General features: G+C 57.9%; 35 protein-coding genes and 1 pseudogene (1 of these 36 cut by a window edge). 23 read left to right on the forward strand and 13 right to left on the reverse strand.

Features of this window, described 5'->3' with window-relative positions; all coding sequences use genetic code 11:
* The 4 genes from AC1MEK_RS17095 to AC1MEK_RS17110 form a co-directional block, all read left to right on the forward strand.
* Window positions 1-1,085, forward strand: partial view of a GMC family oxidoreductase gene (locus tag AC1MEK_RS17095; RefSeq protein ID WP_480397457.1) — the 3' portion only. 679 nt of this gene lie to the left of the window's left edge; the window shows 1,085 of its 1,764 coding nt (coding positions 680-1,764); the start codon falls outside the window, past its left edge; the stop codon is at window positions 1,083-1,085.
* Window positions 1,082-2,308: a c-type cytochrome gene (locus AC1MEK_RS17100; protein ID WP_480397458.1), complete on the forward strand. Its 1,227-nt coding sequence runs from the start codon at window positions 1,082-1,084 to the stop codon at window positions 2,306-2,308. Before AC1MEK_RS17095 ends, AC1MEK_RS17100 begins: the two co-directional genes overlap by 4 nt.
* A gap of 53 nt (window positions 2,309-2,361) precedes the next feature.
* Window positions 2,362-2,835, forward strand: a complete 474-nt coding sequence (locus AC1MEK_RS17105) for a RidA family protein (RefSeq protein WP_480397459.1) — start codon at window positions 2,362-2,364, stop codon at window positions 2,833-2,835.
* Window positions 2,836-2,934: 99 nt separating this feature from the next.
* Complete coding sequence (locus AC1MEK_RS17110) at window positions 2,935-3,924, forward strand: threo-3-hydroxy-L-aspartate ammonia-lyase (RefSeq protein WP_480397460.1); 990 nt, start codon at window positions 2,935-2,937, stop codon at window positions 3,922-3,924.
* A gap of 21 nt (window positions 3,925-3,945) precedes the next feature.
* On the opposite strand, the gene AC1MEK_RS17115 is transcribed toward AC1MEK_RS17110, so the two are convergent.
* Window positions 3,946-4,629 carry a GntR family transcriptional regulator gene (locus AC1MEK_RS17115; RefSeq protein ID WP_480397461.1) on the reverse strand — a complete coding sequence of 228 codons (684 nt, stop codon included), beginning with the start codon at window positions 4,627-4,629 and terminating at the stop codon, window positions 3,946-3,948.
* A gap of 198 nt (window positions 4,630-4,827) precedes the next feature.
* On the opposite strand from AC1MEK_RS17115, the gene AC1MEK_RS17120 reads away from it, so the two are divergent.
* From AC1MEK_RS17120 to AC1MEK_RS17155, 8 genes and pseudogenes are all read left to right on the forward strand, one after another.
* The gene (locus AC1MEK_RS17120; RefSeq protein ID WP_480397462.1) at window positions 4,828-6,573 is read left to right on the forward strand and encodes an IlvD/Edd family dehydratase; all 1,746 of its coding nucleotides are present in this window, start codon (window positions 4,828-4,830) and stop codon (window positions 6,571-6,573) included.
* A gap of 72 nt (window positions 6,574-6,645) precedes the next feature.
* Entirely contained in the window at window positions 6,646-8,004 is a 1,359-nt protein-coding gene (locus AC1MEK_RS17125) for an MFS transporter (RefSeq protein ID WP_480397499.1), read from the forward strand.
* Window positions 8,005-8,173: 169 nt separating this feature from the next.
* The gene (locus AC1MEK_RS17130; RefSeq protein WP_480397463.1) at window positions 8,174-9,070 is read left to right on the forward strand and encodes an amidohydrolase family protein; all 897 of its coding nucleotides are present in this window, start codon (window positions 8,174-8,176) and stop codon (window positions 9,068-9,070) included.
* A 50-nt stretch (window positions 9,071-9,120) separates the two neighbouring features.
* Window positions 9,121-10,344: an MFS transporter gene (locus AC1MEK_RS17135; RefSeq protein WP_480397464.1), complete on the forward strand. Its 1,224-nt coding sequence runs from the start codon at window positions 9,121-9,123 to the stop codon at window positions 10,342-10,344.
* A gap of 220 nt (window positions 10,345-10,564) precedes the next feature.
* Window positions 10,565-12,208, forward strand: a complete 1,644-nt coding sequence (locus AC1MEK_RS17140; protein WP_480397465.1) for an acetolactate synthase large subunit — start codon at window positions 10,565-10,567, stop codon at window positions 12,206-12,208.
* Between the two features lie 72 nt (window positions 12,209-12,280).
* The gene (gabD, locus tag AC1MEK_RS17145) at window positions 12,281-13,723 is read left to right on the forward strand and encodes an NADP-dependent succinate-semialdehyde dehydrogenase (protein ID WP_480397500.1); all 1,443 of its coding nucleotides are present in this window, start codon (window positions 12,281-12,283) and stop codon (window positions 13,721-13,723) included.
* Window positions 13,724-13,950: 227 nt separating this feature from the next.
* Window positions 13,951-14,364 (forward strand): putative quinol monooxygenase, encoded by a 414-nt coding sequence (locus AC1MEK_RS17150; RefSeq protein WP_480397466.1) that lies wholly within the window; start codon window positions 13,951-13,953, stop codon window positions 14,362-14,364.
* A 44-nt stretch (window positions 14,365-14,408) separates the two neighbouring features.
* Window positions 14,409-14,819: pseudogene (locus tag AC1MEK_RS17155) on the forward strand (DUF1330 domain-containing protein).
* A gap of 103 nt (window positions 14,820-14,922) precedes the next feature.
* Here AC1MEK_RS17155 and AC1MEK_RS17160 read toward each other — a convergent pair.
* Window positions 14,923-15,831, reverse strand: a complete 909-nt coding sequence (locus AC1MEK_RS17160; protein WP_480397467.1) for a LysR family transcriptional regulator — start codon at window positions 15,829-15,831, stop codon at window positions 14,923-14,925.
* Window positions 15,832-16,111: 280 nt separating this feature from the next.
* Here AC1MEK_RS17160 and AC1MEK_RS17165 point away from each other — a divergent pair, with 280 nt between their 5' ends.
* From AC1MEK_RS17165 to AC1MEK_RS17175, 3 genes are all read left to right on the forward strand, one after another.
* A complete protein-coding gene (locus AC1MEK_RS17165) occupies window positions 16,112-17,098 on the forward strand; it encodes an aldo/keto reductase (protein ID WP_480397468.1) in 987 nt (328 codons plus the stop codon).
* A gap of 236 nt (window positions 17,099-17,334) precedes the next feature.
* Entirely contained in the window at window positions 17,335-18,321 is a 987-nt protein-coding gene (locus AC1MEK_RS17170) for an aldo/keto reductase (RefSeq protein ID WP_480397501.1), read from the forward strand.
* Window positions 18,322-18,369: 48 nt separating this feature from the next.
* Window positions 18,370-19,152 (forward strand): carboxymuconolactone decarboxylase family protein, encoded by a 783-nt coding sequence (locus tag AC1MEK_RS17175; protein WP_480397469.1) that lies wholly within the window; start codon window positions 18,370-18,372, stop codon window positions 19,150-19,152.
* A 125-nt stretch (window positions 19,153-19,277) separates the two neighbouring features.
* Here AC1MEK_RS17175 and AC1MEK_RS17180 read toward each other — a convergent pair whose 3' ends face one another.
* From AC1MEK_RS17180 to AC1MEK_RS17210, 7 genes are all read right to left on the reverse strand, one after another.
* The gene (locus AC1MEK_RS17180) at window positions 19,278-20,315 is read right to left on the reverse strand and encodes an aldo/keto reductase (RefSeq protein WP_480397470.1); all 1,038 of its coding nucleotides are present in this window, start codon (window positions 20,313-20,315) and stop codon (window positions 19,278-19,280) included.
* 552 nt (window positions 20,316-20,867) lie between these two features.
* Window positions 20,868-21,122, reverse strand: coding sequence for a GNAT family protein (locus AC1MEK_RS17185; RefSeq protein ID WP_480397471.1), 255 nt, complete (start codon window positions 21,120-21,122; stop codon window positions 20,868-20,870).
* An 18-nt stretch (window positions 21,123-21,140) separates the two neighbouring features.
* Entirely contained in the window at window positions 21,141-21,353 is a 213-nt protein-coding gene (locus AC1MEK_RS17190) for a hypothetical protein (protein WP_480397472.1), read from the reverse strand.
* A 117-nt stretch (window positions 21,354-21,470) separates the two neighbouring features.
* Window positions 21,471-21,680, reverse strand: a complete 210-nt coding sequence (locus tag AC1MEK_RS17195; RefSeq protein WP_480397473.1) for a hypothetical protein — start codon at window positions 21,678-21,680, stop codon at window positions 21,471-21,473.
* 14 nt (window positions 21,681-21,694) lie between these two features.
* On the reverse strand, window positions 21,695-22,147 hold the full coding sequence (locus tag AC1MEK_RS17200; RefSeq protein WP_480397474.1) for a hypothetical protein: 453 nt from the start codon (window positions 22,145-22,147) through the stop codon (window positions 21,695-21,697).
* Between the two features lie 152 nt (window positions 22,148-22,299).
* Complete coding sequence (locus tag AC1MEK_RS17205; protein ID WP_480397475.1) at window positions 22,300-25,335, reverse strand: DEAD/DEAH box helicase; 3,036 nt, start codon at window positions 25,333-25,335, stop codon at window positions 22,300-22,302.
* A gap of 444 nt (window positions 25,336-25,779) precedes the next feature.
* Entirely contained in the window at window positions 25,780-26,541 is a 762-nt protein-coding gene (locus AC1MEK_RS17210; protein WP_480397476.1) for a hypothetical protein, read from the reverse strand.
* 116 nt (window positions 26,542-26,657) lie between these two features.
* On the opposite strand from AC1MEK_RS17210, the gene AC1MEK_RS17215 reads away from it, so the two are divergent.
* The gene (locus tag AC1MEK_RS17215; RefSeq protein WP_480397477.1) at window positions 26,658-27,338 is read left to right on the forward strand and encodes a hypothetical protein; all 681 of its coding nucleotides are present in this window, start codon (window positions 26,658-26,660) and stop codon (window positions 27,336-27,338) included.
* 205 nt (window positions 27,339-27,543) lie between these two features.
* Here the strand turns inward: AC1MEK_RS17215 and AC1MEK_RS17220 are convergent, their stop codons facing one another.
* Both AC1MEK_RS17220 and AC1MEK_RS17225 read right to left on the reverse strand, forming a co-directional pair.
* A complete protein-coding gene (locus AC1MEK_RS17220) occupies window positions 27,544-28,137 on the reverse strand; it encodes a hypothetical protein (RefSeq protein ID WP_480397478.1) in 594 nt (197 codons plus the stop codon).
* 252 nt (window positions 28,138-28,389) lie between these two features.
* A complete protein-coding gene (locus tag AC1MEK_RS17225; protein ID WP_480397479.1) occupies window positions 28,390-29,331 on the reverse strand; it encodes a LysR family transcriptional regulator in 942 nt (313 codons plus the stop codon).
* A gap of 206 nt (window positions 29,332-29,537) precedes the next feature.
* Between AC1MEK_RS17225 and AC1MEK_RS17230 the strand changes: the two genes are divergently transcribed.
* The 7 genes from AC1MEK_RS17230 (at window position 29,538) to AC1MEK_RS17260 (ending at window position 38,210) form a co-directional block, all read left to right on the forward strand.
* On the forward strand, window positions 29,538-30,722 hold the full coding sequence (locus AC1MEK_RS17230; RefSeq protein WP_480397480.1) for an efflux RND transporter periplasmic adaptor subunit: 1,185 nt from the start codon (window positions 29,538-29,540) through the stop codon (window positions 30,720-30,722).
* Window positions 30,719-33,925, forward strand: coding sequence for an efflux RND transporter permease subunit (locus AC1MEK_RS17235; RefSeq protein ID WP_480397481.1), 3,207 nt, complete (start codon window positions 30,719-30,721; stop codon window positions 33,923-33,925). Before AC1MEK_RS17230 ends, AC1MEK_RS17235 begins: the two co-directional genes overlap by 4 nt.
* The gene (locus AC1MEK_RS17240) at window positions 33,922-35,478 is read left to right on the forward strand and encodes an efflux transporter outer membrane subunit (protein ID WP_480397482.1); all 1,557 of its coding nucleotides are present in this window, start codon (window positions 33,922-33,924) and stop codon (window positions 35,476-35,478) included. The genes AC1MEK_RS17235 and AC1MEK_RS17240 overlap by 4 nt, the downstream gene beginning before the upstream one ends.
* A gap of 61 nt (window positions 35,479-35,539) precedes the next feature.
* The gene (locus AC1MEK_RS17245; protein ID WP_480397483.1) at window positions 35,540-36,628 is read left to right on the forward strand and encodes an NADH:flavin oxidoreductase; all 1,089 of its coding nucleotides are present in this window, start codon (window positions 35,540-35,542) and stop codon (window positions 36,626-36,628) included.
* Window positions 36,625-36,951, forward strand: a complete 327-nt coding sequence (locus AC1MEK_RS17250; RefSeq protein ID WP_480397484.1) for a putative quinol monooxygenase — start codon at window positions 36,625-36,627, stop codon at window positions 36,949-36,951. The genes AC1MEK_RS17245 and AC1MEK_RS17250 overlap by 4 nt, the downstream gene beginning before the upstream one ends.
* A 3-nt stretch (window positions 36,952-36,954) precedes the next feature.
* Window positions 36,955-37,266, forward strand: a complete 312-nt coding sequence (locus AC1MEK_RS17255) for a LysR family transcriptional regulator (RefSeq protein WP_480397485.1) — start codon at window positions 36,955-36,957, stop codon at window positions 37,264-37,266.
* Window positions 37,263-38,210, forward strand: coding sequence for a LysR family transcriptional regulator (locus AC1MEK_RS17260; protein WP_480397486.1), 948 nt, complete (start codon window positions 37,263-37,265; stop codon window positions 38,208-38,210). Before AC1MEK_RS17255 ends, AC1MEK_RS17260 begins: the two co-directional genes overlap by 4 nt.
* Before the next feature lie 25 nt (window positions 38,211-38,235).
* Here AC1MEK_RS17260 and gstA read toward each other — a convergent pair whose 3' ends face one another.
* On the reverse strand, window positions 38,236-38,847 hold the full coding sequence (gene gstA / locus AC1MEK_RS17265; RefSeq protein ID WP_480397487.1) for a glutathione transferase GstA: 612 nt from the start codon (window positions 38,845-38,847) through the stop codon (window positions 38,236-38,238).
* A 32-nt stretch (window positions 38,848-38,879) separates the two neighbouring features.
* Window positions 38,880-39,749 (reverse strand): glutathione-dependent disulfide-bond oxidoreductase, encoded by an 870-nt coding sequence (gene yghU / locus AC1MEK_RS17270; RefSeq protein ID WP_480397488.1) that lies wholly within the window; start codon window positions 39,747-39,749, stop codon window positions 38,880-38,882.
* Window positions 39,750-40,550 lie beyond the last annotated feature (801 nt).

A 40,550-nucleotide genomic window follows, 5' to 3' on the forward strand; every position in this document is an offset into this window, starting at 1 on the left:
CACTGGGCGTAACCATGGGGCCATGCACCTTCTGCGGGTTCTGCACCAACTACGGATGCGCGAACTACAGCAAGGCCAGCGCCATCACCACCGTGCTGCCGGTGCTGGTGCGCAAACCCAATTTCAAGGCACAGACGAATTGCGAAGTGCTGAAAATTCAGACGGACAGCACAGGTAAACGCGCGACCGGCGTCATTTACGCTGACGCGAACGGCGAGCAGTGGGAGCAACCTGCCGACCTCGTCATTGTGACTGCTTTCCCGTTCGAATCGGTTCGATTGATGCTCCTATCCGGGATCGGCAAACCTTATGACCCGGTCACCAACACCGGTACTACGGGGCGTAACTACTGCTATCAGACCCCCAACAGCGTTCAGGTCTTCTTCGAAGACAAAGACTTCAATCCCTACATTGGTGGCGGAGCCATCGGCATGGGGATCGACGATTTCAACAACGATAACTTCGATCACTCTGGACTTGGATTCGTTGGCGGTGGCAGCACCCGCATGACGCCAACAGGTGCAGCCCCCATCAGCAGCCGCCCGGTACCACCTGGCACGCCGAAATGGGGCGCGGAGTGGAAGAAAGCCACTGCTAAATACTATTCCGGGACTTTCAAGATCGGATGCGAAGGCAGCAGCTATCCGACACGTACGAACTACCTCTCGCTCGATCCGACCTACAAAGACTCACACGGGCGACCACTGCTGCGGATCACCTTCGACTACTCCGATAACGATCGTCGAATGGCCCTGTACGTCACGCGAAAGGTCGGCGACCTGGCACGCTCGATGAATCCGAAATATGCGGTTGAAAACCCACGCACTGGTCACTGGAGCAATACCAGCTATCAGACCACCCATGTCACGGGTGGATTCGTGATGGGGGCAGACCCTAGCACGAGCTCAATCAACAAGCATTTGCAGGTCTGGGACGTTCCGAATCTGTTCGTCGTGGGGGCGTCAGCCTTCCCACAGAACGCGGGCTACAACCCTACGGGCACCGTTGGTGCGCTCGCCTACAAAGCCGCCCACGCTATTCGCACCTTCTACCTGAAAAATCCTGGGGAAATGATCACGGTATGAAAATTTCCCAATTCGCCGCAGCGGTCGCCTTAGCCTTGAGCACGCAGGTAGCTTTCGCAGACGGATCTGACAATTTTGCCCTGGTCGAAAAAGGTCGATACATAGCCCGGTTGGGTGACTGTACCGCTTGCCACACCGTGCCCGGCAAGCCGCTGTTTTCTGGCGGCGTCACGCTCGACACCCCCTTCGGCAAACTCGTAGGGGCGAACATCACACCTGATACCGAGACCGGGCTGGGCCACTGGACCTTTGAAGATTTCCAAAACACCATGTCCAAGGGACATGGTCGCGGGGGAGAACTTCTGTTTGGTGCAATGCCTTATACCGCCTACACCAAAGTCACTCGCGAGGATAACCTCGCATTGTGGGCTTACCTGCAGACAGTCGAACCGGCAAGGAATCACGTCGAGACCAATTTGCTGCCCTTCCCGTTCAATGTCCGAACCAGCCTCATTGCTTGGAACCTGATGAACTTCACCGAAGGCGAGTACAAGCCAGACGTGAGCAAAAGCGCGCAATGGAACCGCGGCGCCTACTTGGTTCAAGGGTTGGGTCACTGCGGCACCTGCCACACGCCTAAAAATCTTCTGGGCGGCGATAAGGACGATCAGTTCTTGCGCGGTACCAACTTGCAAAGCTGGGTAGCCCCGGACATCACGGCAAACGCTCACAGCGGTATCGCCGGTTGGTCGGAGAAGGATATCGTTCAATATCTAAAGACCGGTGCTAACCACTTCGACATCGCATCAGGTCCGATGGCTGAAGAGGTTGAACACTCCTCGCAGCACTGGAAGGACGAAGATCTGATGGCCGTGGCGGTTTACCTGAAAACCCTCAGTGCGGATGTGAAGAAAGCAGATCCTCTGCCTGCCTCAGATGCCGGCATCGTTGCTGGTAGTGCAATCTATGCCGATCGTTGCTCTGCCTGCCACACACCGAATGGAAGGGGCATTTCGCATCTGTTTCCAAAGCTTGCGGATGCGCCGCTGGTGAATCAGAACGATCCGTCCTCCCTGATACGCATCGTGCTGGCCGGCGGCCGGGCTGGGGCGACTCATGAAGCGCCAACTGCACCGGCCATGCCTTCGTTCGCCTGGAACCTCAGTGATCAGAACGTAGCGGATGTGCTCACCTATATTCGCAACACTTGGGGCAACTCAGCCCCACGCGTCAACGCTGATGACGTGAAGTCAATGCGCAAGGAATTGAGCTCCATCCAGTAATGATCAAGGCCGCGACTCCCAGTCGCGGCCTTTTTTCTAAGGAAATGCGTGCCATGAGTATCACGACAATTTCGGGAAGACTCGCTGCGGCCGGTTATCAGCTGCCCAGCATCAATCTTCCCCAAGGCTCCTACACATCCGCTGTGCGTGCCGGAAGTCTGCTCTTCATCGCAGGCCAAGCACCGCGGATCGATGGCGAACTGAGGTATGTCGGCCGAGTCGGAACCGATCTTTCACTCACAGAAGGCCGAAATGCTGCGGAGCTTTGTGCGCTGAACATATTGGCCCACTTGGCGGCCGCCTGTGACGATGAGATCGACCATTTGGTCCAGGCTGTTCGGTTAGCCGGCATCGTCAACTGCGATGAACGCTTCGCTGATCACCCAAAGGTGCTCGACGGCGCGTCCGATTTACTTGTCCGCATCCTCGGCGAGCAAGGTCGCCACACCCGTATTGCTACAGGTGCAGTTTCATTGCCTTCCCACATGGCAGTGGAAATCGAGGCGATATTTCAAATTCGCGATTGAGAAAGCCTCACACCAACGTGAAGGCCCCGGAATGACGCAAGCAGCACCTTCTCAAAAGCGCAATGTTCCAATTTCGATGTCCCTCTTGATGGAGTCGCCATGACCGCAATACCAATTCCAACGGCCAGTGATGTTCGGTCTGCTGCCGAACTCCTCTCTGGTCGTATCCATCGCACGCCAGTTCTCACCTCGTCGACCTTGGACGCCATGATTGGCGCCAAAGTATTCTTCAAATGCGAGCAGTTCCAGCGCATGGGGGCATTCAAAATCAGAGGAGCCATGAATGCGCTGATGAATCTGAGCGACGACGAAAAGGCTCGAGGCGTGGTGACTTACTCATCTGGCAACCACGCTCAGGGTATTGCCCTCGCGGCGAAGGAGTTAGGCATCAAAGCGGTGATCGTAATGCCGTCAGATGCACCTTCTTCCAAGAAGGCAGCGACACTTGGCTACGGCGGCCAAATAGTCGAGTACAACCGTAGCACTGAGGATCGAATGGCGATCGCTCGAAAGCTTCAGGATGAGTTCGGCTACACCTTAATACCCCCGTACGACCATCCACACGTTATGGCTGGCCAGGGCACTGCGGCGCTGGAGCTCTTCGATCAAGTTGAAGGACTCGATGTCCTGCTCGTCCCAGTCGGAGGCGGCGGATTGATCTCGGGTACGGCGCTGATCACCCGTGATCTCGCTCCGCGGTGTGAGGTGTTTGGAGTTGAGCCAGAGGCCGGAAACGATGGTCAGCTGTCTTTCCGAAAAGGGTCGATCGTCTTGATCAATACCCCGGTAACAATCGCTGACGGCGCGCAAACGCAGGCGCTGGGCGAATTGACTTTCCCTGTCATCAAAGAGCTCGTGAATGACATGTTCACGGTCTCGGATGACGAACTACTCCACGCCATGCGTTTTCTCGCCGAGCGTATGAATTTGGTAGTAGAGCCCACTGGCTGCCTTGCCGCGGCAGCGGTATTCAAATTGCGTGAGCAACTAAAAGGGAAACGAGTTGGCGTAATCTTATCCGGTGGAAATGTCGATCTGGTTCATTACGCAAAACTGCTGTTGAGCGGGCCAGAACAAGCCCGCTTATGAGGCCAATCACCGGCCTTAGAGCTAGGGCATAACTCTCTGACTATCTCTCAGGTGATAGTGTGATACGTACGTATCCCGAGAAGGTTTTAGATGATCACTGCACAACTGAACAAGGCGGTCTGCGTTTCCTTCCTTGAGCGCCTCAATGATCATCCAATGCTCACGACGAGCTCTTTCAAGCTGTTCGCTGATAACGAGAGACGATGAACGAATCGAGTGCGCACGCTGCGCGTGGTCCTGGATGGCAGCTACCAAAACCGTGTTGTCGGAAAGGTGAAATAGGGTCTCGTGGAACTGCATGTTGGCCCTGAAGGCCCCTCGCAGGTTACCGGTTGCAATCATTTCATCATGGTTCTTCTGAATAGCAATCAGCTTGGCGAGTGCAGCCTCAGGCACAGGAAACTTGATGAGGCGGACGCATTGGCACTCCAACAGCTCACGCACGTCGTAAAGGTCCTCGACCTCTTTTGCCGTGTAGGACCGAACCAGGGCTCCCACATTTCGCTTTCGCTCGACGAGGCCCATCCGCTCAAGCTCGACCAAAACCTGCCTGACCACATGACGCTTGAGCCCGAACCGCTCTAGCAGATCGTCCTCGACCAGCCGCTCGCGAGGATGAAGGAAGCCGAGAACGATCTCCTCCTCCAGGATCCGAACGACCTGCTCAAGGCCAAATATATTGGTTTCGGAGTCTACAAGCTGCATGAACGGATTGCCCTAAAACGGTAGTGCTAGTTAGTCGCAGACTGCCACAAATCAACCTCGCCTGCAGCAGTCTTTGAATTCCTTCCTCTCAGCCGACGATCTGCGCTTGCAGCGCGGCCCTGATCGTGATTTTATTCGCATCAACAGATTATCAATAATCTGATCGATCATAAATCCAATAATAGCGGTAGGTGACCTATGCCTGATAAAGCCCCCGTCGTAAAACCAACCGGCATCCGCAAGGGCCTCACAAACTACGGAGACACAGGCTTCGCTTTGTTCCTCCGCAAGGCCTTCATCAAAGGCGCTGGCTACAGCGACGATGCCCTGGATCGCACCATCATCGGTATCGCCAACACAGGCAGCGGTTACAACCCCTGCCACGGCAATGCCCCTCAACTCATTGAAGCCGTCAAGCGTGGCGTGATGATGGAAGGTGGTTTGGCCATCGACTTTCCAACCATTTCGGTTGCTGAAAGCTTCTCTGCTCCTACCAGCATGTACCTGCGCAACTTGATGGCCATCGACACGGAAGAAATGATCCGTGCACAGCCAATGGATGCCGTGGTGCTGATCGGTGGATGCGACAAAACCGTGCCTGCCCAATTGATGGGGGCGGCATCGGCCAACGTCCCAATGATCCAACTGATCACCGGCTCCATGCTGACGGGGGGCCACCGCGGTGAGCGCGTGGGTGCTTGCACCGATTGCCGTCGTTTCTGGGGTCAATACCGCGCCGACGAAATCAGCCACGAAGAAATCAGCGAAGTGAACAACAAGCTGGTTGCCAGTGTGGGCACCTGCTCTGTCATGGGCACTGCCAGCACCATGGCTTGCATTGGCGAAGCACTGGGTATCGTGATGCCAGGTGGTGCAACTCCACCGGCAGTCACCAGCGACCGGATTCGTATCGCGGAAGAAAGCGGTCGCCAAGCCGTACGAAATGCGCGCAACGGACTGACCCCGGACAAGATCCTTACCGAGAAGGCCTTCGAGAACGCCTTGCGCGTACTGCTCGCCATCGGCGGTTCAACCAACGGCATCATCCACCTGACCGCAGTGGCAGGTCGCCTGGGTTATGAGATTGACCTTGAAGCGTTTGACCGTATGAGCCGTGAAACTCCGGTATTGGTCGACCTGAAGCCTTCCGGCCAGCACTACATGGAAGACCTGCACCGCGCAGGTGGCCTGCAATCGGTACTCCGTGAGCTTAAGCCTCAGCTTCACCTGGACTGCATGACGGTAAGCGGTCGCACGCTGGGTGAAGAGCTCGAAGACTTCCCTGAGCACAAGCAAGACGTGGTTCGTAGCTTCTCGAATCCTATCTATCCGGCCGGTGGCATCGCCTTCTTGAGAGGCAACCTCGCTCCCGATGGCGCCATCATCAAGCAATCTGCAGCTAACCCGAAGCTGATGGAGCATGAGGGTCGCGCTGTCGTCTTCGAGAACTCTGAGGACATGGCGAACCGCATCGACGATCCTGATCTCGATGTGAATGCCGACGACGTTCTGGTACTCAAAAATATCGGCCCGATCGGTGCTCCTGGCATGCCTGAAGCCGGTTACCTGCCGATTCCGAAAAAACTGGCCCGCCAGGGCGTGAAAGACATGGTGCGTATCTCTGACGGCCGCATGAGCGGTACCGCTGCGGGCACCATCGTCCTGCACGTGACACCAGAAGCTGCTCTGGGGGGCAACCTCGCCCTCGTACAGAACGGCGACCGCATCCGCCTCAGCGTTTCCGAGCGCGCAATTCAACTCTTGGTCGACGACGAGATCCTGGCTGAGCGCCGTAAGAATCTGGTTCTACCCAAACCAGTGAATGCCGAACGTGGTTATCGCAAGTTGTTCTACGAGCAGATGACTCAGGCAGACAAAGGCTGTGATTTCGAGTTTCTGCGCCCACCTCAAATGATTGCCAGGGTGCCTGCTTCGGGCAACTAACCCTTCAATTATCTCTGAGACGGCCAGCCCTCTGGGGCTGGCCTATTCCCAAACAATAAAAATTAGGGGTTCATCATGAGTGACCGTCCAACACGAGTTCGCTACCTAATTCTCTTCATCATCTTCGTCGTCACCACGATCAACTATGCTGACCGTGCGACGCTGTCGATTGTGAGCCCTTCACTCAAAACAGAATTGGGCATCACGCCCGTCCAGATGGGACTGCTGTTTTCGGCGTTCGCCTGGGCCTACGTGATTGGCCAGATCCCAGGCGGCTGGCTGCTCGACCGGTTCGGAACCAAACGCGTCTACGCGTGGAGCATTTTCCTCTGGTCCGCGTTCACTATGGTACAGGCCGGTATTGGCTTGCTTTCTACCACTACCGCCGTCGTAACTCTCTTCATTCTCAGGTTCATCGTTGGACTGGCAGAGTCGCCATCCTTCCCAGGAAACAGTCGGCTTGCAGCGGCATGGTTCCCAGCGGCAGAACGAGGCACTGCAGCAGGTATTTTTACCTCCGCTCAGTACTTCGCGACGGTTATCTTCGCTCCGTTCATGGGCTGGATCGTGTACAGCTACGGCTGGCATGAAGTCTTCCTGGTCATGGGTGGCTTGGGCATTCTCATGACGTTGGTCTGGCTCAGGTCGGTTCATTCACCGGTACAGCATCCACGCATCAATCCGGCCGAGTTGCAGCACATCCGTGATGGTGGCGGCCTGGTTGAGATGGATCAGATTGGTGGCGAGAAGGCGGCCAAGCCGACATGGGCAGCTTTCAAGCAATTGCTGACGAATCGGATGATGCTGGGCGTGTTCATCGGCCAGTACTGCATCAACACATTGTCCTACTTCTTTCTCACCTGGTTCCCGGTGTATTTGGTGCAAGATCGCGGAATGTCGATTCTGAAGGCAGGCTTCGTCGCCTCGATTCCAGCTGTGTGCGGATTCCTGGGTGGCGTTCTTGGGGGTGTTGTGTCGGATTGGCTGATCCGCAGAGGCCATTCCCTCACCTTCGCTCGAAAAGCCCCTCTGGTAGTCGGGATGCTGCTGTCGACATCGATGGTCGCGTGCAACTACGTCGACGTGGAGTGGGTGGTCATCGCAATCATGGCTATGGCTTACTTCGGTAAAGGCTTCGGCGCCATCGGGTGGGCAGTCGTAGCCGACACCGCTCCAAAGCCTATCGCCGGTCTGTGTGGCGGCATGTTCAACGCCTTCGGCAATACTGCGGGTATCACCACACCGATCATTATCGGCTTGATCCTCCAGGCCACTGGCTCGTTTGAAAGCGCGCTGGTGTTCGTTGCCGCGAACGCGTTGATTGCGATGTTCTGCTACCTCGTGGTGGTCGGGAAGATTGAGCGACTTGAGCTCAAAGCTCCTACCACCAAGGCATCCGAGAATCTGACCCCGTCCTACTCTAAAGAGTAACGGGCGCTCAATCCTGCCTTGGACATTTAACGCCCATCAACAGCGGTCACTGTTAAGCCTGAAGTGCTTTGACAGTGATCGCTTTGGGCAAAGGCAACTGACAGAGCAACTTTTTCGCATGATTTGCAAGCTCAGTTACGTTGAGCTTGCTCAAGTCAGAGAGATTTTCATGTCAAACACAGACGATGTTTTAGTCCGCTCTACTGAAATCTGCCTGCCCCCGTACGAGGTCTCTGAACCTCCAGCTTTCACGGTTCCATTTGACGCCTGCGATACCCACGCCCACGTTGTCCGCGATGTCGTGAACGATCAGTTTGTGTCTGGTAGAAGCTACACCCCGAATCCGGCTCCTGAGGACCAATATCACGCCATGCTTCGGCGCAACGCGATGACGCGAGGGGTTCTTGTCCAGATCAGTGTCTATGGCACCGATAACAGCTACATGTGTGAAGTGCTTGAGCGTCATCCCGACTCGCTTCGCGGCGTTGCCGTGGTGGATACGGACGTCTCTGACGCAGAACTGAATCGTCTACACATCGCGGGCGTACGTGGTGTGAGGCTTAACGTGCTGTTCGGCGGTGGCGTGGGGTTTGAAAGCATGGAGCGCCTTGCGGCTCGGATCGCCCCTCTGGGCTGGCACATGCAGTTCCTCATGGATATTCGTCGCCTACCCGAATTGTGGCCACGCATGCGTAATTTGCCCTGCCCTGTGGTGATCGATCACATGGGGCATATGCCGGTGAGTGGTGGGGTGGAAAATCCTGCTTTGGATGCGCTACGCGAGGCAATCAGCAACCACAACTGGTGGTGCAAGCTTTCTGGACCCTATCGAATCAGTGATCAGCTGGATACGTACGCCGACGTCACGCCTTGGGCCCAGGCCCTGATCGCAGCCGCTCCCGACAAGGTTGTATGGGGCAGTGATTGGCCACATGTGGCCATCCCCACCATGGTTGATACAGGTCAGATGCTCAATCAGCTCGCCGTCTGGGCACCTGAAGAATCGCTACGACAGAAGATCCTTGTCGACAACCCGGCTCGTCTCTACGACTTCCCGGGCGTCTGACTATCCCTCCCCAGCGCTTACGCTGGTCTCAACCAGGAACCACAACAAAAATGAACTGGTACAAAGAACTCGATAAAAGCGGTCGTCGAACGTTTATAGCGGCTTTCGGTGGCTGGGCACTCGATGCTCTGGACTTCATGGTGTTCACCTTCGTGATCTCCACGTTGGTGGCCATCTGGAACATCGACAAAGGGCAAGCGGGCATGCTGGGCACGGTGACGCTACTTTCCTCTGCCATCGGTGGTTGGGTAGCAGGAATCCTCGCGGACCGTTATGGCCGAGTGAAGATTTTACAAATCACAATCCTCTGGTTCTCGCTGTGCACCGTGGCAATCGGCTTCAGCCAGAACTTCGAAACCCTTTTTGTTCTTCGCGCCTTGCAGGGGTTGGGGTTCGGTGGCGAATGGGCTGTGGGCTCGGTACTGATGGGTGAAATCATCAGAAGCGAAAACCGCGCCAAAGCGGTGGGGACTGTTCAGAGTGGCTGGGCAGTTGGTTGGGGCGTCGCAGCACTGGCCTATACCCTCGCATTCACCTTGCTACCTGAGGAATGGGCATGGCGATCGCTTTTCTGGGTTGGCGTACTGCCCGCTTTGCTGGTGGTGTTCATCCGCAAGAACGTACCTGAACCCCAGATTTTTCTGGAGACCCGTGCAACTCAGCCATCTCAACCCTTCTGGGCAATTTTTTCGCCAAGCCTGATTCGAACCACGCTGCTGAGTGCCTTGATGTGCGCGGGGATTCAGGGGGGCTATTACGGGGTGACTACCTGGTTGCCTACCTTCCTGAAAACGGAACGTGGCCTGTCTGTCATCGGTACAGGTGGCTATCTGATGGTGATCATCACGGGCTCATTCTGCGGCTACATTTTTGGCGCCTATCTGGCGGACCGCATTGGTCGCCGGATGAATCTGCTGCTGTTCTCCGTACTCTCGGGAATCTCGATTTACGCATACACCCAGCTTCCGCTCACAAACACCCAAATCCTGCTGCTTGGTTTTCCTTTGGGCTTTGCAGCATCCGGGATATTTGGGGGGCTGGGCGCGTATCTGACCGAACTATTCCCTTCGGCACTGAGGGCGAATGGACAAGCGTTTGCGTACAACTTCGGACGAGGAATCGGTGCGCTGTTCCCAACGCTGGTGGGCTATTTGAGTGCCAAAACCAGCCTCGGTCTGGCGATCGGCATATTTGCTGGTGGTGCCTATTGTGTAGTGCTGGTCGCCTCGTTGTTGCTGCCTGAGACGCAAGGTAAGTCGCTGAACGACACGTGACGCAAGAGCGACCTGTAATCAACACAATCGGGCGGCTGTACACCAACAGCCGCCCGGCACATCAGCGCCAGAGCACAACCCGACAAGGATGACCTTAAGTAGGCCATCCAACTCAACATATTCGGACACGACAGATTGCTTGGAGAGCGCCCATCGATCGGCCGTGAGCCCGTTTAAATACAAAAGCCACCGTGAGCTTTGGATAGAGGTGATAGAAAAAATGGCAAAAGCCGCAGACGTTGTCGTGCAGTGCCTGGAAAACGAAGGCGTTAAATACGTATTCGGTATCCCCGGAGAAGAAAACCTGGATCTCCTGGAGTCACTGCGCAAATCGCAGATTAAGCTGGTGCTGACCCGCCACGAACAGTCCGCCGGCTTCATGGCCGCGACCTATGGCCGTCTGACCGGCAAGACCGGCGTCAGCCTGTCGACCCTCGGCCCGGGTGCGACCAACCTGGTGACCGCCGGCGCCTACGCCTACCTGGGCGGCATGCCGATGCTGATGATCACCGGCCAGAAGCCCATCAAGAAATCCAAGCAGGGTCGTTTCCAGATCATCGACGTGTGCGGCATGATGGACCCCATCACCAAGTACACCCATCAGTTCGCTTCGGCGGACAACATCCCTGCGCGCATGCGTGAAGCCTTCCGCCTCGCCGAAGAGGAGAAGCCGGGCGCCGTGCATCTGGAGCTGCCGGAAGACATCGCCGCCGAGCAGACCGACAGCATGCCGATCCCGCCGAGCCTGCACCGCCGCCCGCTCGCCGAGCACAAGTCGGTCGAAGCCGCTGTCGAAAAACTGCAGAAAGCACGCAGCCCGATTCTGGTGATTGGCGCCGGGGCCAACCGCAAGATGACCGCCAAGGTTCTGCAGCAGTTGATCGACAAGACCGGCATCCCTTTCATCACCACCCAGCTAGGCAAAGGTGTGGTCGACGAGCGTCACCCGCGCTTCCTCGGCAACGCCGCGCTGTCCTCCGGTGACTTCGTTCACCGCGCCGTTGAAGCCGCCGACCTAATCATCAACATCGGCCACGACGTGATCGAAAAGCCGCCGTTCTTCATGGTGCGTGGCGGTACCGAGGTCGTGCACATCAACTTCCGTTCCGCCGAAGTCGATGCCGTGTACTTCCCACAGATCGAAGTGATCGGCGACATAGCCAACGCCGTGTGGCAGATCGGCGAAGCGCTGACCGATACTTCGCATTGGGACTTCACCCGCCTGCTGGAAATCCGCGAAGCCAACGAAACCCAGATCGCCGAAGGCGCCGACGACAACCGCTTCCCGGTCTACCCGCAGCGTCTGGTCGCCGACATCCGTCGCGTGCTGCCGTCCGAAGGCATCGTTGCTCTGGACAACGGCATCTACAAGATCTGGTTCGCCCGCAACTACAAGGCGCACAAGCCGAACACCGTGCTGCTGGACAACGCCCTGGCAACCATGGGCGCCGGCCTGCCATCGGCCATGGCCGCGCACCTGGTGTACCCGGATCGCCCGGTGATTTCCGTGTGCGGCGACGGCGGTTTCATGATGAACAGCCAGGAGCTGGAAACCGCTGTACGTCTGGGCATGCACGTCACCGTGGTGATTCTCCGTGACGACGGCTACGGCATGATCCGCTGGAAACAGGCGAACATGGGCTTCACCGATTTCGGCCTGGATTATGGCAACCCGGACTTCGTCAAATACGCCGAAGCCTACGGTGCCAAAGGCCATCGCGTGGAAAGCGCAGAAGGCCTGCTGCCGCTGCTGGAGCACTGCATTAACACGCCCGGTGTGCATGTCATCGATTGCCCGGTCGACTACTCCGAGAACGACCGCATCCTCAACATGGAGTTGCGCGAGCGCAGCGCGGCCATCTGAAGCGTTTTTCGGGAGGGCCCTCCCCTTATTTTTCGGCCCTCCCCATTTTCTTTATGGGACCTACATATGAACCTGATGCTTAAGGACTCCACTCTTTTTCGCCAGCAGGCGTACATCAATGGCGCCTGGGCCGATGCCGACAGCGGCCAGACCATCAAGGTCAACAACCCGGCGAACAACGAGATTCTGGGCACCGTCCCGAAAATGGGCGCCGCTGAAACCCGCCGTGCTATCGAAGCCGCTGACAAGGCCCTGCCGGCCTGGCGCGCGCTGACCGCCAAAGAGCGTGGCGCCAAGCTGCGTCGCTGGTTCGAACTGATGCTGGAAAACCAGGACGACCTCGGTCGCCTGATGACCCTGGAGCAAGGCAAGCCGCTGGCCGAAGCCAAGGGCGAAATCGCCTACGCTGCCTCGTTCATCGAGTGGTTCTCCGAAGAAGCCAAGCGCCTCTACGGCGACGTGATTCCGGGCCACCAGCCGGACAAGCGCCTGATCGTACTCAAGCAGCCCATTGGTGTTACTGCGGCGATCACCCCGTGGAACTTCCCGGCGGCGATGATCACCCGTAAAGCCGGCCCTGCACTGGCTGCCGGTTGCACCATGGTCCTGAAGCCTGCTTCGCAGACCCCGTATTCCGCTCTCGCCCTAGCTGAACTGGCCGAGCGCGCCGGCATCCCGGCCGGTGTGTTCAGCGTGGTCACCGGCAGCGCCGGCGACATCGGCACCGAGCTGACCAGCAACCCGATCGTGCGCAAGCTGTCGTTCACTGGCTCGACCGAAATCGGTCGCCAACTGATGGCCGAATGTGCCCACGACATCAAGAAAGTCTCGCTGGAACTGGGTGGCAACGCGCCGTTCATCGTGTTCGACGACGCGGACCTGGATAAGGCCGTCGAAGGCGCGATCATTTCTAAGTATCGCAACAACGGCCAGACCTGCGTCTGCGCCAACCGCATCTACGTGCAGGACGCCGTGTACGACGCGTTCGCCGAGAAGCTCAAGGCCGCCGTGGCCAAGCTGAAAGTCGGCGACGGCCTGACCGAAGGCACCACCACCGGCCCGCTGATCGATGGCAAGGCGGTAGCCAAGATTCAGGAACACATTCAAGACGCTGTCAGCAAAGGTGCCAAGGTTGTGCTCGGTGGGAAATCCATTGAGGGTAACTTTTTCGAACCAACCATCCTGGTCGATGTGCCTAAGGACGCTGCCGTCGCCAAGGAAGAAACCTTCGGTCCGCTGGCGCCGCTGTTCCGCTTCAAGGACGAGGCCGAAGTGATCGCGATGTCCAACGACACCGAGTTCGGCCTGGCCTCGTACTTCTACGCGCAGAACATGAGCCGCGTGTTCCGTGTGGCCGAGGCGCTGGAATACGGCATGGTAGGTATCAACACCGGCCTGATCTCCAACGAAGTCGCGCCGTTCGGTGGGATCAAGGCGTCGGGCTTGGGCCGTGAAGGTTCCAAGTACGGTATCGAAGACTATCTGGAAATCAAATACCTGTGCCTGAGCTTGTGATTCACTTGCAATGACAGGGTTCTGAAAGGAGTCAAGAACCGGGCAGCGAGCCTGCCCGGTTTTGAACTTTGGACGGTTTCAATAAACTACAGCTCTAATCATCCGAGCACCACACCCTTAAACCCGTGAGCTCTCGCCACAACTGCAACCGCACTGATTAAAGGACTTCAGGGATACTGTCCTACGACAGCCAAACCCTCAGGCCGACAAGCAACCAAAGGTATTCCATGAACACCAAGGGAAATCGACTGCGTCTGAAAACAGCAGCATTTATCTCAGTGGTAATGTGCGGCCTCCTTCCGGCAGCGATGGTGCGAGCCCAGGAGCCGGACAAGACAGTCGTGCGTATTGCGGAGCTGGTGATCGATCCTGCACAGCTTGACGCTTACAAGGCAGCAGTGAAGGAAGAGATGGAAGAATCCATCCGCATCGAACCAGGGGTGGTAGCCATCTACTCCGTAGCTGAAAAAGACAAACCAAACAGCCTGCGCTTCTTTGAAATCTACACGAATGATGAAGCTTACCGCGCGCACATTGAATCATCCCACTTCAAGAAGTACGTGGCGCTGACGCAATCTATGATTCAGTCACGCAAGCTGATCGAAACAGTACCTGTGCAGTTGAGCGCCAAGAAACCATAAGTTTGGAGTCTTTCCTTACACTCATCGCGAAGGAGGTTACAAGAATGGAGCTCAACAGCAGGCTGATCCCAACTCTTTGGCTATTCGTATCGCTTGCGGCGGTGCCCTTGGCTTCGCAGGCGCAAACGTCCCCAACTGAGCCAGGTAGAGCACCCGCGTACTACGTTGCAGAATTCGATCTGCAGGACCCACAAGGCATCCAGCCGTACAGGGAGCAAGTCGACGCAACATTCAAACCTTACAGTGGCCGCTACGTGGTGCGCGCCGGGCATATGGATAGGCTTGAAGGTAATCCGCCTACTCATCGTATGATTATCATCGAATTTGACAGCCTTGAGTAGGCACGGGCTTGGTACAACTCTCCTGAATACGCCAAGATCCGGCCTATTCGCCAGAGCTCTGGACTCACAAATTCGTACATCGTCGAAGGCTTACCCCAGCAAACCGAGCGCTAGGTGACATCCTTGATGTGGCCGTATGCGGTTGTGATGACAGCCCATGAGGCGCTCGTCGAGCCTTGGCAATTGATGGTCGGTTAACGATGTCGGATCTTCAGCCTCAGATTCCAAGCGGCTTGGTTTCATGTATAAATTCAATGAGCAGCCGCAGGCATGTCGGAAGCTGCCGGCGGCTTGAGTAATAAATATGGAAACCGTCCCCCAACGGGGCCCAATCCGTCAGCACCAATCGAAGGCGCCCGTCTTTCACATAAGGTGCAACCAGAGGTTCTGGGAAATACATTAGACCCGCTCCGCCCAGCACGGCTATGAGCCCCGTTTCTGCATGGTCCACTGTCACCGACGTAGGAACAGCGATCTGTAATGACTCACCATCGCGCTCAAGCTCCCAACGGTAGATTCGGTCATCACCCAGTCGGTTGCTGATACAGCGATGGTTGAGCAGGTCGTCCGGATGCTCAGGTGTTCCGCAGCGATCAAGATAGTCCGGAGAGGCTGCTACGACCCAACGTATATCTGCCGATAGCCTTCTGGCCACCATGTCCTCCGGAACCGTTCCACCGTACCGGATGCCTGCATCGAAACCAGCGTCGGTTACGTCTACCAGCCGGTTGCTGGCCACAATGTCGATCTCGACATCCGGATATCGGTCCATAAACGCTGGCATGATCGGGGCCAACAGCAGATTGGCTGCCTCTACGGCCGCGTTTATCCGGACTCTACCGCTGGGTGTGTCTCGGAAGCGGTTGAGCATTTCCAGTGCGCCATTGATCGTCTCGAAAGGATGACCAATGGATTCGGCCAATGTCTCCCCGGCCGCAGTCAGCGTGACACTCTTGGTAGTGCGGTTGAGCAATCTAACCCCGAGCCGACTTTCCAATGCCTTCAAAGAGTGGCTCAGCGCCGAAGCGCTAACTCCGATTTCGACCGCCGCACGGCTGAAGCTTCGATGACGGGCGATGGCCAGAAAATAGATCAGGTCGGCAACGTCGGCTCGATTTGTTTGCATAAAACTCGCTTTCTTAGGAGAGGTTTAGCGTCGGTCTCTCGTCAAATTACGTTCACCGAGCAAAGACGCCCCACGCGACGAACTCCCAACAACTACAACAGGCTGTCCAGGCAGTGACAACTGCCGCAGCCGAAAGTGTACCGTTTGGTCATGAGTATCGCTCACAAGTCCGTCCAGCTTACCCTGCTAACTGATGGTCATATGCATCGTTACTCTTGGTCCTCCAGCGTCGGGCTCAGTACGTTCTTTGCCCGGTGCATCCAGCTTATGGAGCAAGAGAATGGACTATACGCATCTAGGCCGAACTGGCCTGAAGGTCAGCCGACTTTGCTTAGGTACGATGAATTTTGGAGATGTCACTGATGAGGCAACCAGCTTTGACATTCTCGATGAGGCAATCGATGCCGGCATCAATTTCATCGACACCGCTGACGTATACGGGATAGAGCAGTCACCTGATATCAAACAAGGTTCTGGCCTTTCCGAGGAGATCATAGGCCGCTGGATCGAGAGGGGTGGACGACGCAATCGCGTGGTTATCGCCACAAAGCTCTATCAGCCTATGGGACCAGGGCCGAACGATCGCCGGCTCTCCGCATACCATATCCGTAAGGCTTGTGAGGACAGCCTGTGCCGCCTGCGAACGGACCATATCGATGTCTACCAGATGCACCATATCGATCGTAATACGCCTTGGGAGGAAATCTGGCAGGCCATGGAGATCCTCGTGCAGCAGGGCAAGGTCCTCTATGTCGGCAGCAGCAACTTTGCAGGCTGGGACCTAGCCACCGCTCAATCCATGGCCAACGCGCGACACTTTCTTGGGCTGGTCGCAGAACAGAGTATCTACAACCTGGTAAGTCGAACCGTCGAGCTGGAGGTCATTCCCGCTTGCAGGCATTACGGTATTGGTCTCATTCCTTGGAGTCCGCTCTCTGGGGGGCTGCTTGGCGGCGTCCTAAAAAAATCAGCCAGCGGTCGTCGTGCCAGGCCCGCGCTTTCCAAACGGGTCGAACAGTATCGAATGCAATTGGAGGCTTATGAGGGGCTCTGTGAGGACTTAGGAGAGGCTCCATCGAACGTCGCCTTGGCTTGGCTGCTGCAGAACCCCGTTGTCACCGCCCCCCTGGTTGGGCCCCGCACAGTTGAGCAGATGAGAGCGGCTTTGCGCGCAACAACCATTGCTCTATCGGAAGACACCGTCCGTTGTCTTGAGGAAATCTGGCCGGGCCCTGGTGGAGAAGCGCCGCAGGCATATGCCTGGTAGGCAGGTTGGCAACCCACAGGTATCACAGAGGCTCTCGACTGATGACTGAATATTCAAGAGACAACGAATCCGAAAACAACCCAGTATCTGCAGATCGCCGCAGTTTCATAATTGCCGGGACCGGCTTGCTCTTGGCATCAACCACCTTGGCCAGCACCGGGAATACTTTCGCGCAATCGGTTAGCGGCAAGACCGTAAGCGACCCAGACGTTGCGGCCCCGGTAAAGCAGCAGTCCATGACCACGCGTAGCCTGGGCTCGTTGCAGGTCTCCAGCATGGGACTCGGATGCCTGCCGATGGTCGGGTACTACGGGGGAGGCCCACGCGACCGTAAAGCGATGGTGTCGCTGATTCGTACCGCCTTCGAGCAGGGAGTTACTTTTTTCGATACGGCCGAGGTCTATGGCCCATATCTGAGCGAGGAGATTGTGGGTGAGGCTTTGGCCCCTATCCGCGACCAGGTGGTGATCGCCAGCAAGTTCGGATTTGGAGTCGAGGAAGGCAAACCCACGGCGCTCAACAGTCGTCCTGACCATATTCGCCGTGCGGTCGATGGGTCGCTGAAACGGTTGAAGACCGATCACATCGACCTGCTCTACCAACATCGTCCAGATCCAAACGTGCCGATCGAGGAGGTTGCCGGGACTTTAAAAGAGCTGATCAAGGCTGGGAAGGTCAAGCATTGGGGCCTATCGGAGGCCAGTGCGAGCACGATTCGCCGCGCCCATGCAGTGTTGCCGGTAACCGCTGTTCAAAGCGAATACGCGATGTGGTGGAGAGAGCCTGAAACGCTAATTTTTCCGACGCTGGAAGAACTTGGCATCGGCTTCGTCCCCTATTGCCCGACGGCCCGTAGCTTCCTCGCCGGCGCGGTTAATCCGAGCCAGCGCTTCGACAAGACGGATCGCCGACACAACCTCCCGCGATTCCAGCCTGACGCACTTCCCACCAACATGGCATTGCTGGAATTTGCCCGTGAATGGGCGCGGCGTAAGCAGACCACGTCTGTCCAGTTTGCTCTGGCTTGGGTCATGGCACAGCGCCCCTGGGTCGTACCAATCCCAGGTACGACTCAGTATCCACACCTGATCGAGAACGTAGGCGCGCCGAGGGTACAGCTGACCGCCGACGAGCTGCGAGAGATCGATGCTGGTCTCGCCAAGATCACCTTGCATGGTGGTCGTGCTGACCCTTTTACCGAAAGCCAATTTGATCGCAGTTAGAGCGAAGTTACACCTACGTTTCCAAACTCCATGCATAGGAAAAACTTTATGAAACGCCTGGCACCTCTCATCGCAGGAACTTTGATCATGAGCGCCACGGGGGCCGAGTCCGAACAGGCTCTCGAAGAGCGCCGTCGCCTGGCTTCTGACCATGTACGGTCGGTGGCACCTGCTCTTGAGCTCTATACCCAAGACCGTCTGTACGGCGACCTCTGGAACCGGCCCGGACTAAACCGCCGCGATCGAAGCCTTGTAACCATCGCAGCGCTGATTGCTCGAAGTGAAACGCCTGCTCTTGCTCAGTACGCAGAACTCGCTCTAGACAACGGAGTTAAACCGGCCGAGATCTCCGAGACCATCACCCACCTGGCTTATTATTCTGGATGGGGCAAAGCGATGGCAGCGATCGGCCCCGTCAGTGAAGTCTTTTCCGCGCGGGGCATCAGAATCAACGAACTGGCTGCGGAGCATCCGACTCTTTTGCCGGTTGATGAGAAAGCGGAATCGGTTCGCGCAACGCGGGTTAGTGAACAGTTTGATAACGTCGCTCCGGGCCTGGTCCAGTACACCACCGACTTCCTTTTTCTGGATCTGTGGTTGCGTCCCGACCTTGCCCCGCGCGACCGGAGTCTGATCACCGTTGCGGCTTTGATATCGAATGGCCAAGTCGAACAGATCACTTATCACCTGAACCGCGCAATGGACAGTGGGCTGACACAGGAACAGGCGGCCGAAGTTATCACTCACCTCGCATTCTATGCGGGCTGGCCCAACGCGATGTCAGCCCTGTCGGTTGCCAAGGGCATTTTCGAGAAGCGGCAGAGGACGTGAAGGCGTGGGCTAAATAGGATCGGCTACCGATCAATTACTACGGACCTGGATGAGCGGGGCTCATCCAGTCGTCGAAACCTATCCCCGTCTAGTCGCGCACGCCAAAGCATGTGCGACGTCCACCGCTATCGAGGCTGATTAGCTGACGGGGGAGTAATCGCCGGCGGGGTCACTGGAAGTGGAGGAATGATGCCATCCACAGGGTGAGGCAAATACGGAGCTTCAAGCTCGGCAATTTCTGACTCACTCAACGACAGATCCAGCGAGCCGATAGCAGTAGCCAAATGCTCGCTCTTTGTGGCACCGATTATGGGTGCGGTGATGACCGGCTTCGATAGCAGCCAAGCGAGTGCGACATGCGCGCGTGGCACGCCGCGCTGACCGGCAATGCGCGCAACCACATCTACCACTGGCTTATCCAATTCCGAGGCGTTCTGGTACATCTTCATAGCGAATGCATCGTTCTCACTTCGCTTGGTAGATTCACTCCACTCTCGGGTCAGCCTTCCGCGTGCCATCGGGCTCCATGGAATGACCCCCACGCCCTGGTCCAAGCACTGCGGCAGCATTTCCCGTTCCTCTTCACGGTAAAGAAGGTTGTATTGCGGCTGCATGGACACAAAACGTGTCCAGCCATGTCGCTCAGCAATGTGTTGCATCTTGGCGAATCGCCACGCCTCCATGGATGAAGCGCCGATGTATCGTACTTTCCCTGCCTTCACGATGTCGTGCAGTGTCTCCATCGTCTCTTCAATCGGAGTACCGTGATCGAAGCGATGGATTTGGTAGAGGTCTACGTAATCCATCCCTAGACGTAGAAGGCTGTCGTCGATCGCTCGGAGCAATGCCTTGCGAGATAGGAAGCCGACGTTGGGAGCATTACGCAAAGGAAAGAATGCTTTCGTGGCAATCACGACCTCATCGCGCCTTGCCATATCACGAATCGCGCGGCCAACTATCTCTTCAGAGCTACCTCCCGAGTAAATATCGGCTGTGTCGAAGAAATTGATTCCAGCCTCCAGCGCTTGCTGGATCAAAGGACGTGACTCCCTCTCAGGTAAGGACCAAGGCTGAGGCAACCGGTCAGGTTCGCCGTAGCTCATGCAGCCCAAGCACAAGCGGCTTACCTTCAGACCTGTGCGACCTAGATTCACGTAATTCAAATTCACTCCTTGGCGACATAGCGGCGTTGGCTGTTGATAGATGCGTCATTACAATCGTATGCGGGTCATCTCGCAGTGCAAAAGCGGTACTGGCGTAAACGCTGCCGCCACCCCATCGATGATTTTATGAACAGCTGAATATAATCTCTGCCGCCGCCCGGGGTAAGCCCGGTTGCCATGATGGTTCTGTGAGTTCTACTCATGAATCAAAGTAGAGGGCGTTCTCGAGATGCGAAATGAAGAACGTCGAGGCTGGATATTGTGTGTCGCAGGCTGCTGAACGACGAGTCAGCTCCTGTTGCAAAGTTGCGATATTCCAATGGTTGTTGGCGCTGACGCCGAGATAACCCAGATGCTGAGATGTCAATAACCCAGTCTTATTCCGCGAAAACATTACTTAGGCAGAGTTCGTGCCGAGTTGGAGGTGGGGCAGTCTTGCGTCGGCAGGTGGGTCAATTCAACATTGTCCTCACACCCGTCTTCGTCCTGCGCCTGGACAACATCACAGAATGCTCTGCGTTTGCTCATGCTTTTTTCTCAGACAGTTCGGTATCAAGTTACGAGCGTGATGTAGTGCAGTGCAGGCAATCCTGATTCGCTATCAAAAATCTCGTCCGGTTCCTGACTGATAATCTCCTTGGCCACTTTTTGCGACCGCTCGTTATCTACACCGATGATGGCTTCAAGGTAAAAACCAGGCTCCGATAAGTCGGCTTCCAGGAGTCCTTTAAACTCTTTCAAACTGCTGGATAGGACGGCCTTGGCCAGCCCCTGACCACGGAAGGGAATCGCAACGGTATAGCCCACACCAAAACAGCGTTTTCCTTAGTTTGGCTCTGCCTCAATGTAAGTCGCCATGGCCTTAACCTGGCGGCCTACAATCATTGCGTAAGTCAGGCGAATGGTGTCAGGAGTAGGCTTATCACGAAGAAAATAAAGTTCGCGCTGTGTCTTGCAACGCTTGGGCGTGATTGTGCCGCTTAGCAGCGCCTTTTGAAAACTGATGAGCCCTATGTGAGGATCGGTAATCGCTGGCATGTGAGTTCTCCCACTCGGTCTTGAGGATCGAAAAGCTTTCCTCTTCTTGTACCTGCCCCCGCGTTTTACGGCGGGGCTTTGGTGTACTTGGCGCGGTTTCCGAGAAGTTGATGGGGTTCAGGCTTCCTCGGCAACTTGGCGCGCAGTCTCGTCCAGGTAATACAACTCCCGCTCTTCTTCGACATTGATCAGGCCGAGCGCCGCCAAGGTACGCAAGCGCCCTTTCCCTTCGGCGCGCGCTTGGATAAGGACCGCCACTGGGGTACTGCGCTGCGCCTGATTGACGGCCTGCACTTGCTGGGTTCTTAGGATGATGGCCGTGCTCATGGGTGTTTTCCTATTCAATCCGGCTGAAAGATCAGGCCTAACTTCTTGGATTCTTCGCGGGAAGCCTTGTAACCATCCGATGGGTATGCAGGCCACTCGGAGGGTTTGCAAAACCCCTGACGCCGCTCCAGGGATCGAAACTGCGCATGCCAACCATCGTTACGCTCGAAAACCCAGCCGGATAGTCCAGTAGCTTGGAACTGGTCGTGGGTAAGGTCGATGATGTAATCCCCAACCTCAAACCATGCGTGGCTCGCTCCTTTGAGCTCTGGGTGACGTGTACCACACACGTACTCCCCCTCATATTGCAGCGTTTCCCAAACTATTCGCCCCAAAATGTCAGAAGCAACTCCGCACGCGCCTTTTGGAAATCCGTTAAAGGTTGAACCTTTTGATTCAACGAGGCTGATAAGCCCAGCTCGGCACGCGACGGCTACTCTCTCAAGCTCTGTTTTGATTGCGTTCAAGATTTTTCCTAGCAATTAGAAAGCGTATCAAGCATGGGAGCTTCACACTGCTGATGCTGCCTAGCAGCCTTAGGCCCTCTAACTGGCAAGCCATCCGGCTTGGTCAGATCGATCAAGCTGAAAATTCTATTCCCTTTGGAGTACCATGGCGTTCATGCTTGTTGCCTAAGTAGCGACGCGCTAGCTGAGCCAATGTAGGCTTCCAGCCGCTCGCTGCTCAAGTCGTTCACGGCTTCCGGCGTCAAGCACCCGGCGTTGAAGAGCCCGAGGTATTGCCCCCTAGTCAGGGCGAGCGGCAAGTCTGTGAGCGGCAGCGCACCGGCCGGAAGGCCGAATTCGAGTCGTTGCAGAACTTCGTCGAGTCCCGCTAGGAATGTGGGCTGGTCCGGGAAGAGCACCGACAGGATTTGGTGCGTCGAGCGCAGATGAAAGCGAGTTGCGTCAGCGATTCCGATGATGTTTCCGTATCCGACAGCGCCTCCGAAGGGGGTAGTCGAGAACCGCTTCTCCAAAACATCGACGGGGGTGCCTTCGATCCAATCGTACAAGAGCGCGGCGCGCTTGCATCGGCACCAGAATTCAATCTCGTCCCGGCAATATCGCTGCAGTGCCTGCGTCATCGCATGCCCATAACGCTGCGCCACGTCATTGGCGCGCACGCTCTCCGAGCGCCCCCGCTTCATGACCGGTGTGTAGATCGCATCCATTTCGTCGAGGACCTGCACCATCGCCAGCACCCAAGTGGGCGACGTCTGTGCGGCGTTCAGTTGTTTCATCAACTCGACCAGCCGCAGGCTCGACTCAAACGACAAGGACGAAGCACCGCAGGCGCGTCCGAGCAGGGTCAGATGGATCAACTCGCCCTCGCGCTCGGCCAGCCCGGCCTGCAACAGGCGCTCGACTAGCGCGGTGACTTCATGCTCCACGATTCCGATCCATTGCGGGTTTGCGCGTGATGCAGAGTAGCCGCCGAACGTGTTGACCAGAAGGCCAGGAATTTCGGTGGCTCGCACGCCCCGAACTTGGCTAAGCAAGCGCAATGTCCAAGTTGGCAGGTCGCGTTGCTGGAAGGATGATTTCACGTCTTCGGGCACGCCGAGCACGTACTTCTGGAACAGTTGCGCGCGTCCCATCGGTGTTTCAGCAAGGATGATGGCCTTGCCGGTCTCGTTGTATCCGAGCCGTCCTGCCCGTCCTGCCATATTCTTGTACTCGGCGACGGTGAATGGGCGGCCGTCCTCACCGACGAACTCGTTCTCGGCTAGGATCACTGTCGAGGCCGGCGTGTTGATACCGGCAGCTAGCGTCGTGGTGGCGACCAGTGCATGGATACCGCCGCCAGCGCTGCGATAACCCTTCTCGACGGCTTCGCGTTCCGCGCGCAAGAGATTGGTGTTGTGGAACGCGGTGCCCCCCGCAAGGCATTCCCGCAGATCCTGCGAGGCGCCAGTCACATCCTGAGTCGGCAGCACGTCCAGGACGGTCGTCGCAGGACCCAGGCCCAATTCCTTGGACAAGTATTTGGCGCAACCCTGTGCCGGACCACGCATGTTGCGGAAGACCAGCAACTTCTCGCCCTGTGTTACCAGTTGCTGAACCAACGGCACGATCACGTCTTGCGAGCTGGGTTTGTCGCGACGCTGCACGATGCTATGCACAGGCAGCAGCGCTTCGGTCTTGGTGGTGCCATCCACATCAACGAACTGGAACGTCCCGCGCCGATCAAGTACGCCCTCGACCAGAGGCACAGGCCGCTCGCGGGACATCAATAAGGGCAGGTCGAGCCAGCGATCGAATCTGTTGAGGTTGCCAATTACCGCCGACAAGATCACCAGTTGCGGCTCGATGCCGCGCTGACGCGCCCGTAGCAGTAGCGCAAAAATCAACTCGACCGTAATGCCTCGATTGGGGTCCGTGATGAATTGACCCTCGTCAAGCACGACGAGGCCGAGCTGGTTGAGTAGGCGGGGCGAACCGAGCGTCAGATTGAGAAAGGTTTCGTAGGTGAAGAAACCTAGGTCATAGCGACCGCTCAATACGGGACCAATGCCATCCGTTGCATCACCGCTGCACCGAACGACGCGCAGGCCTGCAGGTCCGTATCGCTTGCTGAACTCCTCGAACTTCTCGTTGACCAGCGCCCGATATGGCAGCAGAAACGCCGCTTTCTTGCCGGCTGTGACCGCCTGAATCGCCGCTATTTCGCCGATCATGGTCTTACCCGAGCTGGTCGGTGCGACCACCAGCAGTGATCTGCCGGCCAGAACGCCATGCTCGTTGACGGCCTTGAGTTGCAGCGCGTTGAGGCCTTGCGGGAAATCCGTCGTCCATTGATCAACGATCTCCGGAGGAAAGCCGTCCGCGGACAATTCCGCAAATGATCCCGACATTTGCTGGACTGCTCTGGCCGGGAACGCTGCGGCGTAGTTGTCACCGCGCTTGAGAATAGGAAACACAAGGCCGCCTTGGACGTTGCCCAGGAATACAGGCGTCTGTGTCACGCTGATGCGCTCGGCCTCGACACGCGCCAGCCGGATGATCTCGCCGGCGATTTCAGGGAAGCTGACCGAGTCGCCGGCCGCACCCGTCAACGCCTCGATTACGGCATGCGTAAGCAGCCCGTGTCCGGTGCCTGGCTGCTCCCAGGCAGATTCGTTGGTTGCACAGGCGGCAAGCAGAATGCGCCCTTCGCCGTAAACCCCGGTCAACGCAAATGCGCTTCGAGGGCGCGCTGCAGCCTCCAGTACGCGTGCAGGCGCCTGTCCGCTGAAGCAGCAATCAAGCACGCACAGCACCGCACGCGCCTTCGTCGCCTTAAAGGCATCGGCCAAGTCCGCCATCGATAGGCCTGTACTGGAAAGATCGGCTGCGTTGGTATCGAACAGGACCAGGTTTCCATCGGGAGAGCCATGCCCAGCAAATGTGATGACGACCACGTCGTCTTGGTCCGAGGTCGACAGTGTTCCGAGGATGGCCTGCGAAACCTCTGCATGAGTGGCGGCCTCATCGACCAGCAGTCGGCCAGCCAAGCCTTCGACAGTGTCGGTGAACAGCGCCCATAATGCCGTAGCATCGCGGCGGGCCCCGCTCAGCTCAGGGATCGTCGGGTCGAGGTGTTTATTGATACCCACGAAAATTGCTTTGATCGCCACTCCGTCACCCATCAGATTCAAACCAGAATTGTTCAATTGCGTCGCTCGCGACGATATGACGCAACGCCCTCGCCTAGCGTAGCGCGTTAATTGTGGCTTCCACGGTCTGCATCAAAACTCCCGACTCAATCCTTAGAGGCGAACACGCAGTGCGCTTTTTGGCGCTGCCGTGCCCGCTATCTCAGCTGATGTGTCAGTCACACAGAAGCCTGAGCCACAGGTGGCGTTCACCAAGTCGGCGGCAGCAACGGCCATGAAGAGGGCCGCCACGATCTGGTGATCGATTCAATCGGTTCTGCGGTGGTCTGTTCATCGCTTTCGGCTTGGCCTTGCCGATCCACTCCATATTCGCTTATTCGGCGGGGGGACATCGCAACGTGCGTTACAGGTTGAACAATGCCTGTCCTTTCGAACCATAGATCTGGCAGGGCCGGGAGTGGGAGTAACCAAGCTGTCCTCGATTGATAGCTCCAGACCCTCTTAGCTCGTGGGCATCTCTTTCATTGGATTCATCGTGGACAGCCACTGGCACTGCCGATAGTAAACGGCAAGTGTTCGCGAGCGGTCGGTAAGGTCAGGAGCAAGCCAGGATACGTGCGCCCGTAGCGCCGAAATCATGCACAGGAAATCAATCGCTGCAATCGCCTTGTAGAAGTTGATTGGAGTTCCATAATCCTCGTCGTCGTAATCCCCATGCAGGATTCCATGGCGGTTAGTTTTGTCTAGATGAGGGTGTTTCTTTGAATTTATGTAGAGGTTCTGGTCTGCAAAGTCGGAAAATGATTCAAGCATGGAAATGAGCTCACCTACGACACCAATATCATCTTCGGTAACCTGTCGTATGCAATCCATTGCGAGCGCCTTGAACTGCGGGCGGATTTCCTTGACTGAAACACCACGGTTTTCTGCGAGTCGGCGAGCCGCGCCTTCTATGACTGGCATCAACCCTCCGACCGCGACGTGGTCTAGCCCCATGAAATGGGCCTGGACTGATTCTGCGATGATCGCCTTGTAGTCGTTTACAAAAGGTGTGATCGAATACCGGTCGCTTACCATGGCGGCAAGGTTGGATGGAGAGTAAACGTAGGCAAGTTGGGCTTGTAGATCTGATTGGGCAAACGATGGCCCTTTATCGGTGATTGCCTTGCAAATCCTCGAGATAAATCCCACGGTGACGTAAGGAGGGATAAACCAACCAACGCTGCCCAATGTGTTGCGGAAGTGCTCCAATGTACCGTTCACTCTTCCCTACCTTATCGTCGGCATGTATCAACGTAAGGTAGCATTGAAGCTCGTGATAAGCGCTCTCTAGGGGCGCAAGCAAGGAATATGTTTGGAGTTAAGTAGTGACAGATAAGATGAACGACGAAGCAGCAGCAAATGCTTTGTCAGGGTATAGGAAATTTCTACGCATTGAGGCCGCTCTGGTCATCGCTGGCATGCTCGGCGCCTTCACCATGAGCGGCTATGTACACCTTGAGAAGTATTACCTGACCCTCAACGTGTCGTTTGACCGACTGAATTTTGGAGCTCAAAAGTACGCAGTGTATGGCGGTGCAAGCATCGTCTCGTGGATAGCGGCCTGCATAGTCGGGATAGCTGCGGCACTCTTCATTGCGGTCATGCTGGCCTTGCTCGAGCGCCCTGGGAAGGTACAGGCTCCTCAGAGCATGCCGTCATGGATGGCCCGGATTGCTGATCGAGCTCGCGAGCTGCGCAGCTCACTGAAAATCATGGCGGGTATTTTTGCACTTGCCATTTTTCTGGCCGGCTCTTGGTACCTGACAATGCAATTCCCCTCAGGGGTGGGTAGAAAAGCAGCGCTGAACACTGCTGCAAAATGCAGTGAACGGACTCTGGTCTACAAGAACCTGGATCGGATACAGGCCTGCCAGATCGCCGAGTCAGACGACATGATTTTTCTGCTCAAACGATCCCGCGTTGATAAAGCCAGCGTCTCTTTCCACACCTTTGAAGTCCCCAAGGAAGGATTGCTCAGAATCGAAACTCAGGAAGAGGAGTTGCGCTTCGAGCCATAACTGAGAACGTTGGACAGGTCGAGGGTATGGCTCTCAACGGGAATTGACTGTTGCATCGACTTCACAGGAACTAACTCCACATATCGGTACTTCTTCTTGCTCACCTTGACCGCATTGTCGCCAGCGGCTGCAATCGACCCAAAGCAGACTGCCACGCCAAGCATCTGGAGAAGTGAGTGCGGCATTACGGCAGGCGCGTCACAATTTAGACGCGCACCTGCCCGACCGCTGTAAGCAATGTGTGAAGTTTTTGCCTGACCGGCTCGGCCGTCCGCGAGCTGTAACGCTGGAACTCTTCCTCAGCCGCCTGTTGGTTGCCGTTCATGGCTAGGACAAAGGCGTAAGCAAGAGGGTGTTGCACATAGTTGTAGAAGCCAAGTCCGGTTGATGAGGAGAACCCTCTTTTATGGCAATTGCATTTCAGCGGGCGAAACTGACCATAGGCGCTCGTTGCTGAGGAGGTGGGGAGCAACCCTTCATGAGGGCAGGCTTGGACGATGATTCTGGGCAAACGCTTGATCATGCGGCCGAAGACATCCAGGTCAGACATGCCGCGTGTCACGACAAGGGCGCCATGAATTTCGATCAATGCGCGCTCGGCCTTATCTAGCGCCTCTTGATCGGATGAGCCCGCTTCCCGGACGACGTTAGCGGGTTCGCCACGCAATTGCTGGAAGGTGGCAGCGATCGCACTTGCACGCGGACTAGACTGTCCACGAGAGGGAGAGAGCATGTTTAGCAGGCAAGATTGGGCGCCATTCTGGTACATGTTCTCCATGGCGGTGGCGAACAACTGCATTTTTATCTGTGGAGGATGGTCGCTCCTCAACAAGTTAAAAATATGAGTGCTCAACAACTCACATAGGTACTTCAGCACTTCTTCGGCGATTTGTTCTTTTTCGTCAGAGAAGCGATGTTAAAGGCTGGATTTGGAGAGCACGTTGCGTCCGAGAGCATGATGCGTCGACGCCCCAAACCGAACGATCAATACAGAAGCTAAACGTGCTGTGCTATCAATCGTCAAGCGCGTGCAGTAGCGAGGGGCTGCCGCCTATTTCGTCTCATCATTTGTTTTAAGTTTGATTTTCCAGCCTTCCTCAGCGTCGCGCACGACGTCACCTACCCAATCGACAAAGGCACGGACAGTGGGGGACAGATGGCGATTCTTGGGGTACAGCACCGATAGAGGGACCGCTGGAGCAGGACAGTCGACCAGCACTTGCTGGAGCTGTCCGCTGTCGAGGTGGTGGCGCACCATGTAACTCCCTGCCCGAATCAGGCCTAGGCCTTCGAGGGCGCAGGCGACATAAGCATCCGTGTCGTTGACGATGAGTTGTTCCGGCATGCGGATGCAGCGCTCTTCGCCGTCCATCACGAAATTCCATTCCAGAGAGCGCGCCGTTCGACTCGACAGGTAGCCGACGGCATGGTGATCGGCGAGGTCTTCGAGGGTTTTCGGTGTGCCGTACTGCGCAAGGTACGCGGGAGACGCACAGACAATCCAGTCAAAACTGCCGATACGCTTGGCCACCAGGGTGGGCGAGTCGTCGGGCGTGCCGGCGCGGATGACGCAATCAATGCCTTCCTGAATCAGTTCGACGGTGCGATCGGCCATCGTCAAGGTGAGTTCAACGTCAGGAAAGCGTGATTGAAAATCCTTGATGCGCGGCAGTACCACCAATCGTGCCAGTGACAGCGTCATGTCCACCCGTAAGCGGCCACGCGGTTTACCTGCGGATCCTGGGAAGCTCGACTCGACGGCTTCGATCTCCGCCAACAGCCGTCGGCACTGGTCATAATACAGCGTGCCGTCCGGGGTCAGACTGATGTGGCGGGTTGTTCTGCGCAACAGGCACACGCCAAGGAAGGCCTCCAGTTCTTTGACCGAACGGGTGACCCGCGAAGGTGGCAGGGATAGGCTCTCAGCGGCGCGGGTGAAACTGTGCATTTCCACGACTCGTGCATAGATCTGCATCGATTGAATACGGTCCAAAAGGCGCGCTCCGGCTCACGACATTAATTGCATTTGTAGCAATAAGCCGATTTTTATTCGAGCACTAAAAAACCGAGTGGCTTGATTTGACTCGATTATCAGTGGCGGTTATTCCATTTCAGGCAATAAACATAGCCAAGTTTCGGCCTAGATGACCTTAGGCCGCAGCCTCAGACTGGCGCGCATCCAAGTCTGGAATCGTTCCCATGAACCCCTTTAAAAAACAGTACCTGTTGGCGGTAGCCGTGCTCGCAGCGGTCGGCACCGGCGGCGCTTTCTGGAAACCCGTCGCTGACGCTCAGGCTGAGCCTGCGGCGCCACTGCCCGCCGTTAAATACAAATCCGCGCAATTGCGCTGGGTGGCCGACTCCCAGGATTTTACCGGGCGCCTTGAGGCCGTCGATGTAGTGGACGTGCGTCCGAAAGTGGCGGGTACGCTGCTGAACGTCCATTTCAAGGACGGGCAAATCGTCCGTCAGAATGACCTGTTGTTCACCATTGATCCTGCGCCGTTCGAAACCCAAGTGCGTCAGGCTCAGGCCAGCGTTGCCGGTGCGAAAGAGCGGCAGCGGCATGCCGACGTCGAACAGGCACGGGGCAAGCGCTTGCTGGACTCGAACTCGATCGCACGCCGGGATTTCGACACCGTCGACAATGCCGCGCGTGAGGCGGCGGCAGCCTTGAAAGGCGCGCAGGCCGCGTTGGCCCAGGCGCAACTGATGCTCAGCTACACCCAGGTCCGGGCGCCCATCGCGGGCCGCATTTCCCGGGCGGAAATCACCGTCGGTAACGTGGTTGCGGCCGGCGGCGACGCATTGCCACTGACCCGGATCGTCTCCGACGGCAAGCTCTATGCGTCGTTCAATGTGGACGAACAGAGTTACCTGCGACTCGTCGCGCCGTCGCTGCGCGCAGGCAGCCAGCCGGTTATCAAGGTGGGGTTGGCCAATGACGAGGCGTTCCCGTATTCCGCGGTCATCGAGTCGCTGGATAACCAGATGGACACCCGTTCCGGCACGGTACGCGTGCGCGCGCGGCTCGAAAAAGTCACGCCGGACATGCTCTCAGGGCTCCAGGCCCGTGTCCGCCTGCAAGGGGGCGCCGCATACAAGGCGGTAATGATCGACGAGGCGGTGGTGGGCACCGATCAGGACCGCAAATACGTGTTGGTGGTCAATGCACAGAGCAAGGTCGAACGACGTTTCATCGAGCTCGGCACCTTGCAAGGTACAGACCGCGTGGTGCGCAGCGGCGTGCAAGCCAATGAGAAGGTGATCGTGGACGGCGCCTTCCGTGCAACGCCGGGTGCCGAGGTCTCGGCGGTCGCGGCGGATGCGCAGCCTGCCGGACAGGCCGAATCGGCCAGCGCCTCCCTGGGAGGTCGGTCGTGAACATCTCGAAGTTCTTCATCGACAGGCCCATCTTTGCCTGTGTGATCTCGGCGCTGATTCTGCTGGCGGGCATCGTGTCGGCGTTCAACATGCCCGTTTCCGAATACCCGCAGGTCATTCCGCCGTCGGTCATCGTCCACGCGCAATACCCCGGTGCCAACGCCAAGACCATCGCCGAGACCGTCGCCGCGCCACTGGAACAATCCATCAATGGCGTGCAGGACATGCTGTACATGGATTCCAAGGCCAGCGGCGACGGGCATTTGTACCTGACTGTGACGTTCAAGCTGGGCACCGACCCTGACCGAGCGCAGCAACTGGTGCAGACCCGGGTGTCCCAGGCGCAGGCACGCTTGCCTGAAGACGTCCAGCGCCTGGGGGTCACCGCGGTCAAGAACCCGCCGATCATCACCATTTCCGTGCACATGGTGTCGCCGCACGGTACCTACGACAACAACTACGTCAGTAACTACGCCATTCTCCACGTGAAGGACCGTCTGGCGCGGATTGCCGGTGTCGGCGAGGTGTCGATCTGGGGGCCGGGTGGATACGCCATGCGCGTGTGGCTGAACCCGGCAGCGCTGGCCGAGCGCGGCCTGAGTGCCACTGACGTGGCCGATGCTATCCGCCGTCAAAATATTCAAGCGGCGGTGGGCACCATCGGCAGCGCGCCCACCCCGTCGAGCACCGCTTTCCAGCTCAACGTCAACGCCGATGGCCGCTTGAAGACGCCTGATGAGTTCAAGAGCATCGTGATCAAGTCCGACGGTCGGGGTGCAATCACCCGTCTGGGCGATGTCGCACGGGTCGAACTGGGTGCCGAGGACTACGGCATTCGGGCCACGCTGGACAACGCACCGGCCGTTGCCGTGACGGTGCAGGAAGCGCCGGGCGCCAACTCGCTGCAGATTTCCCGTGAAGTGCATCGCGTCATGCAGGAGCTGGAAAAAGACTTCCCGCAGGATTTGATCTACCGGGTCGTCTACGAACCTAGCCGCGCCGTGCAAAACGGCATCGATGCGGTGATCGAAACGCTGTTGGAGTCGGTGGCGCTGGTCGTGCTAGTGGTGTTCCTGTTCCTGCAAACCTGGCGGGCCTCGATCATTCCGCTGCTGGCCGTGCCGATCTCGATCATCGGCACCTTCACTTTCCTGCTGCTGGCGGGTTACTCCATCAACACCCTGTCGTTGTTCGGTCTGGTGGTGGCCATCGGGATCGTGGTGGACGACGCCATCGTGGTGGTGGAAAACGTCGAGCGAAACATCGGCCGCGGGCTTACGCCCCGTGAAGCGACCTACCAGGCGATGCGTGAAGTCAGCGGGCCGATCATCGCCATTGCGTTGACCCTGTCCGCAGTGTTCCTGCCGCTGGCGTTCCTCAGTGGCTTGACCGGCGAGTTCTACAAGCAGTTCGCGGTCACCATCGCCATTTCGACGCTGATCTCGGCGGTGAACTCGCTGACCCTGTCGCCCGCGTTGTCGGCCCTGCTGTTGCGAGGTCACGACGCGCGACCTGACGCCGTGACCCGTGTGACGAACGCGCTCTTCGGTCGATTTTTCGGACGCTTCAATCGCACCTTTGACCGCGCTTCGCAAAGCTATGGCGGCAGCATCGCAGGACTGGTCCGCCACAAAGGCGCGATGCTTGGCGTATATGCCGGTTTGCTCGCAGCCACTTGGTGGCTGACGGGCCATGTGCCGGGCGGCTTCGTTCCGGCACAAGACAAGGAATTCCTGGTCAGTCTCGCGCAACTGCCGGAGGGGGCAACGCTGGACCGTACCGAAGCGGTGATGACCCGCATGAACGAAATCGCGCTCAAGCATCCTGCCGTGATGGGCACCTCGGCCTACAGCGGCTTGTCGATCAACGCCGTGACCAAGAGTTCGAGCACCGCGCTGAGCTTCGTCCTGCTCAAGCCGTTCAGCAAACGCAGGGGAATCAGTGCCAATCAGGTGGCTGCTGACCTGGGCCGTGAGTTCTCGAAGATCGGCAACGCCTTTACCGGAATATTTCCTCCACCGCCGGTCTGGGGGCTTGGCACACTGGGCGGCTTCAAACTGCAGATCGAAGACCGTGCCGATGCCGGTTATGAGGCGCTGTATCAGGCGACCCAGGCGTTCATCAAGAAAGCCGCCGAAGCGCCGGAGCTGGGGCCACTGTTCTCCACCTACACGGTTAACGTGCCGCAGTTGAAAGTCGACATTGACCGCGCCAAAGCGCAGCAACTGGGCGTCGATACACCGACCGTGCTGAATACCCTTCAGGCATTCCTTGGTTCTTACTACGTCAATGACTTCAACTTCCTCGGGCGTGTCTATCAGGTGCGTATGCAGGCTGATGCGCCGTTTCGCTCGCACCCGGATGACATCGGCCAGTTGCACGTACGCGGCGTGGGAGGGCAGATGGTGCCGCTGGCCTCGCTGGCGAAAGTCACCCAGACCTACGGCCCGGATCAGGTGGTGCGGTACAACGGTTTTACCGCCGCAGACATCAGTGGCAGCCCAGCCCCCGGCTACTCGTCGGACCAGGCAATGGCCGCGATCGAGCGCATCGCGGCACAGACGCTGCCAGCGGGCATGGGCTTCGAATGGACCGATCTGACCTATCAGCAAATCATCGCCGGTAACACGGCCATCTGGATTCTGCCGTTGTGTGTATTGTTAGTCTTCTTCGTACTCGCTGCCCAGTACGAAAGCCTGACCCTGCCGCTGGCGATCATCCTGATCATCCCGATGAGCATTTTCTCGGCGTTGTTGGGTGTCTGGCTGACCCAGGGCGACAACAACATCTTCACCCAGATCGGCTTGATCGTCCTCGTGGGGCTAGCGTCGAAGAACGCCATTCTGATCGTCGAGTTCGCCCGCGAACTGGAAATCGCCGGGAAGTCCACTGTCCAGGCAGTGATCGAGGCGTGCCGCCTGCGTTTGCGGCCCATCCTGATGACGTCGATGGCGTTCATCATGGGCGTGATTCCGTTGGTGATGTCCTCGGGGGCCGGTTCGGAAATGCGTCAGGCGATGGGCATCTCGGTGTTCTTCGGGATGATCGGCGTGACCTTGTTCGGCCTGTTCCTCACGCCGCTGTTCTACGTCGTGGTGCGTGCACTCAGCGGTTACAAGCCGTTGCACAGCGCGGCGCACCACGACGCCCCGGCGCTGGTTTCTCATCATCACGATCAACCACAGCCGGAGCGTCTGGCATGACTTATCTCATCCATCCTGTCGGGCGAGTGGTGCGCAAACCTCAGCATTTGCTCAGTGTTGCAGTCGGTCTGGCGCTGCTGTCGGCGTGCTCGGTGGCGCCCGTCGAGCATCGTCCGGACATGCAACTGCCGACACAGTTCGTCGAAGCCGGTGAGCCATCGACCACACCGTTGACCGCGTCGGAAACCCCCGGACGCTGGCAGCCCGCGCAGCCAGCAGAGACACAAAAACCGTCACCCTGGTGGAGGATGCTGGGTGATCCGGTGCTTGAACGGCTGGAAGCCCAGGCGCTGCAAGCCAATCCGGACGTCAGCATCGCCATGGCCCGCCTCAAACAGGCGCGGGCGTTGACTGCGCGCAGTGAATCGGCGCGCTTCCCCGATGTTGATGCGGGATTCGGCCCGACTCGGCAGCGCACGTCAGGGGCTGTCGATGGACGTGGCGACGGCGAACCCGGCACCACGCAAACCCTGTGGCGCGCACAAGCCGCGGTGGCGTATGAGGTCGATCTGTTTGGCCGCGTGTCCGCAGGCGTCACGGCGGCGCGAGCAGATGCCGCCCAGCAGCAGGCGCTGGCTGACCAGATGTTGCTGCTGATTCAGGCCGACGTCGCCCGTACCTATTTCAGCCTGCGTCAATTGGAGAGTGAACGCCGCTTGCTGGCAGACACCGTGACGCTGCGCGACGACACCGCGAAGCTGCTGACCCGCCGACTCGACAACGGTGCAGTAGCCCACTACGTGGTCGATCAGGCGCAGACAGAGCTGTATTCCACCCGTGCCGAGCAACTGGCCGTGGAGCAGCAATACGCGCTGACCGCGTATGCCTTGGCGACATTGCTGGGCCAAACCCCGGCTGCGTTTTCGCTGGCGAGCGAGCCGGTGGCGCCGATTACCGTCCAACTGCCCCCGGGCTTGCCCTCGACCTTGCTGGAGCGTCGACCCGACATCGCCGCGGCCGAGCGGGCCATGGCCGCCGAGAACGCCCGGATCGGCGTGGCGAAAGCCGCATTTTTTCCGTCGCTGTCGCTGACCGGTGCATTGGGTTACGAGTCCACGGACCTGGGCAACCTGGCCCATTGGTCGCAACGCACCTTTCTCTTGGGGCCGCTGGTGGGCACGGCGTTGAACCTGCCGCTGTTCGATGGAGGGCGGCGCAAGGCTGACGTTGCCCGCGCCCGCGCCGTTTATGAAGAGCGGGTCGGCGAATACCGCAAGACCGTGCTGCAGGCGTTCCGTGAAGTCGAGGATGCGTTGGTGTCCTTGCGTACGCTCGACGCGCGAATCGTTCAGCAACGGGGCGCGCAAGAGGCGTCGTCGCGGGTCGCACACTCGGCGAAATCGCGCTTCGACGAAGGCGACGTGGACTATCTGGTGGTGGTCGATGCGCAGCGCACGCTGCTGCGTAACCGGCAATCGCTGATCCAGTCCGAGGGTGCGCGAGCGCGGGCCACGGTCGATCTGGTGCGCGCCCTTGGCGGCGGCTGGCAGGCCGATGCGCCACAACAGGCGTTTCAACCCACTGAAGTGCATCCCGACGGGCGTCGGGGCTGACTCAAGGTCAGCCCTTGCGGCTGACGTCCGTTCGAACGCTGTGTGATGGGAGATGAGTGTTATGTCCGTTTCAGATTTGTTCAAACCGCTGACGCTGCTTCACGGCCCGGCGATGCGCAACCGCTTCATGCTGGCACCGCTGACCAACCAGCAAAGCGACCACGACGGCACGGCGAGCGTGTTCGATCAACAGTGGATCGAACAGCTCGCCCAGGGCGGGTATGGCTTGATCCAGACCTGCGCCACTTACGTCGAAGCCAGCGGCATCGGTTTCGAGCGGCAGTTGGGCATCAACTGCGACGCACAGCTGGCGGGACTGAGCAAAATGGCGAGCGCGATCCGTGCTGGCGGCGGCCTGTCAGCGGTGCAATTGCACCATGCCGGGCATCGCGCTAATCCGCTGATTGGTGGCATCCCGGCACCGGCGTCCGATTACACCGTGCCGGGGGTGAAAGCGTTGACCACTGAACAGGTGGAGCGCATTCGCGACAGTTTTATCGCCGGTGCCGTGCGTGCGGAAAAAGCGGGCTTCGACGGGGTGGCGATTCATGGCGCCTTTGGCTGGATCCTCTCGGAATTCATGTCGCCGCTGTACAACGATCGCACGGACCAGTACGGCGGCAGCGTCGACAATCGCGCGCGCCTGACGATTGAAGTGATCGAGGGGATCCGCCGTGCCTGCGGACCCGATTTCCAGATCGGCTGGCGCCTGTCGGTCGAGCGCTACGGCTTGCTGCTGGACGAGTTGCGCGAGATCACCGCTGATATTCTCCAGCGCGAATTGATTGACTACCTGGACTTGGCACTGTGGGATTCCGCACAGATCGTTCAAGAGGGCACGTTCAAAGGCCAGAGCATGCTCAGCGTTTTCACCAGCCTGCCGCGAGCGGGTGTGCGCCTGGGCGCTGCCGGCAAGATCATGACCGCGCGCCGGGCGGGCGAGTTGCTGGATGAAGGCTGCGATTTCGTCTTGATCGGCCGGGCCAGCATCCTGCAGCGCGATTTCCCGCTACAAGTCCTGGAAAACCCGGCGTACGAGAGCCCAAGGTTGCCGGTGCCAGCGGACTACTTGCGTCAACGTGGATTGAGCGAGCGCTTCATCAATCACATGCGCGGCTGGCAGAGTTTCGTGGTACGGGGCAGCCTGTGATTCACACGGCGTTCTCCAGGCGGGTCGACGCCGTCAACATCTTTGAAATCATCGTCCCGCCGGCCCGGGAAGCCACCTTCAAACGGCAGGTTTTTGAGTTCATGGAGAGGTTTGAGCGGCTGCCAGATTGCATCGCTTACGGATTGACTCGCGGCGCCCGAAGACCTAAGGGCTGGTTGCTGAGCGGCTACTGGAGCAACCGGGACGCCATGTACGCACATTTTGCCGCAGGCGACCTCAACATGCTGATCTGGCTAGTCAGCCAACACGCGACCAGTGTGCGATTCAGCAGTTACCTGCCAGCGAATGAGAAGGGCAGATGAATCATGATGACGGTGCAAACTCTGATGATTGACGGCCAGCAGTTTCAGAAATTCGACCTCAACGCCTTGGTCACTTTCATGATGGTCTACCAGCAAGGCGGGGTGTCCAAAGCTGCGCACATCCTAAACGTCACGCAGCCAGCGGTCAGCAACGTGCTCAGCAAATTGAGAAAACGCTTCAACGATCCGTTGTTCATCCCGTGTGGACGAACACTACGGCCTACCATTAAGGCCGATCGGATTGCACAGACACTCGCGCCTGCGATGTTGACCGTACAAGCGATCATCATGGACGACGCTGAGGAGGAAACTTGATCAACAAACTATTAGCGATGGAGGTGTTCGTGCAAGTTGTGGACACCGGTGGATTCACTCGCGCGGCAGAAAACATGAAATTGCCCAAGGCAACCGTGACCACCCTGATCCAGTCACTGGAGGTGTCGTTGTCGGTCAAGTTGCTCAATCGCACTACACGGCACGTCAGCGTCACCGCCGAGGGGGCGTCGTTCTATGCGCGCTGCCTGCGCATTTTGGCCGAGGTGCGCGACGCCGAAGACGCGGTTTCGCGCAACCGCCTCAGCCCGTCCGGTCGCTTGCGGGTCGATGTGCCTACGGGGCTGGCCAGCGAGGTGATCATCCCGGCATTGTCGGATTTCTTCGAGCGTTATCGGGACATCAGCCTGGAGCTCGGCTGCAGTGACCGCTCCGTGGACCTGGTCGAGGAGGGGGTGGATTGCGCCATACGCGGGGGGCGGCAGTTGGCGGATTCGCGTCTGATCGCGCGTGCGGTCGGGACCATGCGCTACGCCACCTGTGCGGCGCCTGCGTACCTCGAGCGCCATGGTCGTCCGTTGCACCCCAATGATTTGGCCCAGCACCGTTGCGTCAATTATTTCTCGGCGCGCACCGGCAAAATGTTCGACTGGTACTTCACCCGAGGCGTCGAGCGCGTGCAGGTCGCCTTGTCCAGCCATATCGCACTGAGCGACAGCTACGCATACACCGCAGCGGGATTGTCCGGGCTCGGGATCGTGCAGATGGCGGACTTTCTGATGGCGCCCTGGGTGCGTGACGGCCGCCTGATCGCAGTGCTCGATGACTGGGTCAACGAGCCCCTGCCGGTCTACGCGGTCTATCCGGAAAACCGCCACCTCTCGACCAAGGTCAGGGTGTTCGTTGACTGGATCGCCGAGTTGTTCGCCCGCACCCGCACCTTGCGACGGGAACCGCCTTCGGTGGCCGCGCAAGGTGCGGAGTGAAGGGTAACTCCTCGTCATTCACCGATTACGCGGCGCGAAGGCCTTCTGCGGTCAGCGCTGCGCGTACGCAAGGGCGTTGTTCCATCCTGGCCAGGAAGGCCTGGATCGCTGTGTAGCCGGTGGTGTCGATGTTCACCCGCAAAGGCCACGTCAGGACGTTGTACAAATAGCCGTCCGCCAGGCAAAACTGTTTACCCAGCACGTAATCGTGGCTGGAAAGGTGGTCCTCGATCGTTGCGAAGACTTTCGCCAGGTTGCCCTCCGCGAAACGCTTCTTCGAGGCTTCGTCAATGAACGAGGAGAACATCACCGCCATGCCTTTATGCAGGTCGGTGGCGACGAAGTTCAGCCACTCCATTGCCGAGTAGCGCTCGCGTGTGCCGGTTGGCGGAAGCAGATGACGTTCTGGGTGCTGATCGGCGATCCATTGAAGAATCACCGCGCCTTCGGTGATGACGTCGCCGTTGTCCAGTTGCAGCGCCGGGACGTAACCTTTCGGCGTGACAGCGTGGTAGTCGCCTTCGGCGGTTTGCTTGGTGCCAAAATCCACCTTGACCAGCTCAAAGTCCAGCCCGGCCTCGCGCAACGCGATTTGTGGCGACAGCCCACAGGAGCCCGGAGAAAAATACAGCTTCATAATCACCTCTGTTTACGTGGTTAACCGCTTCGTTACTTGAAGAAAGGCGCGAAGTCCGCGGCGTCGTGACGTTCGCGCAGGTGTTCGCCCGGCGCGTTGGACGTACGATTGACCAGACGACCACGGGCTACGGCAGGGCGTGCAGCAATGGCGTGATACCAACGCAGCAGATGCGTGTACTGCTCGACCCCGAGGAATTCATGGGTGCCGTACACCCCGAACAGGCTGCCGGGGTGCCAGGGCCACACCGCCATGTCAGCGATGGTGTACTGATCGCCCGCCAGGAACTCGTGGGACGCCAGATGCGTGTCCAGCACGTGCAACTGGCGCTTGGTTTCCATGGCGTAGCGGTCGATGGCGTACTCGATCTTGATCGGCGCGTAGGCGTAGAAATGACCAAGGCCGCCGCCCACGAAAGGCGCGGTGCCCATCTGCCACATCAGCCAGTTGAACGTCTCGGACCGCGCCCGTGGTTCGGTGGGCAGAAATGCACCGAAGCGTTCCGCCAGGTAGACCATGATCGAACCGCTCTCGAATACCGGCAGCGCGGGGTCCATGGAGTGGTCCACCAATGCCGGTATTTTCGAATTCGGGTTGATGCCCACGAAGCCGCTGCCAAACTGATCGCCCTTGAAAATGTCGATCAGCCAGGCGTCATACTCGGCTCCTGCGTGGCCGAGCTCCAGTAGCTCTTCCAGCAGAATCGTGACCTTCTGCCCATTGGGCGTGCCTAGGGAATACAGTTGAAGCGGGTGCTTGCCGACCGGCAACGCCTGTTCGAAGCGCGCGCCCGAATCAGGACGGTTGATGCTCGCGAACTGACCGCCGTATGCAGTTTTCGGCTGCCAGACGGTATCCGGCACATACCCGGCGGGTTGATTGTCTTGCGGATTGTGGGTCATGAGTCACTCCATGAATGCCCGTATGACTGGGCCCAGGAAAGGAAAGCGAATACCGTTCAGCAGCGCTGGGCGGGATGTGGAAACTCTATCGAGTCACGGAAAACCCATATACGGGCGAGCGCCGAAATGAGTGTTCAGCGGGCTGAACAATGACGGTGAGGAGTCGTTGCCGATGATCGCGCGGATCGATGGCAGATCACCTGAAGACAAAGCATTGAGTAGCCGTCTGCTCTTGGGCGGTGAAGGAGGGCGGCACACCCCGAACGCCTGCGTCGCCGGAGCAGACGATGGGCATGCATCGTGCGATGGCGGGAAGCACAATTGTTCCGTTGCTTGCTGCTTGGTTGCATGCGCTTGGTTCGACTGAGGCAGTCGAGGTGTTAAGCCGCCTTGCTCAGAAGGAGTTGAAGGACTGTACTTTGCAGCTTTGGCTACCGGACACCGCGTCAGAAGAGAATTTTTATGTAAGTAACAGCTCTCATGGACGAGCCCTTTGTGGGTTGCCGTTGAACAAAGGCGGACGCCAACTCATTGCCACCATAGCAGAGGCATGCCGTAAGGATTCAAGCTTGCAGAATCTATCGCCTATAAAGTCAGGTTTTTGGCCAGTGGTCATGGTTGCCTGCCACCATTATGAGTTACCAGTCCCACCGGGGTTTTGGATCAGTTCGTTAATGGAGCCTGGGTCGGAGCTGGAAGCTGATTAGCGTCGAAGCCTGTTGGCGTCGTATTAGCCTTAAGCGGGCCCATATGGTGAGTCCGCTCTTGGGCGATAGCGACCAGTCATGACCGACCGCTCTT

Source organism: Pseudomonas sp. 2 (assembly GCF_056627435.1).

Bases quoted from the DNA above. Each gene is read 5' to 3' on its own strand.
- AC1MEK_RS17100 (WP_480397458.1), top strand. From the start codon at position 1,082: ATGAAAATTTCCCAATTCGCCGCAGCGGTCGCCTTAGCCTTGAGCACG.
- AC1MEK_RS17105 (WP_480397459.1), top strand. From the start codon at position 2,362: ATGAGTATCACGACAATTTCGGGAAGACTCGCTGCGGCCGGTTATCAG.
- AC1MEK_RS17110 (WP_480397460.1), top strand. From the start codon at position 2,935: ATGACCGCAATACCAATTCCAACGGCCAGTGATGTTCGGTCTGCTGCC.
- AC1MEK_RS17115 (WP_480397461.1), bottom strand. From the start codon at position 4,629: ATGCAGCTTGTAGACTCCGAAACCAATATATTTGGCCTTGAGCAGGTC.
- AC1MEK_RS17120 (WP_480397462.1), top strand. From the start codon at position 4,828: ATGCCTGATAAAGCCCCCGTCGTAAAACCAACCGGCATCCGCAAGGGC.
- AC1MEK_RS17130 (WP_480397463.1), top strand. From the start codon at position 8,174: ATGTCAAACACAGACGATGTTTTAGTCCGCTCTACTGAAATCTGCCTG.
- AC1MEK_RS17135 (WP_480397464.1), top strand. From the start codon at position 9,121: ATGAACTGGTACAAAGAACTCGATAAAAGCGGTCGTCGAACGTTTATA.
- AC1MEK_RS17140 (WP_480397465.1), top strand. From the start codon at position 10,565: ATGGCAAAAGCCGCAGACGTTGTCGTGCAGTGCCTGGAAAACGAAGGC.
- AC1MEK_RS17150 (WP_480397466.1), top strand. From the start codon at position 13,951: ATGAACACCAAGGGAAATCGACTGCGTCTGAAAACAGCAGCATTTATC.
- AC1MEK_RS17160 (WP_480397467.1), bottom strand. From the start codon at position 15,831: ATGCAAACAAATCGAGCCGACGTTGCCGACCTGATCTATTTTCTGGCC.
- AC1MEK_RS17165 (WP_480397468.1), top strand. From the start codon at position 16,112: ATGGACTATACGCATCTAGGCCGAACTGGCCTGAAGGTCAGCCGACTT.
- AC1MEK_RS17170 (WP_480397501.1), top strand. From the start codon at position 17,335: ATGACCACGCGTAGCCTGGGCTCGTTGCAGGTCTCCAGCATGGGACTC.
- AC1MEK_RS17175 (WP_480397469.1), top strand. From the start codon at position 18,370: ATGAAACGCCTGGCACCTCTCATCGCAGGAACTTTGATCATGAGCGCC.
- AC1MEK_RS17190 (WP_480397472.1), bottom strand. From the start codon at position 21,353: ATGCCAGCGATTACCGATCCTCACATAGGGCTCATCAGTTTTCAAAAG.
- AC1MEK_RS17195 (WP_480397473.1), bottom strand. From the start codon at position 21,680: ATGAGCACGGCCATCATCCTAAGAACCCAGCAAGTGCAGGCCGTCAAT.
- AC1MEK_RS17215 (WP_480397477.1), top strand. From the start codon at position 26,658: ATGAACGACGAAGCAGCAGCAAATGCTTTGTCAGGGTATAGGAAATTT.
- AC1MEK_RS17220 (WP_480397478.1), bottom strand. From the start codon at position 28,137: ATGCAGTTGTTCGCCACCGCCATGGAGAACATGTACCAGAATGGCGCC.
- AC1MEK_RS17230 (WP_480397480.1), top strand. From the start codon at position 29,538: ATGAACCCCTTTAAAAAACAGTACCTGTTGGCGGTAGCCGTGCTCGCA.
- AC1MEK_RS17240 (WP_480397482.1), top strand. From the start codon at position 33,922: ATGACTTATCTCATCCATCCTGTCGGGCGAGTGGTGCGCAAACCTCAG.
- AC1MEK_RS17245 (WP_480397483.1), top strand. From the start codon at position 35,540: ATGTCCGTTTCAGATTTGTTCAAACCGCTGACGCTGCTTCACGGCCCG.
- AC1MEK_RS17255 (WP_480397485.1), top strand. From the start codon at position 36,955: ATGATGACGGTGCAAACTCTGATGATTGACGGCCAGCAGTTTCAGAAA.
- gstA (WP_480397487.1), bottom strand. From the start codon at position 38,847: ATGAAGCTGTATTTTTCTCCGGGCTCCTGTGGGCTGTCGCCACAAATC.
- yghU (WP_480397488.1), bottom strand. From the start codon at position 39,749: ATGACCCACAATCCGCAAGACAATCAACCCGCCGGGTATGTGCCGGAT.